Source organism: Actinoplanes sp. HUAS TT8, from assembly GCF_051380535.1.
Lineage (GTDB): Bacteria > Actinomycetota > Actinomycetes > Mycobacteriales > Micromonosporaceae > Actinoplanes.
On the sequence record NZ_CP195646.1, the window covers coordinates 10574478 to 10632148 of the forward strand.

General features: G+C 70.7%; 50 protein-coding genes and 3 pseudogenes (2 of these 53 cut by a window edge). 39 read left to right on the plus strand and 14 right to left on the minus strand.

Annotation, left to right across the window (positions count from 1 at the left end; translation table 11 throughout):
• The 8 genes from ACSHV8_RS47315 to ACSHV8_RS47350 form a co-directional block, all read left to right on the plus strand.
• A protein-coding gene (locus ACSHV8_RS47315; protein ID WP_436527036.1) for a hypothetical protein crosses the window boundary here: on the plus strand, window positions 1–461 show its 3' portion. The gene continues 118 nt to the left of window position 1, outside the view; 461 of the gene's 579 nt are visible here — the last part of the coding sequence; its start codon lies beyond the left edge, outside the window; it ends in the stop codon at window positions 459–461.
• A 525-nt stretch (window positions 462–986) separates the two neighbouring features.
• Window positions 987–2522, plus strand: a complete 1536-nt coding sequence (locus ACSHV8_RS47320; RefSeq protein ID WP_436527037.1) for an amino acid permease — start codon at window positions 987–989, stop codon at window positions 2520–2522.
• A gap of 12 nt (window positions 2523–2534) precedes the next feature.
• A complete protein-coding gene (locus ACSHV8_RS47325; RefSeq protein WP_436527038.1) occupies window positions 2535–3881 on the plus strand; it encodes a glutamine synthetase family protein in 1347 nt (448 codons plus the stop codon).
• A 16-nt stretch (window positions 3882–3897) separates the two neighbouring features.
• Window positions 3898–5259 carry an aldehyde dehydrogenase family protein gene (locus ACSHV8_RS47330; protein ID WP_436527039.1) on the plus strand — a complete coding sequence of 454 codons (1362 nt, stop codon included), beginning with the start codon at window positions 3898–3900 and terminating at the stop codon, window positions 5257–5259.
• Window positions 5259–6026 carry a 3-oxoacyl-ACP reductase gene (locus ACSHV8_RS47335; protein WP_436537293.1) on the plus strand — a complete coding sequence of 256 codons (768 nt, stop codon included), beginning with the start codon at window positions 5259–5261 and terminating at the stop codon, window positions 6024–6026. Before ACSHV8_RS47330 ends, ACSHV8_RS47335 begins: the two co-directional genes overlap by 1 nt.
• Window positions 6027–6202: 176 nt before the next feature.
• A complete protein-coding gene (locus ACSHV8_RS47340) occupies window positions 6203–6892 on the plus strand; it encodes a gamma-glutamyl-gamma-aminobutyrate hydrolase family protein (RefSeq protein WP_436527040.1) in 690 nt (229 codons plus the stop codon).
• Between the two features lie 17 nt (window positions 6893–6909).
• Window positions 6910–7650: a gamma-glutamyl-gamma-aminobutyrate hydrolase family protein gene (locus ACSHV8_RS47345; RefSeq protein ID WP_436527041.1), complete on the plus strand. Its 741-nt coding sequence runs from the start codon at window positions 6910–6912 to the stop codon at window positions 7648–7650.
• 74 nt (window positions 7651–7724) lie between these two features.
• Window positions 7725–11150 carry a SpoIIE family protein phosphatase gene (locus tag ACSHV8_RS47350; protein WP_436527042.1) on the plus strand — a complete coding sequence of 1142 codons (3426 nt, stop codon included), beginning with the start codon at window positions 7725–7727 and terminating at the stop codon, window positions 11148–11150.
• Here ACSHV8_RS47350 and ACSHV8_RS47355 read toward each other — a convergent pair.
• A complete protein-coding gene (locus ACSHV8_RS47355; RefSeq protein ID WP_436527043.1) occupies window positions 11143–11451 on the minus strand; it encodes an STAS domain-containing protein in 309 nt (102 codons plus the stop codon). The genes ACSHV8_RS47350 and ACSHV8_RS47355 overlap by 8 nt on opposite strands.
• Window positions 11452–11519: 68 nt before the next feature.
• On the opposite strand from ACSHV8_RS47355, the gene map reads away from it, so the two are divergent.
• Complete coding sequence (gene map, locus ACSHV8_RS47360; protein ID WP_436527044.1) at window positions 11520–12377, plus strand: type I methionyl aminopeptidase; 858 nt, start codon at window positions 11520–11522, stop codon at window positions 12375–12377.
• Between the two features lie 515 nt (window positions 12378–12892).
• Here map and ACSHV8_RS47365 read toward each other — a convergent pair.
• The 3 genes from ACSHV8_RS47365 to ACSHV8_RS47375 are packed head-to-tail and all read right to left on the minus strand — an operon-like array spanning window position 12893 to window position 14521.
• On the minus strand, window positions 12893–13600 hold the full coding sequence (locus tag ACSHV8_RS47365) for a nucleotidyltransferase domain-containing protein (protein WP_436527045.1): 708 nt from the start codon (window positions 13598–13600) through the stop codon (window positions 12893–12895).
• 17 nt (window positions 13601–13617) lie between these two features.
• A complete protein-coding gene (locus ACSHV8_RS47370) occupies window positions 13618–14046 on the minus strand; it encodes a ferritin-like domain-containing protein (protein ID WP_436527046.1) in 429 nt (142 codons plus the stop codon).
• 10 nt (window positions 14047–14056) lie between these two features.
• Window positions 14057–14521, minus strand: coding sequence for a hypothetical protein (locus ACSHV8_RS47375; protein ID WP_436527047.1), 465 nt, complete (start codon window positions 14519–14521; stop codon window positions 14057–14059).
• A gap of 217 nt (window positions 14522–14738) precedes the next feature.
• Here ACSHV8_RS47375 and rimP point away from each other — a divergent pair, with 217 nt between their 5' ends.
• From rimP to ACSHV8_RS47435, 12 genes and pseudogenes are all read left to right on the plus strand, one after another.
• Window positions 14739–15368, plus strand: coding sequence for a ribosome maturation factor RimP (gene rimP / locus ACSHV8_RS47380; protein WP_436527048.1), 630 nt, complete (start codon window positions 14739–14741; stop codon window positions 15366–15368).
• Window positions 15365–16381, plus strand: coding sequence for a transcription termination factor NusA (nusA, locus tag ACSHV8_RS47385; protein ID WP_436527049.1), 1017 nt, complete (start codon window positions 15365–15367; stop codon window positions 16379–16381). The genes rimP and nusA overlap by 4 nt, the downstream gene beginning before the upstream one ends.
• A complete protein-coding gene (locus ACSHV8_RS47390) occupies window positions 16359–16745 on the plus strand; it encodes a YlxR family protein (protein ID WP_436527050.1) in 387 nt (128 codons plus the stop codon). The genes nusA and ACSHV8_RS47390 overlap by 23 nt, the downstream gene beginning before the upstream one ends.
• 107 nt (window positions 16746–16852) lie before the next feature.
• Window positions 16853–17003: pseudogene (locus tag ACSHV8_RS47395) on the plus strand (translation initiation factor IF-2 N-terminal domain-containing protein); the annotation flags it as partial.
• A gap of 74 nt (window positions 17004–17077) precedes the next feature.
• Window positions 17078–19978, plus strand: a pseudogene (gene infB, locus ACSHV8_RS47400) (translation initiation factor IF-2); the annotation flags it as partial.
• A gap of 73 nt (window positions 19979–20051) precedes the next feature.
• Window positions 20052–21077, plus strand: coding sequence for a TRM11 family SAM-dependent methyltransferase (locus ACSHV8_RS47405; protein ID WP_436527051.1), 1026 nt, complete (start codon window positions 20052–20054; stop codon window positions 21075–21077).
• Between the two features lie 46 nt (window positions 21078–21123).
• Window positions 21124–21417, plus strand: coding sequence for a DUF503 domain-containing protein (locus ACSHV8_RS47410; protein ID WP_436527052.1), 294 nt, complete (start codon window positions 21124–21126; stop codon window positions 21415–21417).
• 76 nt (window positions 21418–21493) lie between these two features.
• Window positions 21494–21964, plus strand: coding sequence for a 30S ribosome-binding factor RbfA (gene rbfA, locus ACSHV8_RS47415; protein ID WP_436527053.1), 471 nt, complete (start codon window positions 21494–21496; stop codon window positions 21962–21964).
• On the plus strand, window positions 21961–22980 hold the full coding sequence (locus tag ACSHV8_RS47420) for a DHH family phosphoesterase (RefSeq protein ID WP_436527054.1): 1020 nt from the start codon (window positions 21961–21963) through the stop codon (window positions 22978–22980). The genes rbfA and ACSHV8_RS47420 overlap by 4 nt, the downstream gene beginning before the upstream one ends.
• A 459-nt stretch (window positions 22981–23439) precedes the next feature.
• Complete coding sequence (locus ACSHV8_RS47425) at window positions 23440–24756, plus strand: MATE family efflux transporter (RefSeq protein ID WP_436527055.1); 1317 nt, start codon at window positions 23440–23442, stop codon at window positions 24754–24756.
• Between the two features lie 220 nt (window positions 24757–24976).
• Window positions 24977–25852 carry a tRNA pseudouridine(55) synthase TruB gene (gene truB / locus ACSHV8_RS47430; RefSeq protein WP_436527056.1) on the plus strand — a complete coding sequence of 292 codons (876 nt, stop codon included), beginning with the start codon at window positions 24977–24979 and terminating at the stop codon, window positions 25850–25852.
• A 31-nt stretch (window positions 25853–25883) separates the two neighbouring features.
• The gene (locus tag ACSHV8_RS47435) at window positions 25884–27329 is read left to right on the plus strand and encodes a diguanylate cyclase domain-containing protein (RefSeq protein WP_436527057.1); all 1446 of its coding nucleotides are present in this window, start codon (window positions 25884–25886) and stop codon (window positions 27327–27329) included.
• Window positions 27330–27342: 13 nt separating this feature from the next.
• Here the strand turns inward: ACSHV8_RS47435 and mraY are convergent, their stop codons facing one another.
• The 3 genes from mraY to ACSHV8_RS47450 form a co-directional block, all read right to left on the minus strand.
• Window positions 27343–28446 carry a phospho-N-acetylmuramoyl-pentapeptide-transferase gene (mraY, locus tag ACSHV8_RS47440; RefSeq protein ID WP_436527058.1) on the minus strand — a complete coding sequence of 368 codons (1104 nt, stop codon included), beginning with the start codon at window positions 28444–28446 and terminating at the stop codon, window positions 27343–27345.
• 83 nt (window positions 28447–28529) lie between these two features.
• Complete coding sequence (locus ACSHV8_RS47445; protein ID WP_436527059.1) at window positions 28530–28931, minus strand: response regulator; 402 nt, start codon at window positions 28929–28931, stop codon at window positions 28530–28532.
• On the minus strand, window positions 28928–31663 hold the full coding sequence (locus ACSHV8_RS47450; protein ID WP_436527060.1) for an ATP-binding response regulator: 2736 nt from the start codon (window positions 31661–31663) through the stop codon (window positions 28928–28930). The genes ACSHV8_RS47445 and ACSHV8_RS47450 overlap by 4 nt, the downstream gene beginning before the upstream one ends.
• Before the next feature lie 90 nt (window positions 31664–31753).
• On the opposite strand from ACSHV8_RS47450, the gene ACSHV8_RS47455 reads away from it, so the two are divergent.
• The 6 genes from ACSHV8_RS47455 (at window position 31754) to dapB (ending at window position 38600) form a co-directional block, all read left to right on the plus strand.
• The gene (locus ACSHV8_RS47455; RefSeq protein ID WP_436527061.1) at window positions 31754–32686 is read left to right on the plus strand and encodes a bifunctional riboflavin kinase/FAD synthetase; all 933 of its coding nucleotides are present in this window, start codon (window positions 31754–31756) and stop codon (window positions 32684–32686) included.
• A 93-nt stretch (window positions 32687–32779) separates the two neighbouring features.
• Complete coding sequence (gene rpsO / locus ACSHV8_RS47460) at window positions 32780–33049, plus strand: 30S ribosomal protein S15 (RefSeq protein ID WP_203745227.1); 270 nt, start codon at window positions 32780–32782, stop codon at window positions 33047–33049.
• Window positions 33050–33239: 190 nt separating this feature from the next.
• Window positions 33240–35567, plus strand: a complete 2328-nt coding sequence (locus ACSHV8_RS47465) for a polyribonucleotide nucleotidyltransferase (RefSeq protein WP_436527062.1) — start codon at window positions 33240–33242, stop codon at window positions 35565–35567.
• A complete protein-coding gene (locus tag ACSHV8_RS47470) occupies window positions 35568–36899 on the plus strand; it encodes a M16 family metallopeptidase (RefSeq protein ID WP_436527063.1) in 1332 nt (443 codons plus the stop codon). It abuts the gene before it with no gap.
• 71 nt (window positions 36900–36970) lie between these two features.
• The gene (locus ACSHV8_RS47475) at window positions 36971–37864 is read left to right on the plus strand and encodes a phosphatase PAP2 family protein (protein WP_436537295.1); all 894 of its coding nucleotides are present in this window, start codon (window positions 36971–36973) and stop codon (window positions 37862–37864) included.
• Window positions 37854–38600, plus strand: coding sequence for a 4-hydroxy-tetrahydrodipicolinate reductase (dapB, locus tag ACSHV8_RS47480; RefSeq protein WP_436527064.1), 747 nt, complete (start codon window positions 37854–37856; stop codon window positions 38598–38600). Before ACSHV8_RS47475 ends, dapB begins: the two co-directional genes overlap by 11 nt.
• A gap of 583 nt (window positions 38601–39183) precedes the next feature.
• On the opposite strand, the gene ACSHV8_RS47485 is transcribed toward dapB, so the two are convergent.
• On the minus strand, window positions 39184–39738 hold the full coding sequence (locus ACSHV8_RS47485) for an N-acetyltransferase family protein (protein ID WP_436527065.1): 555 nt from the start codon (window positions 39736–39738) through the stop codon (window positions 39184–39186).
• A 9-nt stretch (window positions 39739–39747) separates the two neighbouring features.
• A complete protein-coding gene (locus ACSHV8_RS47490; RefSeq protein ID WP_436527066.1) occupies window positions 39748–40257 on the minus strand; it encodes an N-acetyltransferase family protein in 510 nt (169 codons plus the stop codon).
• Between the two features lie 24 nt (window positions 40258–40281).
• On the opposite strand from ACSHV8_RS47490, the gene ACSHV8_RS47495 reads away from it, so the two are divergent.
• The 5 genes from ACSHV8_RS47495 to ACSHV8_RS47515 all read left to right on the plus strand — a co-directional run bounded on the left by ACSHV8_RS47495 (window position 40282) and on the right by ACSHV8_RS47515 (window position 46402).
• A complete protein-coding gene (locus tag ACSHV8_RS47495) occupies window positions 40282–41499 on the plus strand; it encodes a winged helix-turn-helix domain-containing protein (RefSeq protein ID WP_436527067.1) in 1218 nt (405 codons plus the stop codon).
• Window positions 41500–41516: 17 nt separating this feature from the next.
• Complete coding sequence (locus ACSHV8_RS47500; protein ID WP_436527068.1) at window positions 41517–42050, plus strand: DUF2752 domain-containing protein; 534 nt, start codon at window positions 41517–41519, stop codon at window positions 42048–42050.
• A 26-nt stretch (window positions 42051–42076) separates the two neighbouring features.
• Window positions 42077–42970: a 4-hydroxy-tetrahydrodipicolinate synthase gene (gene dapA / locus ACSHV8_RS47505; protein WP_436527069.1), complete on the plus strand. Its 894-nt coding sequence runs from the start codon at window positions 42077–42079 to the stop codon at window positions 42968–42970.
• Between the two features lie 13 nt (window positions 42971–42983).
• On the plus strand, window positions 42984–44672 hold the full coding sequence (locus tag ACSHV8_RS47510) for a ribonuclease J (protein WP_436527070.1): 1689 nt from the start codon (window positions 42984–42986) through the stop codon (window positions 44670–44672).
• A gap of 161 nt (window positions 44673–44833) precedes the next feature.
• Window positions 44834–46402 carry a S1 family peptidase gene (locus ACSHV8_RS47515; RefSeq protein ID WP_436527071.1) on the plus strand — a complete coding sequence of 523 codons (1569 nt, stop codon included), beginning with the start codon at window positions 44834–44836 and terminating at the stop codon, window positions 46400–46402.
• 45 nt (window positions 46403–46447) lie between these two features.
• On the opposite strand, the gene ACSHV8_RS47520 is transcribed toward ACSHV8_RS47515, so the two are convergent.
• Window positions 46448–46855 (minus strand): YbjN domain-containing protein, encoded by a 408-nt coding sequence (locus ACSHV8_RS47520; RefSeq protein ID WP_436527072.1) that lies wholly within the window; start codon window positions 46853–46855, stop codon window positions 46448–46450.
• 85 nt (window positions 46856–46940) lie between these two features.
• On the opposite strand from ACSHV8_RS47520, the gene ACSHV8_RS47525 reads away from it, so the two are divergent.
• Window positions 46941–49439: a DNA translocase FtsK 4TM domain-containing protein gene (locus ACSHV8_RS47525; RefSeq protein ID WP_436527073.1), complete on the plus strand. Its 2499-nt coding sequence runs from the start codon at window positions 46941–46943 to the stop codon at window positions 49437–49439.
• 149 nt (window positions 49440–49588) lie between these two features.
• On the opposite strand, the gene ACSHV8_RS47530 is transcribed toward ACSHV8_RS47525, so the two are convergent.
• The gene (locus ACSHV8_RS47530) at window positions 49589–50044 is read right to left on the minus strand and encodes a DUF3291 domain-containing protein (protein WP_436527074.1); all 456 of its coding nucleotides are present in this window, start codon (window positions 50042–50044) and stop codon (window positions 49589–49591) included.
• Between the two features lie 33 nt (window positions 50045–50077).
• Window positions 50078–50737: a helix-turn-helix transcriptional regulator gene (locus ACSHV8_RS47535; protein WP_436527075.1), complete on the minus strand. Its 660-nt coding sequence runs from the start codon at window positions 50735–50737 to the stop codon at window positions 50078–50080.
• A gap of 88 nt (window positions 50738–50825) precedes the next feature.
• On the opposite strand from ACSHV8_RS47535, the gene rimO reads away from it, so the two are divergent.
• From rimO to pspM, 6 genes are all read left to right on the plus strand, one after another.
• On the plus strand, window positions 50826–52286 hold the full coding sequence (gene rimO / locus ACSHV8_RS47540; RefSeq protein WP_436527076.1) for a 30S ribosomal protein S12 methylthiotransferase RimO: 1461 nt from the start codon (window positions 50826–50828) through the stop codon (window positions 52284–52286).
• Window positions 52283–52867, plus strand: coding sequence for a CDP-diacylglycerol--glycerol-3-phosphate 3-phosphatidyltransferase (gene pgsA / locus ACSHV8_RS47545; RefSeq protein ID WP_436527077.1), 585 nt, complete (start codon window positions 52283–52285; stop codon window positions 52865–52867). Before rimO ends, pgsA begins: the two co-directional genes overlap by 4 nt.
• The gene (locus ACSHV8_RS47550) at window positions 52867–53358 is read left to right on the plus strand and encodes a CinA family protein (protein WP_436527078.1); all 492 of its coding nucleotides are present in this window, start codon (window positions 52867–52869) and stop codon (window positions 53356–53358) included. The genes pgsA and ACSHV8_RS47550 overlap by 1 nt, the downstream gene beginning before the upstream one ends.
• A 160-nt stretch (window positions 53359–53518) precedes the next feature.
• Window positions 53519–53917 carry a helix-turn-helix domain-containing protein gene (locus tag ACSHV8_RS47555; protein ID WP_436527079.1) on the plus strand — a complete coding sequence of 133 codons (399 nt, stop codon included), beginning with the start codon at window positions 53519–53521 and terminating at the stop codon, window positions 53915–53917.
• A gap of 268 nt (window positions 53918–54185) precedes the next feature.
• Window positions 54186–55049 (plus strand): PspA/IM30 family protein, encoded by an 864-nt coding sequence (locus ACSHV8_RS47560; RefSeq protein ID WP_436527080.1) that lies wholly within the window; start codon window positions 54186–54188, stop codon window positions 55047–55049.
• A gap of 14 nt (window positions 55050–55063) precedes the next feature.
• The gene (gene pspM, locus ACSHV8_RS47565; RefSeq protein WP_436527081.1) at window positions 55064–55867 is read left to right on the plus strand and encodes a phage shock envelope stress response protein PspM; all 804 of its coding nucleotides are present in this window, start codon (window positions 55064–55066) and stop codon (window positions 55865–55867) included.
• A gap of 283 nt (window positions 55868–56150) precedes the next feature.
• Here pspM and ACSHV8_RS47570 read toward each other — a convergent pair.
• A pseudogene (locus ACSHV8_RS47570) lies at window positions 56151–56888 on the minus strand (DNA-formamidopyrimidine glycosylase family protein); the annotation flags it as partial.
• Between the two features lie 472 nt (window positions 56889–57360).
• Window positions 57361–57671, minus strand: partial view of an SAM hydrolase/SAM-dependent halogenase family protein gene (locus tag ACSHV8_RS47575; protein WP_436527082.1) — the 3' end only. Its footprint extends 481 nt past the window's final position; 311 of the gene's 792 nt are visible here — the last part of the coding sequence; its start codon lies off the right edge, out of view; the stop codon is at window positions 57361–57363.

Here is a 57671-nt window from a genome sequence, read left to right on the forward strand (position 1 = left end):
GCCTGCCGGTCGCCGCGACCCCGGCGCGGGTTTCGCCGTCGCCGTCATCGGTTTCGGCGTCACCGTCGAAGTCCGTGAAGCCGTCCCGGACACCGTCGAAGAGCCCGAGCGCGACCAGGACGTCGACCAAGCCGGTGGTCAGCGACCGAAAGCTGTGCGCCGCGGTGACCAGAGCCAAGGAAGACCTGGCCGGAACGCTGTTCTCCGAGATGGACGACAACGGTGACGTTCCGGCCGAGATCGCCGGGCCGGCCTTCAAGAAGTTCGCCCGGGCGCTGTCCGCGGCCGCCGCCACCGGCGGCAAGACCGCGGTGACGGCGGCGATGCGCCAGTTCGCGGCCGCGGTGACGAAGGCGGCGGCAGCGAAGGACCCGATGGCCGCCTCGGAGGGTGCCGGACCCGACGCCGCCGACGACCGCCTCGACGCCGCCTGCGCCGCGGTCGGCGCGCCCGGCTACTGACCGGCCCGGGCATCGCCGGCGGGAGTCGCGGCTCGGCTGGCGTTCAGGGTTGTTTTCGGGCCTGATTTCAGCCGTGAGCACCAGCTGGTGGCGGGGGGCGCGGCCGGGTATCGAGCCGGGATTGGCTTGCGGGCCACTGATTCAGCCCGGTGGTCGCCGGGCGGTCCGGTGCCGGGATCAGCTCGCGGGCGTGGACCAGGGGCTCCGGGTCTGCGGTTGGGGCGCAGGGCTAGGACGTACGCGCAAAGGGGTTTTTTGGGGCGGCGATGCGGGGCGGGCGCTCGCGGCCGTGCCGACCGCGTGCGGGAAGAGAGAGGTGACCGCGCCCCGCATCGCCGCGGGAGGGTTGTCGACAACCCGGGCGGTGAACCTGCCGAGGGAACCGCCCTGTTGTCACCAAGGCTCGCACCGGCCGCGACAACCGGCAACGCAATTAACTCTGATCATTGACGGCCGTAACACAGCGGAGCGATCATCACCGAAACCCGTGGCTCAGGTCACACCTTCGGCATAGGGAGCTCGCGCATGAGCACTGAACCAGCCGCCGTCACCAGCACTGACGAGGAACGTCTCGCTCAGCTCGGATACAAGCAGGAACTTCACCGCCGGTTGTCCGGCTTCTCCAATTTTGCCGTCTCCTTCTCGATCATCTCGATTCTGGCCGGTGCGATCACGTCCTATGTGATCGCCATGAACGCCGGTGGGCCGGCCGCGATCACGCTCGGCTGGCTCTTCGTCGGCATCATGGTGACGCTGGTGGCGCTGGCGATGGCCGAGGTGTGTTCGGCCTATCCGACGGCCGGCGCGCTCTACTGGTGGGCCGCGGCGCTGGCCAAGCAGAACAAGGCGGCGTGGGCCTGGTTCATCGGCTGGTTCAACTTCCTGGGCGAGGTCGCGGTGACCGCGGCGATCGACTTCGGGGCGGCGATCACGACGGCGGCGTTCCTGAGTCTGACCTTCGACATGGAGGTGACGCCGGGCAAGACCTTCCTGATCTTCCTGGTCATCATCGTCGTGCACGGTCTGCTGAACACGTTCGGCGTGAACCTGGTGCGGGTGCTGTCCGACGTCAGCGCCTGGTGGCACCTGGTCGGGGTGGGGATCATCGTGGTGCTGCTGGCCGTGATCCCGGACCAGCACAAGCCGATCTCCGAGGTGTTCTTCGAGGTTCGTAACACGACCGGGTTCGGGTTCACCGGGGCGACCGTCTACGCCGTCCTGATCGGACTGTTGATGGCGCAGTACACGTACACCGGCTACGACGCGTCGGCCCACGTGGCCGAGGAGACGCACGACGCGGCCAACGCGGCGCCGCGCGGCATCGTGATGTCGGTGGTCGTGTCGGTGATCGCCGGGTTCGTGCTGCTGTTCGCGATCACCTGGTCGATCCAGGACTACGACGCCGAGGCGGCCACGTCGCTCGGGCTGCCGCCGGCGCAGATCTTCATCGACTCGGTGGGGCACAACACCGGTACGTTCCTGCTGTTCATCTGCATGGTCGCGCAGTGGTTCTGCGGGATGGCGTCGGTGACCGCGAACTCGCGCATGTCGTACGCGTTCGCCCGCGACGGCGCCCTGCCCGGCTCGCGGTTGTGGAAGCAGGTCAACCCGCGGACCGGAACCCCGACGAACTCGATCTGGCTGTGCGTGACGATCTCGACGATCCTCGTGCTGCCGTCGCTCTGGAACACGACCGCGTACGCGGCGGCCACCTCGATCGCCGTGATCGGCCTCTACATCGCGTACGTCGGACCGGTTTTTCTTCGTCGTCGCAAGGAGGATTTCCAGGTCGGGCCGTGGAACCTCGGCAAGTGGAGCGCGCCGGTCGGGTGGATCTCGATCGTCTGGGTAGTCATCATCTGCGTGCTGTTCGTGCTGCCGACGGCCGGCCCGATCACCGCGAAGAACTTCAACTACACGATCGTCGCGGTGGCGATCGTGGTCGGCGGGGCGACGATCTGGTGGTTCGCGAGTGCCCGCAAGTGGTTCACCGGGCCGAAGTCGAACCTGTTGGATGCCGCCGCGCACGGCGAGCAGACCATGCCGACGCCCAACGACTGATAGGACTGATCCATGGATCTCGAGGACCTGGACGTAGCGGTCGGCAACGGCTCGATCGACACCGTTCTTCTGGCGCTCACCGACATGCAGGGGCGGCTGCAGGGCAAGCGGCTGCACGGGCAGTACTTCATGAACGAGGTGGTCGGCGGCGGCAGTGAGGGCTGCAACTATCTGCTGGCGGTGGACGTCGACATGAACACGGTCGACGGCTACGAGATGTCCTCCTGGTCCACCGGTTACGGCGACTTCGTGATGCGGCCGGACTTCGGCACGCTGCGGAAAGTTCCGTGGCAGCCGGGCACTGCGATGGTGCTCGCGGATCTGTTCGACACCGCGGGGGCGCCGGTCACGGCGTCTCCGCGGCAGATCCTGCAGCGTCAGCTGGAGCGGCTGGCCGCGCACGGGCTGACCGCGTTCGCCGGGACCGAGCTGGAGTTCGTCCTGTACAAGGACACCTACGAGCAGGCGTTCGACAAGCGTTACCGGGATCTGACTCCAGCGAATCAGTACAACGTGGACTACTCGTTGCTCGGCACGGCTCGCGTGGAGCCGCTGCTTCGCAGAATTCGCAATGAGATGTACGGCGCGGGCCTGCTCCCCGAGAGCGCCAAGGGCGAATGCAACTTCGGGCAGCACGAGATCGCGTTCCGGTACGCCGATGCGCTCGCCGCGGCCGACAACCACGTGATCTACAAGAACGGCGCCAAGGAGATCGCCGCGCAGGAGGGCATGGCGCTGACGTTCATGGCCAAGCCCAACGAGCGCGAGGGCAACTCCTGTCACATCCACTTCTCGCTGCGCGGTCCGGACGGCAAGTCGGCCATGCTCGGGGACGGGCCGGCCCACCTGAGCGTGACCGGGCAGCGGGTGCTGGCCGGCCTGCTCGCCACGATGCGCGAGTTCAGCCTGCTCTTCGCGCCGAACATCAACTCGTACAAGCGGTATCAGCCCGGATCGTTCGCGCCGACCGCCCTGCGCTGGGGTGTGGACAACCGGACCTGTGCGCTGCGGATCGCCGGGCACGGGGAGGGCATGCGGGTGGAGAACCGGGTGCCGGGCGGGGACGTGAACCCGTACCTGGCGATCGCCGCCCTGGTCGCCGGCGCGGTCCACGGCATCGAATCCGAATTGTCGCTCGAAGAGGAATTTGCCGGAAATGCCTACCTGGATCCCGCGGCGGACCGCGTGCCGGGAACGCTGCGCGAGGCGACCGGCCTCTGGGAGTCATCACAAAAGGCCAGAGACGCATTCGGAGCGGATGTGGTCGCCCATTACGCCAACATGGGACGAGTGGAGCTGGCGGCTTTCGACGCGGCGGTGACCGACTGGGAACTACGTCGTGGATTTGAGCGCCTGTGAGTGTGAGGATCTTGGCGTGGGGACAACTGATGTGATCAATCCGGCGACGGGGGCGGTCTTCGCGACCGTCCCGTCGCTGGATCTGACCGAGACCGACGCGGCGATCGCGCGGGCCCAGCTGGCTTTCGAGGGATGGCGCGCGATCGCGCCGGGCGACCGGGCCCGGTTGCTCCGCCGCTTCGCGACGGTGGTCGAGGAGCATCTCGAAGAGCTGGCCCAATTAGAGGTACGCAACGCCGGCCACACCATCGGCAACGCGCGCTGGGAGGCCGGCAACGTCCGCGACGTGCTGAACTACTACGCCGGTGCCCCGGAGCGGCTCTCCGGCCGGCAGATCCCGGTGGCCGGCGGCGTGGACATCACGTTCCACGAGCCCCTCGGCGTGGTCGGGATCATCGTGCCGTGGAACTTCCCGATGCCGATCGCCGGCTGGGGTTTCGCCCCGGCGCTGGCGGCCGGCAACACGGTCGTGCTCAAGCCGGCCGAGTTGACGCCGCTGACCGCGATCCGGCTCGGCGAGTTGGCCCTGGAGGCCGGCCTGCCCGAGGGTGTGTTCCAGGTGCTGCCGGGCAAGGGGAGCGTGGTCGGACAGCGGTTCGTGACGCACCCGGCGGTCCGCAAGGTCTGCTTCACCGGCTCCACCGCGGTCGGCAAGTCGATCATGGCGGGCTGTGCTGACCAGGTGAAGCGGGTGACGCTGGAGCTGGGCGGGAAGAGCGCCAACGTGATCTTTGCCGACGCCGACCTGGAGAAGGCGGCGGCCGCGGCGCCGGGGGCCGTGTTCGACAACGCCGGGCAGGACTGTTGTGCGCGGTCGCGCCTGCTGGTCGAGGCTTCGGTCTACGACAAGTTCCTCGGCTTGTTCGAGTCGGCGGTCACGAAATTTCGGGTATTGGACCCTTCCAGTGATTTGTCCGAAATGGGGCCGCTGATCTCCGCGGGTCAGCGGGAGACGGTGGCGTCTTATGTGGACGGCTCTGACGTCGCGTTCCGCGGGGACAAGCCGGACAGCGAAGGCTGGTGGTTCCCCCCGACCGTGCTCCTGGCTTCGAGTGCCGACGACCGCCACTGGCGCGAGGAGATCTTCGGCCCGGTGGTGAGTGTCCTCCCGTTCCGCGACGAGGCCGAGGCCATCCGCCTGGCCAACGACACGGAGTACGGCCTGTCCGGCTCGATCTGGACCCGCGACGTCGGCCGTGCGCTGCGGGCGGCCCGCGCGGTCGAGACCGGCGCGCTCAGTGTCAACAGCAACTCGTCGGTGCGGTACTGGACCCCGTTCGGCGGGATGAAGCAGTCCGGCCTCGGCCGCGAACTGGGTCCGGACGCGCTGCTGTCGTTCACCGATGTGAAAAACGTGTTCCTGGCTACGGGAGATTGATAGTGGAGCGTCTACAGGACCGGGTCGCCGTGATCACCGGCGCCGGCAGCGGTATCGGCCTGGCCACCGCGCGGCGGTTCGCCGCCGAGGGTGCTTTCGTGGTGTGCGTCGACATCTCCGCCGAGGCGGGCAAGGCGATCGCCGAGGAGGTCGGCGGCGAGTTCGTGGCCTGCGACGTCAGCGACGAGGAGCAGGTCAAGGCCCTCTTCGACGGTGTCGTGGAGCGCCACGGCCGACTGGACATCGCGTTCAACAACGCCGGCATCTCCCCGCCCGACGACGACTCGATCCTGGTCACCGGGATCGACGCGTGGGAGCGGGTCCTCAAGGTCAACACGACGAGCGTCTTCTTCTGCTGCAAGTACGCGATCCCGCACATGCAGCGGCAGGGCAAGGGCTCGATCATCAACACGGCCTCGTTCGTGGCGCTGCTCGGGGCGGCGACGTCGCAGATCGCGTACACCGCGAGCAAGGGTGGCGTGCTGGCCATGACCCGGGAGCTGGGTGTGCAGTTCGCCCGCGAGGGCATCCGGATCAACGCGCTCTGTCCCGGCCCGGTGGCCACTCCGCTGCTGCTGGAGTTGTTCGCCAAGGACCCCGAGCGGGCTGCCCGCCGCCTGGTGCACGTGCCGATGGGCCGGTTCGCCGAGCCCGAGGAGATCGCCTCGGCGGTGGCGTTCCTGGCCAGCGACGACGCGTCGTTCATGACGGCGTCCCAGTTCGTCGTCGACGGCGGCATCACCGGCGCGTATGTAACGCCGCTGTAAACGTTTAGTCCTGACCGGCCGGGGAACGCCATTATCGGGAACGGGGTCGAATCCCTGGTCGGGCGGGCATTGGTCCTCGTCCGGGACAGGACAGAAGGGCCCGTCGCGCGGCGCCGGTTGTCCGGCGCCGCGCGCCTGTGCGGGGGGATGCGGTAAGTGGTGACTACGGTGGTGCGATGCGTCCGATCATCGGGATAACGACGTACGTGATGCCCGCCTCCTGGGGAGTCTGGCGTGACCTCCCCACCACCCTGCTGCCGCACGACTACGCCGCCGCCGTCACCCTGGCCGGCGGGCGGGCCGTGCTCCTGCCGCCCGACGATCAGGACGCCGACGTGCTCCGGGTGCTGGACGGCCTGCTGATCTCCGGCGGTCCGGACGTCTCACCCGAGTTGTACGGTGAGAAGCCGGGCCCGCACACCGTCACCCAACCGGAACGGGACACCGGCGAGCTGACCCTGTTGCGGGCCGCGCTCGACCGTGACCTGCCGGTCCTCGGCGTCTGCCGGGGCATGCAACTGCTGGTGACCGCCTACGGCGGCACCCTGCACCAGCACCTGCCCGACGTGCTCGGTCACGAGCGTCATCGCGTGGCCCCGGCGGTGTACAGCGAGCACGAAGCCGTCTTCACCCCCGGCAGCCGGATCGCCGGGCTCATGGGTGAGGACGTGACCATCAACTGCTTCCACCACCAGGGTGTCGCCGACCCCGGGAAACTGACCGTCACCGGCCGCGCCGAGGACGGTCTGCCCGAGGCGGTCGAGGACCCGGAGCGGCGGTTCCTGCTCGGCGTGCAGTGGCACCCCGAGGTGAGCCGGGACTCCCGGCTCTTCGGGGCCCTGGTGGCGGCGGCCGCACGGAGCTGAAGGAGAAACGCACCCTCATGCGCAGACCGCTGATCGGCCTCACCTCGTACGCCCAGCACGTGCTCTTCGGCCGCAACGAAATGATGGCCGGCATGCTGCCGATGACCTACGTCAAGGCGGTGCACGCGACGGGCGGCCGGGCCGTGCTGATCACCCCCGACGACCCGGGCACCGACGTGCTGGAGTCCCTGGACGGCATCGTGTTCACCGGCGGCGGCGACGTCGACCCGGCCAACTACGGTGCCGAGCCGCACCCGGAGACCGAGGTGGACCCGGTGCGGGACGCCTCGGAGATCCTGCTGATGCGTGCGGCTCTCGACCTGGACCTGCCGGTGCTCGGCGTGTGCCGGGGGCACCAGGTGATGGCGGTGGCCACCGGCGGCTCCCTGCACCAGCACGTGCCCGACCTGATCAACCACGACCGGCACCGGGCCCACGCCGGCACCGATCCGCTGGCCGCCAGTGCCGGTGACTACGGGCGGCACGACGTGATGACCGCGGACGGGTCCCGCGCGCACACCCTGCTCGGCCGGCAGCTCACCGTGAACTCGTTCCACCACCAGGCGGTCGACGATCCGGGCGAGTTCGTGGCGACCGGCTGGTGCCCGGAGGACAAGATCGTGGAGATCCTGGAGCATCCGGACCGTACGTTCGCGCTGGGCGTGCAGTGGCACCCGGAACGCACGGCCGACCTCCGCGTCTTCGCCGCCCTGAACCGGGCCGCGATCCTCCACCGGGAGGGAGCCGCCGCCGTGTAGTCGCACCGGGCCGGTGTTAACGTGCCACCGGGCCGGCTTTCTCCCGGTCACCCGACCCCCACGGGAGGCTTTTGATGGGCGCCCTGCCGGCCCGGCTGCGCATCGCTTTCGAGCGTGGCGGCGAGATGGGCCGGCGGATGGCCGCCCTGGACTGGTCGGCCTCGCCCGCCGGTGACCCGTCGACCTGGCCGCCGGAGCTGACCGGCGCGGTGATCACGATGCTGGCGTCTCGGACGCAGATCTGCATCTTCTGGGGCCCGGAGCACGTCGTGCTCTACAACGACGCGTACATCCCGGTTCCCGGCACCAAGCACCCGGATCACCTGGGCCGCCCCGGCCGCGAGCTGTGGGCCGAGGCCTGGGATCTGATCGGTGGCCTGCTGGACCGGGTGGCCGAGACGAACGAGGCGGCCTACGCGGGCGACCTGCTGTTCATGATCGACCGGCACGGGTTCCTGGAGGAGACGTACTTCGACATCTCGTACGACCCGCTGCGTGCCGAGGACGGTTCGGTCTCCGGGGTGATCTGCATCGTCACCGAGACCACCGGCCGGGTGCTGGGGGAGCGGCGGGTCCGTACGCTCTCCGCGCTCGGCCGCCGCCTGGCCGACCTGTCCGATCCGGCCGCCGAGGCCCTCGCCGTGCTCGGTGAGAACCCGGCCGACGTTCCCCGGGCCCGGCTGGTGCTCGACGCCCCGGTTCCGCGAGCCGCGGCGGGCGAGGTCGTGCTCCCGGTCGACACCGTCGGGGCGCTGGTCGTCGGGGTGAGCCCGCACCTCGCGCTGGACGACGACTACCGCGCGTTCCTGGAGCTGGCGGCCGCGCAGATCGCCCGGGCGGTGACCAACGCCCGCGCCTTCGAGTCCGAGCGCCGCCGGGCCGCCGAGCTGGCCGCGCTGGACCAGGCCAAGACCGACTTCTTCTCGAACGTCAGCCACGAGTTCCGTACGCCGCTGACCCTGATCCTGGGCCCGCTGGAGGACCTGCTGGACGACCCGGCCACCGGCCCCGGCCTGCGCGAGCGGCTGGACCCGGTGCACCGCAACGGGTTGCGCCTGCTCAAGCTGGTCAACACCGTGCTCGACTTCTCCCGGCTGGAGTCCGGCCGGATGCGGGCCGCCTTCCGCCCGACCGATCTGGCCGCGCACACCGCCCGGCTGGCCGCGTCGTTCCGCCCGGCCACCGAGCGGGCCGGCCTGGATCTGGTGATCGAGACGCCGTCCACGCCCGTACCGGTACACGTGGACCACGAACTGTGGGAGAAGATCGTCTTCAACCTGCTCTCGAACGCGGTGAAGTTCACCCCCGAGGGCCGGGTCGAGGTGGGCGTCCACGTCGACGACGGGCACGCCGAGCTGGTGGTGCGCGACACCGGCGTGGGCATTGCCGCGCACGAGCAGCCGCTGCTGTTCGACCGGTTCCACCGGGTCACCGGCACCTGGTCGCGCAGCCATGAGGGCACCGGCATCGGGCTGGCCCTGGTCCGCGAACTGGCCGAGCTGCACGGCGGTTCGGTGAGTGTGCGCAGCGAGCCCGGCCGGGGCAGCGCGTTCCTGGTCCGGATCCCGTTCGGCACCGCGCACCTGCCGGCCGACCGGGTCAGCGACGAGCCGGCCGGTGTGGACCCGCGGCTCTGGGTCGACGAGGCGGCCTGGTGGAGCGGGGACGGCGAGACCGGCCGGCCGGTGCCCGGGGGCGGCGGCGGCGGCCGGATCCTGCTCGCGGACGACAACGCTGATCTGCGGGAACACGTGAGCCGGCTGCTGCGGCCGTACTGGGAAGTGGTCACCGCGGCCGACGGACTGTCCGCATCGGAGCTGGCCCGGACCGGCTCGTTCGACCTGGTGCTGACCGACGTGATGATGCCCGGGCTGGACGGCTTCGGCCTGATCGCCGCGCTCCGCGCCGACCAGCGCACCCGGGACGTGCCGATCGTGGTGCTCTCGGCCCGGGCCGGTGAGGAGTCGGCGGTCGAGGGCCTGGCCGCCGGCGCCGACGACTACCTGGTCAAGCCGTTCTCGACGCGCGAGCTGACGGCTCGCGTACGGGCCAATGTGGAGCTCGGCCAGCTGCGCCGGGAAACCGTGAGCCGGCTGCGCGGCCTGGTCGACGCCGCGGTCGCGCTGAACTCGGTGACCGGCCCGGCCGAGGTGCTCGACGTCGCGGCCCGCCATGTGCGGACGATGACGTCGGCCGGCCGGGTGGTGCTGACCGCGCCGGACGCGCGGGCCGAGCAGGACGGCGGCGCCGACCCGACGGCCGAGCCCGACCTGGTGATGGCGCTGCCCGACACGGCCGGCGCGGTCCTCGGTGAGCTGCGGGTCTGGGCCGGTGCGGGCGGGCCGGTCGAGCCGATCGTGCTGACCCAGCTGGCCCGGCTGATCGGCCTGCGGCTGGCCAACGCGCGCCTCTACGAGACCGAGCACCGGATCGCCCGGACCCTGCAGCACAGTCTGCTCCCGCAGTCGCTGCCCCGGGTGCCGGGCGCGGTGGTGGCCAGCCGGTACGTGGCCGGCAGCAGCGAGGCCCGGGTCGGTGGCGACTGGTACGACGCGATCGCCACCCCCGACGGCCAGTTGTACCTGGTCATCGGCGATGTGGTGGGCAAGGGAGTGGCCGCGGCGGCCGCGATGGGCCAACTGCGGAACGCTTTACGGGCGTACGTCCTCGAAGGTTTTGATTGTGGTCCGGCTCTGAGCCGTCTCAATCGTCTGGTCGACACTCTCGGGCGGCGCCAGTTCGCCACGGTCTTCTGTCTGCGTTTCGATCCGCACACGCGGGTGATCCGCTACTCGTCGGCCGGCCACCCGTCGCCGGTCCGGATCAAGCCCGGTGAGCTGGGCACATTCCTGTACCGGACGGCGCTCGGCCCGCCCATCGGCGCGCTCGGCGACGTGCCCTACCCGACCCGGGAGCTGCCGCTCGACCCGGGCGACCGGCTGCTGCTCTACACCGACGGGCTGATCGAGGACCGCAGCCAGGGCATCGACGCCGGGCTGGCCGAACTGACCGCCGACGTGGCCAAACCGGCCGAGCACATCGAGGATCTGCTCGACGGCCTGCTGGCCAAGGCGGCCCGGCAGGTGCGGCGCGACGACATTGCGATGGTCGCGCTGGAGGTGACCGAGCCGCGCGAATTCGTCATGCGACTGCCGGCCGACCCGACCCGGCTCAGCGTGCTGCGCCAACGGCTGGAGGACTTCCTGGCCGCGCACCACGTCCCCGACGAGGACGTGTTCGACCTGACCGTGGCCGTCTCGGAGGCGGCGGCGAACGCGATCGAGCACCCGATCGAGCCGGCCGAGCCGTGGATCACGGTCGAGGCGTCGATGCACGCCGACGCGATAGTGGTGACGGTTCGTGACACCGGACACTGGCGCCCGGCCGGTGACGCCGGTTTCCGCGGCCGGGGGCTCGCCCTGATCGGCGCGCTGACCGAACTCTCCGTGCACCGCTCGCCGGACGGCACCGCGGTCACCCTGCGACGGCCCGTTACCTGAGCCAGGGCTGGCCGCCGAGGCCGGAGATGTCGAGCACCCGCCGGACCCGCTCGGAGGGGATCACCTCAAGTGTCCCCGGGAACCGCTCGGCCAGCCGGATCAGCGTGTGGATGGCGGCCGAGTCGAAGAACGTCACCGCGCGCAGGTCGATCGTCGCGCCGGTGATCCGGTCCGGGGTGGCGGCCTGGAAGAGGGCGGCGGCCGTGGACATGTCCACCTCACCGGTCACCGTCACGGTGACCCGGTCGCCGGAGACCGCACCGGTCGCCGAGAAAGTCGGGTCCTGGCCCTCTTGATCCACCAACATACGATTTCACAGCGCCCGTGGGGGCGGCAAGGACGGGTCCCCGCGGCGGTTAGGCTGTTTCCATGACCGTGCGTACGCCTCTCGTGCCGGGTAAGCAGTCACCGTGGCGATCGGTCCCGGCCGGCATCGCCCGTCCTGAGTATGTCGGGAAGAAGCGCCCCAAGGAGTGGCGCGGCTCCCACGTGCAGACGCCCGAGATCATCGAGAGGATGCGGATCGCCGGCCGGATCGCGGCCCAGGCCACCCAGCTGGCCGGCGAGCACTGCAAGCCGGGCGTGACCACCGACGAGATCGACCGGGTGGTGCACGAGTTCATCCTGGACCACGGGGCCTACCCGTCGACGCTGGGCTACAAGGGCTTCCCCAAGTCCTGCTGCACGTCGCTCAACGAGGTCATCTGCCACGGCATCCCGGACTCCACCGTGCTGGAGGACGGCGACATCGTCAACGTCGACGTCACCGCGTTCATCGGCGGCGTGCACGGCGACACCGACGCGACGTTCCTGGTCGGCGACGTCAGCGAGGAGGCCCGGCTGCTGGTCGAGCGCACCCACGAGGCGATGATGCGGGGCATCCGCGCGGTCGCCCCGGGCCGCCCGATCAACGCGATCGGCCGGGTCATCGAGGCCTACGCGCGGCGCTTCGGCTACGGCGTGGTCCGCGACTTCACCGGCCACGGCATCGGCGAGACGTTCCACTCCGGGCTCTACGTGCCGCACTACGACAACCCGCGCCTGGACACGGTCATGGAACCGGGCATGACGTTCACCATCGAGCCGATGATCACCCTCGGCACGCATGAGTACGAGGTGTGGAAGGACGGCTGGACCGTCGTCACCAAGGACCGCAGGTGGACCGCCCAGTTCGAACACACCCTGGTGGTCACCGACGACGGTTTCGAGATCCTGACCCTTCCTTAAAACCACACTTCAGCAGTACGTGGGTTCGGCTCCCCCAACCGCAACAACCGCGGTCCCGTCACCGATCACGCGACCGGATCCCGGTGCCGGGCCGCCCGGCGACCATCCGGGCCGAATCCGGTCGGATGCCCGACTCCACCCGCCGCACCCGGCCACCGACGCGACGTCCGCCGTGGCCCACCCCGAAGCGCGACGCCGCCGCTCGGCTGGCGCTCAGTGCTGTCTCCGAGGGCCAGAAACGACCCTGAGGACCAGCCGGGGGCCGCGAGCTGGTCGTCGGTGCTGTGTCAGTGGGGTTGAGGCAGCCGTGAGAACCAGCCGGGGCAGGGAGGCGCGTCGCGGCCGAGACCACCCGCGGGCCTTGCGCGGGGGGCGCCACGGGACCGGGCTCACGCCGTACGCGCAAAGGGTTTTGATCTTCAAAATGCGCGGCTCGGGCTCGGGCTCGGGCTCGGGCTCGGGCTCGGGCTCGGGCTCGGGCTACGGCTCGGGCTCGGTCGAAAGGGTGGCCGGGGTCAGTCGAAGAGGGCGCCGACCGTGCCGTCGACCGGGCGGCCACGGGCGGCCAGCTCGTCGGCCTGGTACTTGAGGATCGCGCCGAGCTCCTGCATGTCGGCCGCGGCCACCCCGGTCCGTTTCACCGCGTCGGCCGTGTTGCGGAACCAGGTGCGGGTCAGCAGCCCGGCGACCAGCGCCGCGTGCACCCGGGCGTCGGCGATCATGACGAGTGCGGCGTCCGTGTCATACCACTGGGTGAGCCGGATCGCCCGCTGCCGGGCACCGTTCGCGGTCGCCCAGTTGTGCCGGGCCAGCTGGGTGAACTCGGCCGGCCGGGCCTCGCCGAGCAGATTCTGATGGGCCTCACGCTGCTCGGTGAAGCACTCCTTCGGGTCGTGCAGCGCGAACGTCGTCATGTACCGGTCGGCCAGCAGCGGCCAGCGCGGCGTCAGCTGCCGGGCCTTGACCAGCGCGTCCTCGGCGGCCAGGACCTCCAGCTCGACCGGGATGCCCTCGACCTTGCGCAGTGTCGGCCGCGGACCGGTCCGCGGGCGGTAGGTGAGCACCACCAGGTTGACGTCGCTGGTGTCGGCGTCGTCGCCGTGCGCGACCGAGCCGCGGACGCCGACCGCCTGCACCTCGGACGGCCATCGGCGCTGCACGGCGTCGGCCAGCCGGACGGCCAGGTTGCCGCGCGGGGACGTGGTGTCGATCGCGTCGATCACCACCCCATTCTGTGGCCTCAGGCCGTCGGGCGGCCCGGAAAGATCAGGGTCAGCGGTGTGACCTGGGCGAGCTTGCGCCACCTGGTCGCGCGAACTGCGGAGTCGGTCAAAGCCGACAGCGCGTCGACCCGCTGGGTGCTCTCGGTGACCGGGAGCACCACCCGCCAGGCCTGGGCCACCCCGTCCTCGATCTGGACGGCCAGTTTGAGCGCGGTCGCCCGGTCGGTCACCGGGAACGGCAGCTCATAGCCGGCCGGGGTCGGCGCGGTGCTCGCCTGCAGGCCGGCCAGCTGCTCGACCAGGTTGTCGCGGCGCACCCGGTGCAGATCCTCGGCCGCCCGGGCCTGGTCCTGCTCGGTGCCCTCCTTCAGGTGGACGCCGATCAGTCCGTAGGCCCAGATGGCGGCCTCCTCGGCGGCCAGAGCCGAGGCGAGTTCTTCTTTCACGTTCAGGAAGTTAGCGCAACGCCTCGGCGAAAGTGGCACGCGCGGCGGCGATCGATCCGACCAGCGCCGCCCGCGCGGCCGGCGCCGCCTTGCACGCGGCCACCGCGGTCTTCTGCGCGGCCAGCTCGGCCGCGCGCAGGCCGGCCACCGTGTCCGTCGTGCCGACGGCGGCCGACGGCGCCGCGGCACCGCTGGGCAGTGTCGTGCCGATCACCTTGGCCAGCTCGGCGGCGTGCGCCCGGTGGGCCTGGGCGAGCGGGGTCAGCCGGGCGCTGAGCGACTGGTCGGCCAGGATCACCCGGTCGTAGGCCGCGGCCAGCGTCAGCGCCTCGGTCAGCACCGGCTGCAGCGCGTCCGGCCCCTTGGGCGGCTCAGGATCGTCGTCGAAGAGCCCGCAGCCGCTCAGCGTGACCAGGCCGGCCAGCGCGCCACCGGCGCCCAGCACCCGTCGGCGGGTGTGTCCCGAATCGCTCATCCGCACCGCGCCAGTCAACACCATCCCCTTCGAGGATGAACTGCCGGGCCGTTGACCTGCGGATCAGGTGGTTTTGGCGCTGCGCTGCTCAGACTGACGGGCGGGCGCGTTACGCTCTGCGTCAGCCGCGGGGCCATGCACTGCCCGGCGGCATATAGTCGTTGCAGCATAAGAACTTGGTCGTTGCAGCATAAAAATGAGGGAGAGGTCGAGCCCGATGACGCAGCGTGGTCGCGCCGGGGCCCGGCCCGGTGGTCGCCCGAGTGGCCGGCGGAGCCGGCCGGAGGCGGAGACCCGGAGCACTCCCGTCGCTCCGCGGATCGACCTGACCGCGGCCCGCACCCGCCTGCGCGAGGTCGTCGAGCCGGTGGTCGCCAAGGCCGGTTACGACCTGGAGGACCTGACCCTGACCCGGGCCGGCCGCCGGTTCGTGGTGCGGGTGCTCATCGACAAGGACGGCGGCGTCGGCCTGGACGATGTGGCCGTGGTCTCCCGGGAGATCTCCGAGGCCCTGGATGCGGTCGATGAGCAGGGCACCGAGCTCCTGGCGGGGGAATATCAACTGGAGGTCGGCTCGCCCGGGGTGGACCGGCCGCTGACCGAGCCCCGCCACTGGCGCCGCAACATCAGCCGCCTGGTCGCGGTCAACGGCCTCACCGGCCGGGTGCTGCGCACCGATGAGAACGGCGTGACCCTCGACGTGGACGGCACCGAGCGTGAGCTGGCTTACACCGAGCTCGGCCGGGGCCTGGTCCAGATCGAGTTCAAGCGCATGGACGAAGCCGATTTCGGCGACGAAGACGAAGACGAAGCCGACGAAGAAGACGAAGGGGAGGGCGAGGAATGAACATCGACCTCGCGGCGCTGCGCGCCCTGGAGCGCGAGCGGGAGATCCCGTTCGAGACCATCATCGCGGCCATCGAGACCGCGCTGCTGACGGCGTACCGGCACACCGACGGCGCGGAAGGTCACGCCCGGGTGGAGATCGACCGCAAGTCCGGCGTCGCCTCGGTGCTGGCGCAGGAGCTGGACCCGGACGGCACGGTCGTCCGGGAGTGGGACGACACACCGCACGACTTCGGCCGGATCGCCGCCATGACGGCCAAGCAGGTCATCCTGCAGCGGCTGCGGGAGGCGACCGACGAGCAGCACTTCGGTGAGTACGCGGGCCGCGACGGTGACCTGATCACCGGCGTGGTGCAGGCCGACGCCGCACGGGCCGAGAAGGGCATCGTGATCGTCGACCTGGGCAAGCTGGAGGCGGTTCTGCCGCAGTCCGAGCAGGTCCCCGGGGAGTCGTACGAGCACGGGTCCCGCCTGCGCTGCATCGTCGTGCACGTGGCCAAGGGTTTCCGCGGTCCGCAGATCACCCTGTCCCGCTCGCACCCGGCCCTGGTGAAGAAGCTGTTCGCCCTCGAGGTGCCGGAGATCGCCGACGGGACCGTGGAGATCGCCGCGATCGCGCGTGAGTCCGGTCACCGTACGAAGATCGCGGTCCGGTCCACCGTGCCGGGCGTGAACGCCAAGGGCGCCTGCATCGGCCCGATGGGCCAGCGGGTCCGCGCGGTGATGAGCGAGCTCCACGGTGAGAAGATCGACATCATCGACTGGTCGGACGACCCGGCCCAGTTCGTGGGGAACGCGTTGTCCCCGGCCAAGGCGCTGCGCGTCGAGGTCGTGGACGCGGCCACCCGGACGGCCAGGGTCACCGTGCCCGATTTCCAGTTGTCCCTGGCGATCGGCCGGGAGGGGCAGAACGCCCGTCTCGCCGCCCGTCTCACCGGATGGCGCATCGACATCCGTCCGGACAACGAACCCGCTCAAGTCGTGGACCGGGATGCGGCCGAGGCGGGGAACTGACCGGATACGCGGTCGCCGCGATCGAGGGGTAGACTTGTCCTCGGTCGGCCCGACGCGAACCTGCGTCGGCTGCCGCAAACGCGCGCCGGCCGCATCATTGCTGCGGTTCGTCGCGGCCGGATCCGGGGAAGACCTCCGGCTTCTGCCCGATCCAAGCCGCCGACTGCCGGGCCGGGGAGCACATCTGCATCCCGATCCGGCCTGCTTCGGGCAGGCGGAGCGACGTCGCGCTTTCGGGCGTGCGTTGCGTCTCACCGGTGTTGCTGACGCCGGACTGCTTGCCGAGCACATCCGAACGGTCTCCGTGCCGTCCGGAACCACTGATGGCGAGGCGTCTTCGCCCCGTCACGACCCAGCAAGGTAGGACGACCCAGATGAGCACTCGATGAAGTCCCTGAAATGACCAGGCTTCTAGTGCACGAGTGAGGTCGCTGCGGGTACTGCTCGCACGACCTCGAGATGAGGAGTGCAGTGCCAGGCAAGGCCCGCGTTCACGAGCTCGCCAAAGAGCTCGGGGTCGACAGCAAGACCGTGCTCGCCACATTGAAGGACATGGGCGAGTTCGTTAAGTCCGCATCCAGCACCGTCGAGGCCCCCGTGGCCCGGCGGCTCCGCGGCGCCCTCGAGGCGAGCGGCAGCGTCCAGGCGGCTCCGTCCGCTCCGGCCGCATCGCCCTCGGCCCCGTCCGGTGGCGCCCCTACTCCGTCCGCGTCGCCGCGTCCCGGCCCGCCGGCGGTCCGTCCGCAGCCTCCGCGCCGTCCCGGGCCCACGCCCGGTCCCGGCCCGTCCGCTGCACCGACTTCGCCGGCTCCGTCGGCCGGGCCGACCGCCCGTCCGAACGCGCCGGTTCCCGGCCGTCCGGGCCCGCGTCCCGGCCCGATCGCCAAGCCGGCCAGCGCGCACGACATCGAGGTGGCGGCCGCCGAGGCGCGCGCCTCGGCGCTGAAGGCCGAGCAGGAGGCCGCCGTCAAGGCGGCGCAGGCCGCTCAGGCTGCCCGTACGCGGGACGCCGAGCGTCGCCCGAGCCCGCAGAACCCGACCGACGCCGGCCCGCGTGGCCCGCGCCCGGGTCCGGGTGGCATGCCTCCTCGTCCGGGTTCCCCGGCCGCCCGCCCCAGTGGCAACCAGGGTGGTCAGGGCCAGGGCGGTCCTCGTCCGGGTCCGGCCGGCGGCGCTCCGCGTCCGCCCGCGCGTGGTCCCGGTAACAACCCGTTCGGCGTCTCCGGCAACGCGGGCGGCCCGCGTCCCTCGCCGTCCTCGATGCCGCGTCCGAACCAGGCCGGCATGCCGCCGCGCCCGAGCCCGGCGTCGATGCCGCCGCGGCCCAGCCCCGCTTCCATGCCGTCGCAGCGCCCCGCCGGTCCCGGCGGCGGTCGTGGCGGTCCGGGTGGCGGTGCCGGTCGTCCCGGCGGTCCCGGCGGTGGCCGTGGCGGTCCGGGTGGCGGTGCCGGTGGCGGCTTCCGTCCCGGTGGTGGCGGTGGCGGCGGTGGCGGCTTCCGTCCCGGTGGTGGCGGTGGCGGCGGTGGCGGCTTCCGTCCCGGTGGTGGCGGTGGCGCCGGTGGCGGCTTCCGTCCCGGTGGCGGTGGCCCCGGCGCCGGTGGCGGCGGTCCCGTCGGCGGTGCTCCGGGTCGTCCCGGTGGCGCCGGTGGCCGTGGTCGTGGCGGTGGCGCGGCGGGTGCCTTCGGGCGTCCGGGCGGCCGGCCGACCCGTGGCCGGAAGTCGAAGAAGCAGCGGCGTCAGGAGTTCGACAACCTGTCGGCTCCGCAGATGAGCTCGGGTGCTCCGCGCGGCCAGGGTCAGGAGATCCGGCTGTCGCGTGGCGCCTCGCTGTCCGACTTCGCCGACAAGATCAACGCGAACCCGGGCTCGCTCGTCCAGGAGATGTTCAACCTGGGTGAGATGGTCACGGCGACGCAGTCGGTCTCCGACGACACGCTGCTGCTGCTCGGTGAGCACCTCGGCTTCGACGTCAAGATCGTCAGCCCCGAGGACGAGGACCGTGAGCTGCTCGCGCAGTTCAACATCAACCTCGACGCCGAGGTGGCGGAGGACCGTCTGGTCACCCGTCCCCCGGTCGTGACGGTGATGGGTCACGTCGACCACGGTAAGACGAAGCTGCTCGACGCGATCCGCAAGACCAACGTGGTCGCCGGCGAGGCGGGTGGCATCACCCAGCACATCGGTGCCTACCAGGTCGTCGTCCCGCACCAGGGCGAAGAGCGGGCGATCACCTTCATCGACACCCCGGGTCACGAGGCGTTCACCGCCATGCGTGCTCGTGGTGCCCAGGTCACCGACATCGTCATCCTCGTGGTGGCGGCTGACGACGGCGTGATGCCGCAGACGGTCGAGGCGCTCAACCACGCCAAGGCCGCCGAGGTGCCGATCGTGGTCGCGGTGAACAAGGTCGACAAGCCGGACGCCAACCCGGACAAGGTCCGGCAGCAGCTGACCGACTACGGCCTGCTCGCCGAGGAGTACGGCGGCGACACGATGTTCGTCAACGTCGCGGCCAAGCCCGGCATCGGCATCGATGACCTCCTGGAGGCCATCCTGCTGACTGCCGACGCCTCGCTGGAGCTGACCGCTCCGATCGACGGCCCCGCTCAGGGTGTCGCGGTCGAGGCGCACCTGGACAAGGGCCGCGGTGCGGTCGCCACCGTCCTGGTGCAGAAGGGCACGCTCCGGGCCGGCGACTCGATCGTGGCGGGTGGCGCGCACGGCCGCGTCCGGGCCATGCTCGACGAGAACGGTCAGCAGGTCGTCGAGGCCGGTCCGGCTCGTCCGGTCCTGGTCCTGGGTCTGACGTCGGTGCCCAGCGCCGGCGACACGTTCCTGGCCGCCGAGGACGACCGCACGGTCCGCCAGATCGCCGAGCAGCGTCAGGCCCGCCGTCGTGCGGCCGCGTTCGCCAACTCGGGGGCCAAGGCCACGCTCGAGACGCTCATGGCCCAGCTGAAGGAGGGCGAGAAGACCTCGCTCACGCTGGTCATCAAGGGCGACAGCTCGGGTTCGGTCGAGGCGCTGGAAGACGCGCTGTTCAAGATCGAGATTCCGGACGAGATCCAGCTCAAGGTCATCCACCGCGGCGTCGGTGCGATCACCGAGAGCGACGTCAACCTGGCGTCGGCCTCGTCGGAGCAGACCGCGACGATCATCGGCTTCAATGTCCGGGCCTCCAACAAGGTCAAGGAGATGGCCGACCGCGCCGGCGTGGAGATCCGCTACTACAGCGTGATCTACCAGGCCATCGAGGAGATCGAGGCGGCGCTCAAGGGCCTGCTCAAGCCGGAGTACGAAGAGGTCGAGCTGGGCACGGCGGAGATCCGCGAGGTCTTCCGCTCGTCCAAGATCGGTCTGATCGCCGGCTGTCTGGTCCGGTCCGGTCTCATCCGCCGCAACACCAAGGCGCGAATCCTGCGCGAAGGTACCGTGGTGGCCGAGAACGTCACGATCAGCTCGCTCAAGCGGTTCAAGGACGACGCGACCGAGGTCCGCGAGGGCTTCGAGTGTGGTCTGACGCTCCAGGGCTTCGGTTCGCCGCAGATCGGCGACGTGATCGAGACCTACGAGATGCGTGAGAAGCCGCGGGCCTGATCCCCGGCTGTGAGTGGCCCCGGCGGGTTACCCGCCGGGGCCGCCCCATTTCCACGCTGGGAAGATGGGCGGCATGTCCCGCTACGCCATGCTGCTCGCCCCGTCCGCCAACCGCGTCTACGCCGATCAGGCGTCGCGCATGTCCCAGGCGGAGCTGGCCGCGTTCCAGCCGGTCCTCTCCTCGGAGCTGAGCGAGATCGGCGTCGCGGAGATCGGCGGGGTGGAGTATGTGACGTTCACCGCCGAGCTGAGCGCGCGCGACATCGCGTTCATCTCCAACCTCTCCTCCGCGTACGCACTGTTCGAGCTGGTCGAGGGTGATCTGCTGCGCCCGATCGGGCTGAACCCGCTGGCCCGTTACGACAGCGACCTGATCACCATCCCGAAGTACGCCGGCAAGACCAACGAGCAGTTCACCAAGCTGGTGCTCAACCTGACCCTGCTCGGCTCGGCCTCGGCCGACAAGATGCTCGACGGCCATCTCACCGTGCTCGACCCGCTGTGCGGGCGGGGGACAACCCTCAACCAGGCTTTGATGTACGGCTACGACGCGCTCGGCATCGAGATCGACGGCAAGGACGTCGAGGCGTACAAGTTGTTCCTGCAGACCTGGCTCAAGCGCAAGCGCCTCAAGCACACCGCCGACCTGGTGCCGGTGCGCCGCCAGGGCCGCCGGGCCGCCCGCCGTCTCGAGGTCACGATGGCCGCCAGCAAGGACGACCACAAGGCGGGCGCCGTGCAGAAGCTGACCGTGCTGCACGCCGACACCACCGGGCTGGAGGGGCTGATCCGGGGCAACGTGGCCGACGTCATCGTCGCCGACCTGCCGTACGGGGTGGCCCACGGCTCCTACGACGACGCCGGCGGCATCTCCCGCCGCCCGCTGGACCTGCTGGAGCGGGCCGTGCCGGAGTGGATGCCGCTGCTGCGCCCGGGTGGCGCCATCGGCCTGTCCTGGAACACCAAGGTCGCCCGCCGCGAGCAGGCCGAGGACATCCTGCTCGCCGCCGGCCTGGAGCTGGTGGAGTACGGATATCTGGAGCACCGCGTCGACCAGGGCATCGAGCGCGACGTCGTGGTCGCCTGGAAGCGGCCCTGAAAAAGGGGCTGACCAGGGCGGGAGGGCGGCGTAACCTTTCCCGCTGATGTATACCGAGACCGCAGTTTTCGACCTGCTCCTGCCCGGTGACGCTCAATCACTCAAGCAGAAGCGTTCGTACGTCCGACCGATCATCGCGATGCTGAAGAAATTCGAGGTCAGCGCGGCCGAGGTGGGTTTCCACGACCTGCACGGCCGGGCCCAGATCGGGGTGGCCGTCGTCGCCCCCGATCCCGCACAGGCCCGTGCGGTGATCGACACCTGCGAGAACCAGATGGCCGGACGGCCGGAGATCGAACTGTTGTCGGTCAAGCGCCGCCTCTACGGCGACGACGACTGAAAACCGTCTGGGTACGCTTCACCAAGTTGGGCGGGGGAATATTGACCCGCGGGTTTCACAGTCGGAGGTGGGCGAGATGTCGGATCCGGCCAAGACGCGGCGGCACGCTGAGCGTGTTCGTGAGCTGGTGGCCTCGCTGGTGCGGGAGATCAAGGATCCCCGCCTCGGCATGGTGACGGTCACGGACGCCCGGATCACCGGTGACCTCCGGGAGGCGACCGTCTTCTACACCGTCCTGGGCGATGTGACCGAGCAGTCCTCGACGGCGGCGGCTCTGGAGAGCGCCAAGGGCATGCTGCGCAGCCGGGTCGGGCACGCGCTGGGGCTGCGGCACTCGCCGAGCCTGGCGTTCGTGCTCGACAACGTGCAGGAGAACGTGAAGGAGATCGACGACCTGCTGGCCGCGGCCCGGCACCGCGACGAGGAGGTCCAGCGCCTGGCCGCCGGGAAGCAGTACGCCGGCGACCCGGACCCGTACAAGTCCGAGGAGCCGGAGGACGAGGACGAGGAGACCGAGCGGGTGGGCGCCCGCGAGGACCTCGGGTGACGAATGCGTCGACCGAGCCCGCCGCCGAGCAGTGGGAGGCCGCCGTCGCGGCGGTCCGCGCGCTCGGCGGCGACGCCGAGGTCCAGCTGATCTGTCACGTGAGCCCGGACGGGGACGCGCTCGGCAGCATGCTCGGCTTCGGTCTGGGGCTGCGGCGGCTCGGGTTCACCCGGGTCCGGGCCACGTTCCCGGGCGAGTTCCGCGTCCCGACGCCGTACGCGGATCTGCCCGGTATGGATCTTCTGGTCCCGGAGTCGGAGGCGTACACCGCCCCCGCGCTCGTCCTGGTCTTCGACGTGGCCGCCGAGTCGCGGCTGGGCGGCCTGGCCGACCGGGTCGTGGCCGCGCCGGTCAGCGTGCTCCTCGACCACCACGCGTCGAACACCGGCTTCGGCACGATCCGGCTGGTCGACCCGCGGGCCGCGGCCACCTCGGTGCTGGCCGAGCAGTTCGTGGCCCGGCTCGGGGTGCCGCTGGACGCCGAGATCGCCGAGTGCTTCTACGTGGCGCTGGCCACCGACACCGGGTCGTTCAAGTTCGACGTGACCACGGTGGCCGTGCACGAGCTGGCCGCCCGGCTGATCGCCACCGGGCTGCGACCCGGTGACATCTCCCGGCGGATCTTCGACACCCGGCCGTTCGGGGCGATGAAGCTGGCCGGCGAGGTGCTGGGCCGGGCCGAGCTGGAGCCGGCCGCGGCCGGCGGGCGCGGGCTGGTGTGGACCTACGCGACGCTGGCCGACCTGGCCCGGCACGACCAGCCGCCGTACGTGCTGGACACGCTCATCGACCCGGTCCGTTCGGTCGCCGAGGCCGACGTCACCGTGCTGGTGAAGCAGGTCGCCGAGGGGGAGTGGGCGGTGTCGCTGCGGAGCAAGGGCGCGGTCGACGTGAGCCGCCTGGCGATGTCCCAGGGTGGCGGGGGTCACCGCCTGGCCGCCGGTTTCACCGGTTACGGCGAGCCCGGTGATGTGGTGGACACGGTGCGTCGGCTACTTGACGATTACCTGAACTGACGCTGTTTCAACAGCTCATAGGGGGTCGCCCGAACGGGCGGCCCCCTATGTTTCTTCCCGGATCGCGGGAACCGGCCGTGCGATGGGCTGATTGAACGTTAGTTTGGGTCCTGAACGGTGATTTGGTTTCGCGCGGCTGACACCTCCGCCTCCGCGAGACCTGCGAGCCGCCCGGGGTCACCACCCCGGGTCGCGTCACCTCGCCAGGCGTCCGGCGATCCCGGACCGGCCCTCTGTGACGCCCGCTCGACCGATTCTGGGCGCTCCGCAGGCGCGAAGCGCCCGAACCACATTCGTGGAAGGAACCCTCTCATGGCTGCCAAGCCGAAGCCCCAGCCCACCGACGACGCCCGTGAGCAGGCCCGCCGCGCGCTGCAGACCTCGCTCGACACGCGTCAGTAAGGTAAGGCTCGGGACCCGCTTGTAACCCTTACCGCTGGGCGGGCATCATGGGACACCATGAGCCCGTCTGCCCAGCCGCGCACCGGTTCCCGCCAGATCGCCAAGCTCGCCCTGCCGGCCCTCGTGGTGCTGGCCGCCGAGCCGCTGTACGTGCTCGTGGACACCGCCGTCGTCGGCCACCTCGGGTCGATCCCGCTCGGCGCGGTCGCGGTCGGCGGCACCGTGATGTCGGTGGCCGCCTGGTTCGGGACGCTCATGGCGTACGGGACGACCGGCCGCGCCGCCCGCCGCTTCGGCGCGGGGGACCGCCCGGCCGCCGTCGCCGAAGGGGTCCAGGCGTCCTGGCTCGCGCTCGGCGTCGGCCTCGTGCTCGCCGTGCTCGGCCTGACCCTGGCCGGCCCGCTCGCCCACGCGCTGGCCGGCAACCCGCAGACCGCCGACGCCGCCGCCGGCTGGTTGCGGATCGCCGCCCTCGGCGGCCCCGGGCTGCTGCTGGCCGCGGCCGGCAACGGCTGGATGCGCGGCGTCCAGGACACCCGCCGCCCGCTGTTCATCGTGCTCGGCGCCAACGTGCTCTCGGCCGTCCTCTGCCCGGTGCTGGTCTTCCCGGCCGGCCTGGGCCTGACCGGCTCGGCCATCGCCAACGTGACCGCCCAGTCGATCGGCGGCGGCCTGTTCCTGATCGCACTCGTCCGCGAGACGCGACAGCTGCGCCCGGTGCCGTCGGTGATCGTCAGCCAGGTCGTGCTCGGACGCGACCTGCTCATCCGCGGTGCCGCGTTCCAGGCCTGCTTCCTCTCCGCGACCGCGGTGGCGTCCCGCTTCGGGGTCGCGGCGGTCGGCGCCCACCAGATCGCGCTGCAACTGTGGTTCTTCGCCGCGCTGGCCCTGGACGCGGTCGCCATCGCCGCCCAGTCCCTGGTCGGGGCTGCCCTCGGGGCCGGCGACGTCGATCAGGCGCGGGACGTGGCCCGCCGGGTGACGATCGCCGGTGGAGTGGCCGCGGTCGGGTTCGCGGCCCTGGTCGCGCTGGGCTCCCCGGTCATCCCGGGCTGGTTCACCCAGGATCACGCGGTGATCGATCAAGCGGCGATCGTGTGGCCGTGGTTCATCGGCCTGCTCCCGTTCGCCGGGGTGGTCTACGCGCTGGACGGCGTCCTGATCGGGGCCGGGGACGTCGCCTACCTGCGGGTGACCACGATCCTGGCCGCCCTGCTGGGGTTCCTGCCGATGATCTGGCTGGCCTACGCGTTCGACCTCGGGCTGGGCGGCGTCTGGGCCGGGCTCGCCCTGTTCATCCTGGTCCGCCTGATCGCGACGGTCTCCCGTTGGCGGTCCCCGCGCTGGGCGATCGTCGGCGCCACCCGCTCCTGACCGCGCCGGGAACGGGGTTTGCGGTTTGACCGCGACCAGAAGACCACGTCGCCCTTCCGGGCCTCGCGTTCTGGCCGCGCCAGCGGCCTGCGAGGGTCGGAAGGGTCCCCGCGGGAGCGACGATCGGGACCACGGCGGACCGGGGCAATGAAGAATTTGAAGTTGATCTTCTAAGGCGCCCGCGTCGGATCGCTCCGTGCCGGCCGCATAGGGTTGTCTGGTGGATGGGCTGATTGTGGTGGACAAGCCGGCGGGCATGACGTCGCACGACGTCGTCGCGAGGATCCGGCGTCTGGCCAAGACCCGGCGGGTCGGGCACGGTGGCACGCTGGACCCGATGGCCACCGGTGTTCTGATCATCGGCGTCAATCGGGCGACGCGCCTGCTCACCTACGTGATCGGCGCGGAGAAGAGCTATGCCGCGACGATCCGTCTGGGTCAGTCGACGATCACCGACGACGCCGAGGGCGAGGTCACCGCGACGACTTCGGCGAGTGCGGTGACCGAGGAGGCGATCCGCGCGCAGCTGGCGGCCCGGACCGGTGAGATCGATCAGGTTCCGAGCGCGGTCAGCGCGATCAAGATCAACGGTGAGCGGGCCTACAAGCGGGTTCGTGACGGTGAGACCGTGGAGATCCCGTCGCGCCGGGTGACCATCTACAAGCAGGACGTTCTTGATGTACGGCGGGGGGATGGCGTGATCGACGTCGATGTCGACGTCACGTGCTCCTCGGGCACCTACATCCGGGCGATCGCCCGTGACCTCGGCGCGGCTCTCGGGGTCGGCGGCCATCTCACGGCCCTGCGGCGCACGTCGGTGGGCGCGATGACCCTGGAGACCGCCCTGACCCTGGAGCAGCTCGAGGAGCGTGCCCCGGACGTCGTCGGCCTGCCCATGTCCGAGGCCGCCCGGCGCGCGTTTCCGCAGCGCACGGCGACCGAGGAGGAGACCCGCACGCTGCGTCACGGCGGCCCGCTGAGCGCGGCCGGCATCGACGGGCCGTATGCGGTCTTCTCCCCGGAGGGTGAGGTCCTGGCGATCGTCCGCGAGCGTGACGGCCGCGCCCGCGCCGAAATCGTGCTCGCACCGGCCTGAAGACCGGGCCTCGCGCGCCGATAGGCAGCGCATGAGACGTGTCCCGGCTCCCGCGGTGCCCGCGTTCGCCGTGCTGGCCGGCTCGGTCTCGGTCTTCTGGCCGGGCACCGACGCCGCCCACCTGGCCTACCTCGTCGGCTTCACCGTGGTGGTGGCGTCGGCCTGGTACGGCCTGCGGTCGATCACCGGCCCGAGCCGGGGCGCCTATCGCCTGATCGCCGTGGCCCTCACCGTCTGGCTGGCCGGTGACGTCCTGTACGACGTGCTGAACCGGGTGGCCGGTCCGCTCGGTGACGTCTCCCCGTCGGACGTGCTCTGGCTCTCCGGCTATCCGCTGCTGATGGCCGCCATGGTCAAGCTGGTCCGGCTGCGGGCGCCCGGCCGGCTGCGTGACGGCCTGCTCGACGCGGCCGCCCTGACGACCGTGGTGGCCTGGTTGTTCTGGCAGTTCCTGATCCTGCCGGCGTTCGAGAACCAGTCGCTGACCCTGGCCACGTTCATCGGGGCGGCCTACCCGTTCGGTGACGTGATGTTCTTCGCGGGCACGGCGATCCTGGTCTTCGCGCCCGGGGCGACCCGCGGGCCGGGCCGCTATCTGGTCTCGGCGCTGGTCCTGACCCTGATCGGCGACATCAGCATCTCGCTGCTGCCGACGCTGTTCCCGGATCTGTCCCGTTCGGGCCAGGCCGACCGGTTCGACGGCCTGCTCCTGCTGGCCAACAGCCTGCTCGCGGCCGGGGTGGTGCATCGCTCGGCCGCTCGCGCCGCGCAACCGGACAATCTGACCGCGCAGCGGCTGCACCCGGCCCGGGTGGTGTTCCTGGGCATCGCGCTGGTCGTGCTGCCGACGGTGACCGGACTGCACTCGTTCGGCACGCTGGTCAGCCGGGTCTCGCTGCTCGTCTCGATCATGATGCTGACCACGTTCATCCTGGTCCGCTTCGTCTTCGTGGTCCGTGAGCAGGAGCGGATGAAGGCGGCGCTGGCCCATCAGGCCGAGCACGACCCGCTGACCGGGCTGGCCAACCGGGCCGCGCTGCACGCCCAGCTGGAGCTCGAACTGTTCCGCGCCGCCGGGTTCGGCCCGGTCGTCTTCTACATGGACCTCAACGGGTTCAAGCAGATCAACGACCGGTACGGGCACGCGGCCGGCGACGTGATCCTGGTCGAGTTCGCCCGGCGCCTGATCGCGGCGATCGGCCCGGGGGACACCGCGGCGCGGCTCGGCGGGGACGAGTTCGTCGTCCTGGCGACCGGCCCGGACGACTGCGACCAGGCCCGGATGTTCGGCGACCGGCTCCGCGATCTGGCCGAGGAGCCGGTGGTCTGGCAGGGCGAGAAGCTGTTCTTCGGTGTCAGCGTCGGTGTGTCGGCGTGGACGCCGATCGAGCGGCCGAACGCGGATCATCTGCTGGCCGACGCGGATGCCGCGATGTATGCGGAGAAGACCGCCCGGAAGCGGGCGGCCGCCGCTTGACCCCCTGGACTTCCTAGCCGACCGCGGCCAGGAAGTCCGAGTAGAACACGCCCAGGCCGGCCGCCACGCAGACACCGGCGATGGTCCAGAACCGGACCACGATGTTGACCTCGCTCCACCCGGCCAGCTCGAAGTGGTGATGCAGCGGCACCATCCGGAAGACACGTTTGCCGGTGGTCCGGTACGAGACGATCTGGATCACCCAGGTGATCGTGATGATGAAGAAGAGACCGCAGATCAGGATCGACAGCAGGGTGGTACGGGTCGCCACCGCGAGCCCGCCGATCAGGGCGCCGAGCCCGAGCGCGCCCACGTCACCCATGAAGATCCGCGCCGGGGACGTGTTCCACCACAGGAAGCCCAGGCAGGCGCAGGCCGCCGCCGCCGCGATCATCGAGATCTCCAGGGGATCCCGGACCTGGTAGCAGTATTCGCTCGCGCGGGCGTAGGTCGTGTCGGCGCACCAGTGCCGGTACTGCCAGTACCCGATCAGCGCGTACGCGCCGAGCACCAGCATCGACGCGCCGGTGGCCAGCCCGTCGAGGCCGTCGGTGAGGTTCACGCCGTTCGACATCGCGGTGATCACGAAGACGAACACCATCACCGAGCCGACCTTGCCGACGTCCAGCCAGCTGACGTCCCGGATGAACGAGATGTGCTCGCTGGCCACGGTCTGGCCGTTGGTGCTGGCCCAGTACAGGGCGGCGATGCCGAACCCGGTGCCGATGAGCGCCTGGCCGAGCAGCTTGCCCTTGGCCGACAGGCCGTCCGAGTTGCGCTTGCGGACCTTGAGGAGGTCGTCGACGAAGCCGACGGCACCGCAGAAGACGAACAGGCCGAGCAGGACGAGCGCCGTCATGGTCGGCTTCTCCTGCGCGATCTGCCGCTCGGGCAGCGTGGTCAGCGCGATGTGCCCGGCGACGTAGCCGACCAGGGTGGCCACGATGAACGCGACACCACCCATCGGCGGGGTGCCCCGCTTGCCCTCGTTCGAGGCGAGCCCGAGCGACCGGATCGGCTGCCCGGCCTTGAGCGCGGTGAAGACCCGGATCGCCACCGGCGTGATGAGCAGGGAGATGATGAACGCGACGGCCGCCGCGACGATGACCGCTCTCACGGCGCCCCCACCAATTGATCAACGATCATGGGGCACGATCTTGCCACCCGGCGGCGGCCCGAGCTCGTCCGGACCCCGGCCGGTCAATCCTTGAGGTGGCGGGCCACGGTCGCCACCAGGTCGGCCGCCGCGTAGGGCTTGTCCAGGAAGTCGTCGCAGCCCGCGTCGAGCGCCGCCTTCTGATCCTGCGGCAGCACACTCGCGGTCACCGCGACCACGACCGGTTTCGGCCGGCCCGGATCGGGTTCGCTCGCGGCCAGCTCCCGGGCCAGGGTCAGCCCGTTGCCGTCGGGCAGGTTCAGGTCGAGCAGGATCAGGTCGAACCCGCCGGCCCGCACACTCTCCCGCGCCTCCTTCAGCGTCGTCGCGTCGACCAGCTCGGCCCTGCGGACCGCGTCGACCGCCGCGCGCGAGAGCACGGCCTTGACCAGCATCCGGTTCAGTTCCTCGTCCTCGACCAGGAGGATGCGGTGCGGATCGTTCACTGGTCCTCCTTCAGCTCGACGCCGGCGGGCACGGGGCTGCGCAGCTGGATCGCGGTGGCCGGCGGGTGCGCGCCGCCGCTCGTACGCCGGGCCGCCGGATGCGCCGGGTGATGCGGGATGGCCGGGTGGTGCGACGCCGGGTGATGCCCGAGCAGCGGGGCCAGACTGTCCCAGCCGGCACCCCCGGCCATCGCCTCGGCGACCACCCCGCCGGCCATCGCGGTGGCGATCAGCGGGGCGGTGTCGCCCGGTGCGCGCTCGGACAGCGCGGCCGCGCTCAGCCCGAGCACCGGCGTGTGCCGCCCGGACGGGTCCTGCTCGATCGCGGCGAGCAGGCTGAACCCGTCGGCCGACGGGGACTGCATGTCGCAGACGATCAGGTCGAAGTTCTCGGCGCGGCTGCGGGCCAGGCCGTCCCGCCCGTCGGCGCAGGCCACCACGTCGGCGCCGCCGGCCCGCAGCCCGTCCTCGATGGCCTGGCGGACCGCGTCGTCGTGGTCGACCACCAGCACCCGCGGGGCGGGCCGGGCCGCGATCGCGTTGGACAGGGCGCTGAGCAGGGCCGGCTGGTCGACCGGCTTGATGAAGTAGTCGTGCGCGCCGAGCGCGAGCCCGGCCGCGGCCTCGTCCAGGATGCTGGCGAAGAAGACCGGCACGCAGGAGAGCGCGGCGTCGGCCTTGAGCCGGCGGATCACCTCCCAGCCGGAGATGCCGGGCAGCTCGACGTCGAGCACGATGGCGTCCGGGCGGTGGGCGCGGGCGACGGCCAGGCCGCTCTCACCGGTGCCGGCCACCTCGACGCGGTATCCGGCGTTGCTCAACTGGGTCTGCATCAGCTCGGCCGAGTGCGGGTCGTCCTCGACCAGCAGGACGTACGGCGCGTCGGCGGCCCCGGCCGCGCTGGGCCGGGCCACGGGCGCGGCCGGCATCCGTACGGCGAAGGAACTGCCCTGCCCCGGCGCCGAGGTCAGCGTGATCTCGCCGCGGTGGGCCTCGACCAGCCGGCGCGTCAGCGCCAGCCCCAGCCCGGTGCCCGCCTGCCGCCGATCCGGGTCGCCGACCTGCTGGAACTCCTCGAAGACCCGTTCCGCGTCGTCGTCGGCGATGCCCACCCCGGTGTCGGTGACGGTCACGCACACGTCCAGGTCGGTCCCGGTCGCGGTGATCGTGATGGTGCCGCCGGACGGGGTGAACTTGATCGCGTTGGAGAGCAGATTCTCCACGATCTGCCGCAGCCGGAGCCGGTCGGCCAGCGCGGTGACCGCGGCCAGGTCGGTCCGCACGGTGAGCCGCTTCTCGGCGAAGAGCGGGGTGAGCGAGGTGAGCAGCTCCTCGATCGCGGTGTCGACGCGGACCGGGGCGAGCCGCAGGTCCATCCGGCCGGCCTCGACCTTGGCCAGGTCCAGGATGTCGTTGATCAGGCCGAGCAGGTGCCGCCCGCTGCTGTGGATGTGGTCGACCCAGTCGGCCGGCACCCGGCGGCGGTCGCCCTCCGGTTCCTCCAGCCGCATCAGGTCGCTGAACCCGATGATCGCGTTGAGCGGCGTACGCAGTTCGTGGCTCATGTTGGCCAGGAAATTGCTCTTCGCCTCGTTGGCCCGGGTCAGCGCCTCGACCGAATGGCTCAGCTCGGACGCCAGCCGGCGCTCGCGCACGGTCACCGCCTGCCGTTCGGCCAGGATCCCGGCCTGCCCGCCGAGCTCGGCCAGCAGGCGCAGATCGTCGTCGCTGAACAGGTTGCGGTGCCGGTTGAACAGCAGCACCCAGCCCTCGACGTCGGGCGGGACGGGCATCCGCAGCACGGTCACGTAGTCGTCGCGCAGCTGCTGGCCGAAGTGCCGCAGCAGCGCCGGTTCGCCCTCGCGCAGCCGGGCCGGGCGGCCGGGCCGGATCAGCGCCGACGGGTCGGCCTGGATCGGCTCGTCGGGCAGATCGATCGGCGGACCGGCGTAGCCGGCCTGCTCCAGCGTGCCGTCGAGGCGGGGGAGGAGGACGGCGACCGCGTCGGCGCCGGTCTGCACGCGCATGATCTCGGCGTACGTCTGCCACACCTCCTCCGGCGAGTCGACCGGCGCGCGCAGCAGCCGCTCGGTGATCGAGTGCGCCGCCGACCCCGAGGCCAGCTGCCGCAGCCGGCGCGGCGGCACGAACGCGATGAGGTAGCCCACCCCGCTGACCAGGGCCAGGATCCGGCTGGCCGGGCGCAGGTCCGGGCTGCCGCCGGCCGCCGCCGCGCCGATCAGCATGACCATCACGGCGTACGTGAGGGTGGCGACCGCGGCGATCATCAGCCGGGCCCGGTTGGTCCCGGTCCGGGCGCGGGCCTTGCTGAACAGCAGACCGGCGGCGATCATCTCGGTGGCCAGGAAGTAGACGGCGGCGGTGAAGGCCAGCGCCCGGGGCAGCGGTCGCGGCGCCACGACCAGTGGGACGGCCAGCGCGATCCAGCCCAGCACCGCGCCGGCGATGAGCGCGCGGGACACGTGTCGCAGCCGGGCGGCCAGGCGCAGCATGAAGTAGGGCTGGGCCATCAGCGACAGCGCGGTCAGGGCCCCGGTCCGGGCCGGGTCGTCGGCGATCGTCCAGACCAGCGCGCACGTCCCGAAGACCAGGCTGAGGTTGCCCTGCATGGCGTCGCGGCGGTGCAGATAGCCGAAGAGAGCGCGCAGGAAGAGCACCGCGAAGGTGATCTCCGCGGCGAGCAGGACGAGGTAGGTCCACCCGACGCTCATATCGGTCTCAATCGTACCGATCCGGGCGCGTCGCAGAAGGAATACGCGATCGATACGCTATGGCTGACAACGAGGCGGAGGAGCTTTTCGATGCAGCGGTGGCGGGGATTGGAATCGGTTCCGGGTGGCTGGGGCCGCTCGGTCGTGACCATCGGCGTCTTCGACGGCGTGCACCGCGGACACCAGGCGATCATCGGGCACGCGGTGAAGCGCGCCCGGGACATGGGCCTGCAGTCGGTCGTCATGACCTTCGACCCGCACCCCTCCGAGGTGGTCCGCCCGGGTTCGCACCCGGCCGTGCTGACCGAGTCGGTGCGCAAGGCCGAGCTGATCGAGCAGCTCGGGGTGGACGCGCTCTGCGTGGTCCCGTTCACGCCGGAGTTCTCCCGGCTCAGCCCGGACGCGTTCGTCCACGACGCCCTGGTCGAGGCGCTGCACGCGGCCGACGTGGTGGTCGGGGACAACTTCCGCTTCGGGCACAGGGCGGCCGGTGACGTCACGCTGCTGGAGAGCCTGGGCCGCACGTTCGGGTTCACGGTCGAGGAGGCCCCGCTGGTCTCGGCCGACGGCGTAGTGTTCTCGTCGACGTACATCCGCAGCTGTGTCGACGCCGGGGACGTGCGCGCCGCGGCCGCCGCGCTCGGCCGCTCGCACCGCCTGGCCGGCGTGGTCATCCGGGGCGATCAGCGCGGTCGCGAGCTCGGCTTCCCGACGGCGAATCTGATGACCCACCGGTACGCGGCGGTGCCGGCCGACGGCGTCTACGCGGCCTGGCTGACGCGCGGCGGGGAGAATGCCGGCCGATGGCCGGCGAGCGTCTCGATCGGCACCAACCCGACGTTCGACGGACGGGAACGCCGGGTCGAGGCGTACGCGTTGGACTTCTCGGGTGACCTCTACGGCGAGCGGGTCAGCCTCGATTTCGTGGCGCATCTCCGCGAGCAGCGGAAATACGACGCCATCGAACCGTTGATCGCGCAGATCCAGGCTGACGTGGAAGAGACCCGAGTGTTGCTTCGGTGACCCCCTGGTAGGGTTCAAGTGTTCCGCCACGCCTGCCCGACGCCGCGGGTTGCGGAAAATTCCTTGAAGCGGCAACACAGAAGTTCGGAGAATATGGCGCTCGACCAGGACACCAAGAACAAGATCATGGGTGAGTACGCGACGAAGGAGGGCGACACCGGTTCGCCCGAGGTTCAGGTCGCGATGCTCACCAAGCGGATCGCCGATCTGACCGAGCACCTCAAGGTGCACAAGCACGACCACCACAGCCGTCGTGGTCTGCTGCTGCTGGTCGGTCAGCGCCGCCGCCTGCTGAACTACGTTCAGAAGAAGGACATCGCCCGCTACCGGACGCTCATCGAGCGCCTCGGCCTGCGTCGATAAGTTTCACCGGGGAGCGGCTTCGGCCGCTCCCCGCGTTTCACCACCCCACGGACCCGCGCGGCTCACACCGGCAGCACCGGTCTCCGGTAGTGGTTCCCAGGCAGTCTTACCTGGGTACTTCGATCGAAGACCGGCCATGTTGAAACGCGCTGTAGACCGCCGGGTCCTCGACGAATGAGGAGTACCTCACTTGACAGAGCAGACCGCTCTCGGAACCGAATCTCGCACGGCAGTCATCGACAACGGGTCGTTCGGCACCCGTGAGATCGTGTTCTCCACCGGACGGCTGGCCAAGCAGGCCGCCGGTTCGGTCATCGTCCAGCTGGGCGACACCACCGTTCTCTCCGCGACCACGGCCAGCAAGACGCCGAAGGAGCACTTCGACTTCTTCCCGCTGACCGTCGACGTCGAGGAGCGGATGTACGCGGCGGGCCGCATCCCCGGCTCGTTCTTCCGGCGCGAGGGTCGTCCCAGTGAGGACGCCATCCTTACCTGCCGCCTGATCGACCGGCCGCTGCGCCCGTCGTTCACCAAGGGCCTGCGCAACGAGGTCCAGGTCGTCGAGACCGTCCTCGCGCTCGACCCGGCTCACCCGTACGACGTCGTCGCGATGAACGCCGCGTCGATGTCGACCAAGCTCTCCGGCCTGCCGTTCAGCGGCCCGGTCGGCTCGACCCGGGTCGCGCACATCGACGGCCAGTGGGTCGCGTTCCCGACCATCGAGGAGCTCGAGCGGGCCACCTTCGACATGGTGGTCGCCGGTCGCGTGACCGCCGAGGGCGATGTCGCGATCATGATGGTCGAGGCCGAGGCCACCCCGCAGGCGGTCAAGCTGATCGCCGCCGGTGCCGTCGCGCCGACCGAGGAGATCGTGGCCAGCGGCCTCGAAGCCGCCAAGCCGGCCATCCGCGAGCTCTGCCGCGCGCAGAGCGAGCTGGCCGAGATCGCGGCCAAGCCGGTCGCCGACTTCCCGGTCTTCCTGGACTACCAGGACGACGTGTTCTCCGCGGTCAGCGACGCGGTGCGCGCCGAGACCGCCGAGGCCCTGAAGATCGCCGCCAAGCAGGACCGCGAGGAAGCTCTCGACCTGGTCAAGGCCAAGGCGCACGAGCTGCTCGACGAGCGGTTCGAGGGCCGGGAGAAGGAGATCAGCGCGGCGTTCCGCTCGGTCACCAAGTCCGAGGTTCGTCAGCGCGTCCTGCGCGAGCAGATCCGCATCGACGGCCGCGGCCCGCGGGACATCCGCCCGCTGACCGCGCAGATCGGCGTGCTGCCGCGGGTGCACGGCTCGGCGCTGTTCGAGCGGGGCGAGACCCAGATCCTGGGTGTCACCACGCTGAACATGCTGCGCATGGAGCAGGCGCTGGACACTCTCTCCCCGGAGAAGACCAAGCGCTACATGCACAACTACAACTTCCCGCCGTACTCGACCGGTGAGACCGGCCGGGTCGGTTCGCCCAAGCGCCGCGAGATCGGTCACGGCGCGCTGGCCGAGCGGGCGCTGGTCCCGGTCCTGCCGTCGCGTGAGGAATTCCCCTACGCGATCCGTCAGGTCTCCGAGGCCCTCGGCTCCAACGGCTCCACCTCGATGGGTTCGGTCTGCGCCTCGACGCTGGCCCTGCTCGCCGCCGGTGTGCCGCTGAAGGCGCCGGTCGCCGGCATCGCGATGGGCCTGATCTCGGACGAGGTCGACGGCAAGACGCAGTACATCGCGCTCACCGACATCCTGGGTGCCGAGGACGCGTTCGGCGACATGGACTTCAAGGTCGCCGGCACGAGCGAGTTCGTCACCGCCCTGCAGCTGGACACCAAGCTCGACGGCATCCCGTCGGACGTGCTGGCCGGCGCGCTGCAGCAGGCGCACGAGGCCCGGGCGACGATCCTGGCCGTGATGAACGCCGCGATCGAGGCCCCGGCCGAGATGAGCGAGTACGCGCCGCGGGTCACCAGCGTGAAGATCCCGGTCGACAAGATCGGCATGGTGATCGGCCCGAAGGGCCAGACCATCAACGCGATCCAGGACGAGACCGGCGCCGACATCTCCATCGAGGACGACGGCACGATCTACGTCGGCGCGACCAACGGCCCGGCCGCCCAGGCCGCGGTCGAGCGGATCAACGCGATCGCCAACCCGACGCTGCCCAAGGTCGGCGACAAGTTCCTCGGCACCGTGGTGAAGACGGCCGCGTTCGGCGCCTTCATCTCGCTGCTGCCCGGCCGCGACGGCCTGCTGCACATCTCCAAGGTGGGCGACGGCAAGCGGGTCGAGAAGGTCGAGGACTTCCTCAACGTCGGCGACAAGGTCGAGGTCTCGATCGCCGACATCGACCAGCGCGGCAAGATCTACCTGGACAAGGTCCGCCCGGAGGGTGAGGAGGCTCCGGCCGCCGCGCCGGCCGCCTCGGACAGCAAGCCCCGTGAGGACCGCGCTCCGCGGGCCGAGGGTGGTGGCGGCGGTGGCGAGCCTCGCCGGCGCCGTTCGCGCCCGGCGGGCGACCGCGGCGAACGCCGCGACTGAGTGACAGCGAACGACCGCGGGCCGGCCGAGAGGCCGGCCCGCGTTTCTACCAGGACCCTGCAGGACGGCGTCAAGAAAACCGTTCTGCCCAGTGGTCTGCGCATCATCACCGAGGCGATCCCGACCACCCGCAGCGCCGCTCTCGGCGTCTGGGTCGGCATCGGCTCCCGGGACGAGACCCCGGCCATGTCGGGCGCCTCCCACTTCCTGGAACACCTGCTCTTCAAGGGCACGCACAAGCGCACCGCGCTGCAGATCTCGGCCGAGATCGAGGCGGTGGGCGGCGAGACCAACGCCTTCACCACGAAGGAGTACACGTGCTACTACGCGCGGGTGCTCGACACCGATCTGCCGCTCGCGGTGGACGTACTGGTGGACGCGGTGGCCGACTCGATCCTTGAGCCGTCGGACGTGGAGACCGAGCGTGGCGTGATCCTGGAGGAGATCGCCATGCACGAGGACGAGCCCGGCGACGAGGTGCACGATGTCTTCGCCGAGGCGATCTTCGGTGACCACCCGCTGGGCCGGTTGATCTCGGGCACCCCGGAGTCGGTCACGCCGATGACCCGGAACCAGATCAACAACTTCTACCGCAAGCGGTACAAGGCACCCGAGATCGTGGTCGCCGCCGCCGGGAACCTGGACCACGCCACCGTGGTCCGGCTGGTGCGCAAGGCACTGGCCGGCACCCCGCTGGACACCGGCCCGGCCGACCCGGCCGCCCCGCGACCGGCCGACAAGCGGGTCCGGGTGCAGAAGCCGCACACCGTGGTCCTGCATCGCGACACCGAGCAGGCGCACATCGTGCTCGGCACGGTCGGCCTGAGCCGCTACGACGAGCGCCGGTTCGCCCTGGGCGTGCTCAACAACGTGCTCGGCGGTGGCATGTCGAGCCGGCTCTTCCAGGAGATCCGGGAGAAGCGGGGCCTGGCCTACTCGGTCTACTCGTACGGCAGCCAGTACGCCGACAGCGGCCTGTTCGGCGTCTACGCCGGCTGCGCCCCCGGCAAGGCGCCCGAGGTCCTCGACCTGATCCGCGCCGAGCTGGCCCGGGTGGCCGAGAGCGGAATCACAGCCGATGAACTCGTTCGGGGTAAGGGCATGGTCAAGGGGGCGTACGTCCTGAACCTTGAGGACACCAGTTCCCGGATGAGCCGGCTGGCCAAGTCCGAGCTTCTGCACGGTGACCTTATGGGTGTCGACGAGCTGCTCACGCGGGTCGACGCCGTGACGACCGTAGATGTCGAACAGGTTGCCACCGACCTGCTGTCCCGCAAACAATCCCTGGCCGTGGTCGGTCCGTTCGACGAGGGCGCGTTTCCCTCTGGTTAACCTTGGGTCCTGTGACACCGACGTCGGAGACCGCCCCACCCCGCTCGCTTCGGCGGCGCCGGACCATCGGCATGCTGGTTTGGGGGGTGGTCTTCGCCGTCGGGGTCTGGTTCATCGGGGTGCCGACGAGTGACCCGCTCATCGCGTTCGGCTGGCTGTGGCTGGCCACCATCGCGTGGCGCAACGACCGCCCGTGGCGCACCCACCTGCTCTTCCTGCGGGACTGGCTGCCGATCGCGCTGCTGCTGGTCGCCTACAACATCTCCCGCAGCTGGGCCGACGACTTCTTCGCCCCGCACGTGACCCCGCTGATCCGCGCCGACGAGGCATTCTGGGGTTGGCTGACCGGCGGTCAGGTGCCGACCACGTGGCTGCAGCATCACCTCTACCACTCCGGGCAGACCCCGTGGTGGCTGGCGATCGTCACGCTCGTCTACGTCTCGCACTTCCTGACCGTGCCGACCATCGCGGTGATCCTCTGGGTGCGGGCCCGGGAGCCGTGGGCCCGCTTCATGCGCCGCTGGATCACGCTGTGCGTGTTCGGCCTGATCACATACTTCCTCTACCCGGCCGCCCCGCCGTGGTGGGCCTACGAGCACGGTTATCTCACCGAGCCGGTGGCCCGGATCTCCACCAACGGCTGGGACGTGATCGGCCTGCACGGCGCCGGCAACACCCTGAACGCGCTGCAGGTCGAGCAGTCCAACCCGGTCGCGGCGATGCCCTCGTTGCACACCGCGTGGGCGATGATGGCCGTCGCGTTCTTCCTGCCCATGGTCCGCCGGCGCTGGTGGCCGCTGCTGCTGGCGTACCCGCTGGCCATGACGTTCACCCTGGTCTACACCGGCGAGCACTACGTCATCGACGTCCTGGTCGGATGGCTCTACGTCGCCGCCGTGTTCCTCGTCGTGGGCCGGGCCGAGCGCTGGTGGCAGGCTAGGTTAGGTTCAGCGGGTGACGACTGAACTGCTTCGCGTCGGTGTCCTCGGTGCCCGCGGCCGCATGGGTCTCGAGGTGTGCAAGGCGGTCGACGCCGCCCCCGACCTCGACCTGACCGCCCGGGTCAACTCCGGCGACCCGCTCGAATCCGCCGCCACCGCCCAGGTCCTGGTCGACTTCACCAACCCCGGCGTCGTCATGCCCAACCTGCGCTGGGCCGTCGAGCGAGGCATCCACGTCGTCGTCGGCACCTCCGGTTTCACCGACGAACGCCTCACCGAGGTCCGCACCCTGCTCGCGGCCAACCCGGGCGTCGGCGTCGTGATCGCCCCCAACTTCGGCATCGGCGCCGTCCTGATGATGCAGTTCGCCGCCCGCGCCGCCCGCTACTTCGACTCGGTCGAGATCATCGAACAGCACCACCCCCGCAAGCTCGACGCCCCCAGCGGCACCGCCATGCACACGGCCCGCCTGATCGCCGAGGCCCGCAAGGCCGCCAACTGCCCCCCGATGCCCGACGCCACGACGGAAGACTTCGGCGGAGCCCGCGGCGCCAACATCGACGGCGTCCACGTCCACGCCGTCCGCGCCGCCGGCCTGGTCGCCCACCAGGAAGTCCTCTTCGGCGCCCCCGGCGAGACCCTGACGATCCGCCACGACTCGCTCGACCGCTCCTCCTTCATGCCCGGCGTCATCCTCGCCGTCCGCGAGGTGGTCCGCCGCCCCGGCCTCACCCTCGGCCTGGACGACCTGCTCTCTTAAAGATCAAATTCAGCATTTCCCAGCGGGTCTGTGGTCCGGACCGTCGCTCCCGCGGGGACCCTTCCGGGCCTCGCAGGGCGCTGGCGCGCCCAAAACGCGAGCCCCTCCAGGGCGACGTGGTCAGGTGGCCGAGCTCCAAACCCCGCAACCCCCCGCCGGCGCCGAGTGCCGCCCCAAGGCACTTCCACAGCCGTGAGCGCCAGCCCACCACCCTCAGCTGGTGCTGAGTGCTGTTGCGGGCCGGTTTTGCAGCCGTGAGCGCCAGCTCGCTGGGCTCGGCTGGTGCTGAGTGCTGTTGTGGGGCGGTTTTGCAGCCGTGAGCGCCAGCTCGCTGGGCTCGGCTGGTGCTGAGGGCTGCTTCGAGGCCACGGACCAGCCGTGAGCGCCCGCCGGGGAGGGCCCACCGCCGTACCGCGGGAAATGACCCCGAGCGAAAGCGGCCGCGACCGGCGGCAGTCACCGTGAGCAGCGAGGATGGTGGCTGGGACGCAGAGAGTGACCGAGAGTCGGCCGTGACCGGCGGCAGCAACCGTGAGCAGCGGGGATGGTGGCTGGGATGCAGAGGGCGACCCCAGGGGCCCAGCTAGAGCGCCACATGCACCCGCATCTGCGGAACAAGCATGTCGTCCACATCCAACGCCCGCCCAGCCCCATCCGGCTCCCACCCGGCCGACGCCAAGAACTTCTGCATAGCCGCATCGGTGTCATAGACCCAGGCCACCGCCGCCCCGAATCCATCCTCCCGCCAAAGATCCACCGCAGCCGCCAACAGCCGGCTCCCATGCCCCCGCCGCCCCCACCGGGGTTCGATCAGCAGATCGGTAATCGCCGCCACCGAGACCGGCAACGGCGGCTCCTCCGGCGCCAGGGCCTGCTCATCAGCCGGCCCGGAAGCCACGAACCCCACGACATGTTCCGCGTCCTCAGCCTGCTCCACCGCGATCAGCACCCGATGCCGCGACGAGGGCGGCGCCACGATGGCCGAACTCCAGACCTCTTCCAGCACCCCCGCGTCCAACTGCGCGAGCACATGCGCCGGGAACATCCGCCGATATGCGGTCTGCCAGGTGCTGACCTGAATGCGAGCGATCTCCGCCGCGTCGGTGGGCCGCGCGGGACGGACGAAGCCGAGTGCCATGGCGGCAGCCTACAGAGGACGCGTGTACCGAAGTTTCGGCAGTTCGATCCCGGCGTCCAGGATCCGGTGTGTCGCGGTCACCCCGTCGGTGTTCATCCCGGCCCGTTCGTAGAATCGCCGCGCCCGCGAGTTGGCCGCCAGCACCCACAGCCGCATCTCCGGATAGCCTTCACCGGTCAGGGTTCGCACGGTCGCGGAGAACAGCCGCCATCCGGCGTCGGTGCCCCAGGCGAGCGGGTCCACGTAGATCGAGTAGAGCTCGCCGATTCCGGGGTCTTCCCGATCCGGTCCGCAGGTCGCGTGCCCGACGAGCACCCCGGAGCGCTCGGCCAGGACCGTGTGCCATCCGGGCTGCCCGTGGGTGGCCCGCCGCCGCCCGGCGAACAGTGCCGGATCCAGGGTCGCCAGGTGGGCTTCCGGCATCAGCCCGGCGTAGCTGGCCCGGATGCTGCGCACGTGCACCTCGGCCACCGCGTCGAAGTCTGCCGAGGTCATGGCCCGGATCACCGACTCTGTCATACCCCTGTTCTACTCTGCTGATCGATGACCACGCTCGAATCGCTCTCCGTCGCTCAGGCCCGCCGGATCACCCTGGCCGCTCAGGGTTTCACCGATCCGAAGCCGGGTGGCGCCACCGACCTGCGTCACCTGCGCCGGGTGCTGCGCCGCCTGCACCTGATCCAGATGGATTCGGTGAACGTGTTGCAGCGCGCCCATTTCATGCCGCTCTACAGCCGCCTCGGGCCGTATCCGCCGGCGCTGCTGGAGCGCGCGGCCTACAAGAAGCCGCGTGAGCTCTTCGAGTTCTGGGGTCACGAGGCTTCGCTGATCCGCGCCGAGTTGCAGCCGCTGTTCCGCTGGCGCATGGCCCGGGCCGGTGAGTATGCGTGGGGCGGCATGCGCCGCATCGTCGCCGAGCAGCCCGATCTGGTCGCCTGGGTGCTCGACGAGGTGCGGCAGCGCGGTCCGATCACGGCGAACGAGATCGAGCACGACGCCCCGCGCAGCAAGGACAACTGGGGGTGGAACTGGTCGGTCGTGAAGCAGGCGCTGGAGTGGCTGTTCTGGAGCGGTCAGGTCACCGCGGCCGAGCGCACCACCTCGTTCGCCCGGCGTTACGACCTGCCCGAGCGGGTTCTGCCGCCCGCGGTGCTGAATGCGCCGACCCCGGAGCCGGCCGACGCGTTCCGCACCCTGGTCGAGCTTTCGGCCCGCGCGCTGGGGGTCGCTGCCGAGGCCGAGTTGAAGGATTATTTCCGTCTGCCCACTCAGGCCGCCCGCACGGCGGTGGCCGAGCTGGTCGAGGCCGGGGTGCTGCGCCCGGTCGCGGTCCGCGGCTGGAAGCCGACGGCCTATCTGCACGCCGAGGCCAAGGTGCCCCGCCGGGTCGACGTGGCGACGTTGATCAGCCCGTTCGATCCGCTGATCTGGCAGCGGGATCGCACCGAGCGCCTGTTCGACCTGAATTACCGCATCGAGATCTACGTGCCGAAACCCCAGCGGCTGTACGGCTATTACGTCCTCCCGTTCCTGCTCGGCGACCGTTTCGCCGCCCGCGTCGACCTGAAGGCGAATCGGCAGTCCGGTGTCCTGGAGGTCCCGGCCGCGTGGCTGGAGCCGAGCGCCGACCAGGACGTGACGGCGCAGGCCCTGGCCGCCGAGCTGCGTCGCCTGGCCGGCTGGCTGGGTCTGGGGTCGATCGCGGCCCCGGTCGCCGGCGATTTCGCGGGCCCGCTGGCGGCGGCGCTGAAAGCGCTCTGAGGTGTAGCGTGACGCCCATGAGCGCCTGGTTGGAGTCTCAGCCGCTGCAGGGCCCTCCGGTGCCCCCGGACTGGCCGGCGTACAGGTTCTACGAGCCTCCCGAGACCGACCGGATCACCCGTTTCTTCGACCGGATCGCCGCCCGTTCCCCGATGTGGCTGGCCCCGCTCGCGGTGCTGGCCTGCATGGGTGGCGCGGTGGGCTACACGTTGATCACCGACCCGGTCGACGCGGGTGCCGGTGACGCTCCGACCTGCCTGTTGAAGTACACGACGGGTTTCGTCTGTCCGGGTTGCGGCGGCACCCGCGCGGCGTGGTATCTGTTGCACGGCAATCTCCCGGCGGCGGCCCGGCACCACGCGATCTTCGTCTTCGCGGTGCCGTTCCTGCTGTACATGTACGTGGCCTGGGCCGGCCGGAAACTCTTCCGGTGGCGGATTCCGCAGCTGACGATCACTCCGGGCGCGATGATCACCTTCATGGCGGTGTGGGCGGTCTGGAGCGTGCTGCGTAACCTGCCCTGGGCTCCGTTCACCGCTTTCTACGTGTGACCGAGGCGTCCGATAGGTTGTCAGGTATGACGCACGACCCGCGGCCCTTCGGACGGCTGCTGACCGCCATGGTGACCCCGTTCACCCCGGACGGCTCCCTGGACCTCGAGGGCGCCGCCCGCCTGGCCGCGCACCTCGTCGACGAGCAGCGCAACGACGCGCTCGTGATCAGCGGCACGACCGGTGAGTCCCCGACCACGACCGACGCGGAGAAGGAGTCTCTCCTGCGTGCCGTGATCGAGGCGGTCGGTGACCGGGCCCAGGTCGTGGCCGGTGTCGGGACGAACAACACCGCACACACCATCGAGCTGGCCCACGCCGCGGAGAAGGCGGGCGCGCACGGTCTGCTGGTCGTGACGCCGTATTACAACAAGCCCCCGCAGGCGGGTGTCGAGCGGCATTTCCGGGCCGTGGCCGACGCGACCGGCCTGCCGATCATGGTTTACGACATCCCGCACCGGGCCGGCACGGCGATCGCCACCGAGACCATGTGCCGGATCGCCGAGCACGAGCGGGTCGTCGCGGTCAAGGACGCCAAGGGCGATCTGATCGCCAGCTCGTGGGTGCTGAGCCGGACCGATCTGGCCTACTACTCGGGGGACGACGCGGCCACTCTGCCGCTGCTGTCGATCGGCGGGGTCGGCCTGGTCGGTACGTCGTCACACTTCACCGGTGTGCCGGCCAAGGAGATGATCGAGGCGTACGAGACGGGCGACACGATCACCGCGCTGGCTCGCCACCGGCAGGCTCTACCGCTGTTCACCGGCATCTTCCGTTCACCGGGGACGATCCTGGTGAAGGCCGGTCTGAGCGCGAAGGGGCTGCCCGCGGGCCCGGTCCGGTCGCCGCTGGTGGACGCGAGCGACGAGGAATTGAAGCAACTTCGCCAGGACGCCGCGGCGGCCGGCATCGTGCTCTGACAGGAAGAGGCGAATGAGTCAAGCTCACGTGGAGCTGGGTCCGCCGCCGCCGCTGCCGGAGGGCGCCCTGCGCGTCATCCCGCTCGGTGGGCTGGGCGCCATCGGCCGCAACATGACGGTTCTGGAGTTCGACGGCAAACTGCTGGTGATCGACTGCGGGGTGCTCTTCCCCGACGTCGAGCAACCCGGTGTGGATCTGATCCTGCCGGACTTCGCGCCGATTCTGGACCGTCTCGAGGACATCCAGGCGATCGTGCTCACGCACGGTCACGAGGATCACATCGGTGCGGTGCCGTACCTTCTGGCCCACAAGCCGGACATCCCGCTGGTCGGGTCCGAGTTCACGCTCGCCCTGGTCGAGGCCAAGCTGGCCGAGCGGCGGCTGGATCCGTACACCTTGACCGTCCGCGAGGGCGGCATCGAGCGGCTCGGGCCGTTCGAGTGCGAGTTCTTCGCGGTCAATCACTCGATCCCGGACGCGCTGGCGGTCGCCGTGCGCACGCCGGCCGGGCTGATCCTGCACACCGGCGACTTCAAGATGGACCAGGTCCCGCTGGACGGGCGGATCACCGACCTGGCCGGTTTCGCGCGGCTCGGGGCCGAGGGTGTCGACCTGCTGCTCTCCGATTCGACGAACGCCGAGGTGCCCGGTTTCGTGGCTCCCGAGCGGGACATCGGGCCGGTGCTGAGCCGGATCTTCGGCAAGGCCAAGGGCCGGATCATCGTGGCCAGTTTCGCCTCCCACGTGCACCGGGTCCAGCAGGTCATGGACGCCGCCTGGGAGTTCGACCGCAAGGTCGCCCTGATCGGCCGGTCCATGGTCCGCAACATGGGCATCGCCCGTGACCTGGGTCTGCTGCGCATCCCGGACGGGCTGCTGGTCGGCCTGGACGAGGCCACCCACCTTCCGCCGGACGAGATCGTCTTCATGTCCACCGGGTCGCAGGGCGAGCCGATGAGCGCCCTGGGGCGGATGTCCACCGGCGATCACCGGCACATCACCATCGAGTCGGGTGACACGGTCGTGCTGGCCAGTTCGCTGGTGCCGGGCAACGAGACCTCGGTCTACCGGGTGATCAACCAGTTGTCCCGGGCCGGCGCCACGGTCATCCACAAGGAGACGGCGAAGGTGCACGTCTCCGGGCACGCGCCCGCCGGCGAGCTGCTGTTCCTGCTGAACGTGACCCGGCCGAGCAACCTGATGCCGGTGCACGGCGAGTGGCGTCACCTGCGGGCGCACGCGCAGCTCGGCATCGAGTCCGGTGTCGCGCCGGACCGCGTGGTCCTTTGTGAGGACGGTGACGTGGTCGACCTGGTCGAGGGTCACGCTCGCGTGGTCGGCCGGGTGAAGAGCCGCTATGTCTACGTGGACGGTCTCGCGGTCGGTGACGTCAGTGAGTCGCTGCTGACCGAGCGGCGGATCCTGGGTGACGGCGGGTTCATCTCGGCCACGGTGATCATCGATTCGGTGACCGGCAAGGTGGTCGGCGAGCCGAGCATCTCGGCCAAGGGCTTCTCCGAGGACCCGGACGCCTTCAATCCGGTGATTCCGCTGCTCACGGCCGCGCTGCACCGGTCCGCGGAGGACGGCATCACCGACTCCCACCAGCTGCAGCAGGTGGTTCGGCGGACGGTCGGGCGCTGGGTGAACGACGCCTATCGCCGCCGCCCGATGATCGTTCCGACGGTGGTCGAGGTCTGACGGCCGTACGAAAGCAAAAGGTTTAAGGGTTTCTTAGTAATTGCTGTGAAACCTGTGAAAGTCGATTTACGCCTCGTCCGTTTCAACCTTCTTCGGACGAGGTGCGTATTCCCTGGCACGGCGCCGCCCCCACGGCGCCCGTGGCGGAGGGAGTACTCCAGATGCAGCGCAGATCGATCGCCGTAGCTGCGGCGGTAGTGGCGGCGACCGCGGCGGCGGTCGCCTTCACTCTGCCGTCACTGGCCGGCACCACGCCGGAGAGTGGCAGCAGCTCGACGAAGGCGAGCGGGGCCGGGGGTGTTTCGCCCGACCTGCTGGCGGCGATGAAGCGTGACCTGGGCCTCGACGCCGCACAGGCGACCACCCGGCTGAAGCGCTCGAAGTGGGCCGGCGGGGTCACCGCGACCCTGGCCGCGGCCACCGGCGACAGTTACGCCGGCGCGTGGCTGGCCAAGGACGGCACCACCCTGAAGGTCGCGGTGACCGATGCGGACGCGGCCGCCCAGGTGAAGGCCGCCGGCGCCGTGCCGGTGCTGGTCAAGCGCAGCGAGGCCGAGCTCGACGCGGCCAAGACCAAACTGGACGCCAAGGTGAAGTCGGCCGGCGACCTGACCGGTTGGTACGTCGACGCCCCGAGCAACAAGCTGGTCATCGTCGCGCAGCCGGGCGACCAGGCCGACGCGCTGACGTTCGCACGCAAGGCCGGCGTCTCCACCGACTCGGTGACCGTGCAGATCAGCAACCGCAAGCCGAAGCCGCTCTTCGACGTGCGCGGTGCCGACCCGTACTTCATCTCGCTGGACGGCGGCACGGCCCGCTGCTCGATCGGCTTCTCGGTCGAGGGCGGTTTCGTCACGGCCGGCCACTGCGGCACGCCGGGTACGACCACCACCGGCTTCAACAACGAGGCCCAGGGCGTGGTGAAGGCGAGTGTCTTCCCCGGTGACGCCGACATGGGCTTCGTCGAGGTCAACGGCGACTGGACCCCGCGTCCGGTGGTCAACGACTTCAAGGGCAACGAGCTCCCGGTGGCCGGTAACACGGAGGCGCCGGTCGGCGCCGCGGTGTGCCGTTCCGGCTCCACCACCGGCACGTTCTGCGGCACGATCCTGGCCAAGAACCAGACGGTCCAGTACCCGGAGGGTACGGTCACCGGCCTGACCCGCACCGACGTCTGCGCCGAGGGCGGCGACTCCGGCGGCCCGTGGCTCTCCGGCGACCAGGCCCAGGGTGTGACCTCGGGCGGTTCCGGTGACTGCACGGTCGGCGGCGAGACGTTCTTCCAGCCGGTCAACGAGATCCTGGCCGAGAACAACCTGACCCTGGTGACCACCGGGGCCGAGGAGGGCGGGGCCACCGCGGCGCCGACCGACTCGGCGACGGCCGCCCCGACCGGGTCGGCCGCGGCCCCGGCCGACAACGCCTGCGCCGACCTGCCGGTGCAGCGCAGCGGTTCGCTGGCCAAGTCCGGCACCGGCCAGATCCAGCCGGACGGCGGCGCCTTCCGGGCCCGCGCCGGCCAGCACGTGGCCTGCCTGACCGTGCCCGACGGGGCCGATTTCGACCTGGTCCTGCAGCGCCAGACCAAGAACGGCTTCAAGACGGTCGCGAAGGCCACCGGCACCGGTGACAAGACGCTCAGCGTCAACCAGCGGTCCGGCACCTTCCGGTACGTCGTGGTCGACTCGTCCGGCAGCGGCGACTACTCGCTGGGCTTCAACGTCCAGTAACGAAGCGATGTGACATGGCCGGGACCACGATGGTCCCGGCCATGATCAGTTCTTGAGCTCGCCCAGCGACTCGCCCAGCCGGCAGCCGGTGGCGATGCCGCAGAGCAGCACCTGGTCGAGCTGTTCCATGGTCAGGCCGCGCTCGAAGTCGGTCGAGACCTCGCCGACCACGACGACCGTCCCGTCGTCGGTGACCTGCACGTACGCCTTGGGCCAGAGCTGATCACGGTTCCAGGTGTTGCAGAACTCGTAGAGCCGTGGCACGTCCTCGACCGTGAAGATGTGCTGCATCATGGCCCTGATCTGCAGCATCTCCTTGTTCTGGCCGAGCCGGAAGAAGTAGATCAGATTGCCCTGGAAGTTGCCCGCGATGTCGCCGTCCGCATCGACGAAGTACGCGAACCCGCGTGCGTCCATCGCGGCCTTGATCATCTCGTTGTCGAGTGTCTCCACCTCGTGATGTTAATCGCCAGAAAGCGAAGACTCGTCACGGTGTGCCGTCTCGATGGGTTGGGCGCGTCCGGCTACGGTGTCTCCCATGGCGGGCCGTACTCCTCCGGCGGGCCGGGGCCGCGCCGCGTCGACCACGCGCGGCGCCGCGACCACGCGCGCCCGGCAACCGGCGGCGCGCCCGGTGAAGAAGACCACGGCGGCGGCGCGCAAGCGTCCGGTCGCCAAGAAGGCACCGCCCGCGATCGGTCCCGGGGTCACCCGGGGTGTCGCCGCGATCTGGATGAGCCTGGCCCACAGCGTCGGCTGGGTCGCCCGCGGCGCCGGGCGCAACGCCCGCAACATCGGCCCGGAGCATCGCCGTGACGGCGCCGGCCTGCTCCTGCTCGGCTTCTCGATCCTGACCGCGGTCGCCGTCTGGGCGCACAGCGCCGGTCCGGTCGGTCAGCGGCTGGCCGACGCCGTGCACCTGTTCTTCGGCGGTCTGGGGATCTTCCTGCCGCTGCTGTTCTTCTACGGCGCGATCCGGCTGATGCGCGAGCCGGTCGACCCGGAGCATCGCGGCCGCAATCCGGTCGGCTGGTCGGCGGTCATCATCGCCACCGCGAGCCTGCTCTACATCTCCGACGACCCCCGCGACGACATCGCCCTGACCGGCAACGGCGGCCTGCTCGGTTACGGCGTGGGCTCGGTGCTGGAGCGCGCGGTCAGCGCCTGGGTGGCCGTACCGTTGCTGATCCTGCTCTTCGTCTTCGGTCTTCTGGTGATCACGGCGACGCCGATCAACAAGATCCCGGAGCGGTTCATGCTGCTCGGGGACATGGTGCTGGGCCGCGGTTCGGACACGCGCCCCCGTCCGGTCCTCGAAGCCGATGACGACGACGAGGAGCCGGAGGAGGCGCCGGTCAAGCCGCGCCGCCCGGCCCGTCGCCGCCAGGCCGCGGCGGCCACGACGACGCCGCTGGACGACCTGCTGGAGCCCGAGGAGCCCGAAGAGGACCTGATCCTGCACGACACGGTCGCCCTGCCGAAGGTGCCGGCCAGCCGCAAGAAGCCGCCGCCCGGCCACTCGGCGCCCCCGGTGCAGGCCGAGCAGCTGGAGATCTCCACGGTCGACAGCAACGGCTACCACCTGCCGCCGCCCGATCTGCTGTCGGTCGGTGCCCCGGCCAAGGCCCGCAGCCGCGCCAACGACGAGATCATGGCCGCCCTCACCGGCGTGTTCGACCAGTTCAACGTGGACGCGATGGTCACCGGCTTCACCCGGGGCCCGACGGTCACGCGGTACGAGGTGGAGATCGGCCCGGGCACCAAGGTGGAGCGCATCACCCAGCTGTCGCGCAACATCGCGTACGCGGTGAAGTCCCCGGACGTGCGGATCCTCTCGCCGATCCCGGGCAAGAGCGCGGTCGGCGTCGAGATCCCGAACACCGACCCGGAGAACGTGTCGCTCGGCGACGTGCTGCGGTCCCCGGTCGCCACCCGGGATCACCACCCGATGGTGGTGGCGCTCGGCAAGGACATCGAGGGCGGCTTCGTCGTGGCCAACCTGGCCAAGATGCCGCACATCCTGATCGCCGGCGCGACCGGCGCGGGCAAGTCCAGCTGCCTCAACTCGCTGCTGGTGAGCCTGCTCTCCCGCGCCACGCCGGACGAGGTGCGCCTGCTCCTGGTCGACCCGAAACGGGTGGAGATGACGGCTTACGAGGGCATTCCGCACCTCGTCACCCCGATCATCACCAACCCGAAGAAGGCCGCCGACGCCCTGGAGTGGGTCGTCCGCGAGATGGACATGCGCTACGACGACCTGGCCGCCAACGGGGTGCGGCACCTGGACGACTTCAACCGCAAGGTCCGCAGTGGTGAGATCGTCGCGCCGCCGGGCAGCGAGCGCGTGATGAAGCCGTACCCGTACCTGCTGGTGATCATCGACGAGCTGGCCGACCTGATGATGGTCGCCCCGCGCGACGTCGAGGACTCGGTCGTCCGCATCACCCAGCTGGCCCGCGCCGCCGGCATCCACCTGGTGCTGGCCACCCAGCGCCCGTCCGTCGACGTGGTCACCGGCCTGATCAAGGCCAACGTGCCGTCGCGACTGGCCTTCGCGACGTCGTCGCTGGCCGACTCCCGGGTCATCCTCGACCAGCCCGGTGCGGAAAAACTGCTCGGCCGCGGTGACGGCCTCTTCCTGCCGATGGGCGCCTCGAAACCGACGCGCATCCAGGGCGCGTGGGTCGACGAGAAAGAGATCGCCGCGGTCGTCAAGTTCTGCAAGGACCAGCGCGAGCCGGAGTTCCGCGAGGACGTCACCGAGGCGCCGGTGAGCAAGAAGAAGGAGATCGACGAGGAGATCGGCGACGACCTGGCCCTGCTCATCCAGGCGATCGAACTGGTCGTGACCAGCCAGTTCGGCTCGACGTCGATGCTGCAGCGCAAGCTGCGGGTCGGCTTCGCGAAAGCCGGCCGCCTGATGGACCTGATGGAGACCCGCGGCATCGTCGGCCCGTCCGAGGGCAGCAAGGCCCGCGACGTCCTGATCAAACCGGACGAGCTGGAGGAGTCGCTCGCGTCCCTCCGGGTCGATTAAAAGATCAAATTCACATTCTTTTTTGCCTCGGTCCGCCGGGGTACAGACCGTCGCTCCCGCGGGGACCCTTCCGACCCTCGCAGGCCGCTGGCGCGGCCAGAACGCGAGGCCCGCAAGGGCGACGTGGTCTTTTGGTCGCGGTCAGAGCCTCAGATCAAGACCGGCGCGGGGAACGTCTCGCGGAAGGTGAAGGCCTCCGGGGCCGGGCCGTTGGCCCGTAGCCGGTCGAGGCGGGCGATGCCCTGCGTCAGCGTCGGGATCTCGCCGACCGGCAGCCACCACATCACCAGCGCGGCCTCGGGCCCGTGCGGATGGAACCACTCACGACGCCGCCGCAGGTAGTCGAGGTGCTCGCTCTGATACGCATACGCCCGCAGGTGATCGGCGGACTCCCAGACCGAGAGCGTGTAGATCCGGCTCGGGTCGGCCTCGGTGTGGACCGTGCCGTCGCCCGCCTCCTCGGCGAGCCGCCACACGAACCCCGGCGACCGGTCGGCCAGCGCGTTCATCAGCGCGATGCCCTCGGCGAACTCGGTCATCGACGGGTCTTCCAGCGGCGCTCGGAGCCGGGCGGTGTTCAACTGGGCCAGGTGGAAGTCGGTCATGCCGTCCAGCATGACCAGCCCCGTACTCTAATGTCAATCGTTTTGATTTTTAGAACAGACGGCCACGCAGCACCGTCCGGGCGCCGCATCCATCCGGGCCTCCCAGGCGTCGTCGAGCCCGGCCCCGGACAGCAGCCCCTCGACCATGGCCAGGTTCATCCCGCAGATCACCGGCGGGAACTGCTCGGCCAGCCGATGGAACGGACAGTTCCGCAACTCGATCCGCCCGGGCCCGTCGGCCACCGGCGCGTAACCGTGCCCGGTCAGCACCTCGACCACGTCACCGTCCCCGGCGACCCGCTTCCCGTGCCGTTGGGCCACCCGGTTCAGCACGTTCTCCGCGCCGGCCTCCTCCAGGGCCTCGGCCAGCAGCTCGGCCGCGGTCCGATAGGCCCGCGGCGGCACGCTGACCGCGTGCTCGGCGGTCGCCACGTGATAGAACTTCGCCGGCCGCCCGGCCCCCGGCCCGGTCCGGCCCGACCGGCGCGCGTAGGAGATGTCCAGCAGCCCGGCCGCCACCAGTTTGTCCAGGTGGAACGCGGCGAGCGTGCGCCCGACGCCGAGCGCCTCGGCCACCTCGTCCCGGCCGATCGGCCCGGTCCCGTCGGCCACCACCCGGTACGCCCGCCGCCGCACCGGGTCGGCGAGACTGGCCAGCGCGTCGAGATCGTCGAGGTCTTCCGAAGTCGTCACCCGGCAATCGTATTGTCAACGGGACTTGGCACTAGAGCTTGGCTGTCCGGGGGACGGGCAACCCGAGGCGGCCCGGTAACCTTGGCGGGTGTCTGTAACTCCTGCTTCCTCTCGCCGTGTCGCCCTCCTCACGCTGGGCTGCGCCCGTAACGAGGTCGACTCGGAAGAGCTGGCCGCCCGCCTCGACGCCGAGGGCTGGGAGGTGGGCACCGACGCGGCCCAGGCCGACGTGGTGCTCGTCAACACCTGCGGCTTCGTCGAGAAGGCGAAGCAGGACTCGATCGACACCCTGCTCGCCGCGTCCGACACCGGGGCCAAGGTCGTCGCCGCCGGCTGCATGGCCGAGCGTTACGGCAAGGATCTCGCGGAGAACCTGCCCGAGGCCGACGCGGTGCTCGGCTTCGACGACTACACCGACATCGCCGCCCGGCTCGACGGCGTGCTGGCCGGTGAGAAATTCGACTCGCACACCCCGCGGGACCGGCGCGAGCTGCTCCCGATCACCCCCGTGCAGCGGCACGCGGCCAAGGTGGTCGTGCCCGGCCACGCCACGGTCGACGAGCACACCCCGGCCCACCTGCGCAAGGTGCTGCGCCGCCGGCTCGACTCGGGCCCGGTCGCCTCGCTCAAGCTGGCCAGCGGCTGCGACCGGCGCTGCGCGTTCTGCGCCATCCCGGCGTTCCGCGGCGCGTTCGTCTCCCGTGACCCGCAGGAGCTTCTGGCTGAGGCCGAGTGGCTGGCCAAGACCGGCGTGCGCGAGCTGGTGCTGGTCAGTGAGAACTCGACGTCGTACGGGAAGGATCTGGGCGATCCCCGCCTGCTGGAGAAGCTGTTGCCGCAGCTGGCCGCCGTCGACGGCATCGTCCGGGTGCGCGCTAGCTACCTGCAGCCCGCCGAGACCCGCCCCGGCCTGGTCGAGGCGATCGCCACCACGCCCGGCGTCGCCGCCTACTACGACCTGTCCTTCCAGCACTCCAGCGAGCCGGTGCTGCGGCGGATGCGCCGCTTCGGCTCCACCGAGCGCTTCCTGGAGCTGCTCGACTCGGCCCGCAAGCTGGCCCCCGAGGCCGGCGCCCGGAGCAACTTCATCGTCGGCTTCCCCGGCGAGACCCGGCAGGACGTGGACGAGCTGGTCCGCTTCCTGACCGAGGCCCGGCTCGACGCGATCGGCATCTTCGACTACAGCGACGAGGACGGCACCGAGGCGGCCGGCCTGCCCGGCAAGGTGCGCGCCGAAACGATCAAGCGGCGCTACGACAAGGTCGTCGCCCTGGCCGAGGAGCTGTGCGCCCAGCGCGCCGAGGACCGGCTCGGCAGCACGATCGAGGTCCTGGTCGACACCGTCGAGGACGGCGAGATCGAGGGCCGCGCCGAGCACCAGGCCCCCGAGGTCGACGGCTCCACCACGCTCGTCACCGGTGACAAGGGTGTCGACCTGGCCGCCCTGCGCCCGGGCGACCTGGTCCGGGCCACGGTCACCGGCACCGAGGGTGTCGACCTGATCGCCGTGCCGACCGAGATGATCTCCGCGGCGCGGGTCGACCGGTGACCGACGAGCCGGTTCCGGTGGCCGCGCCGCGCGTGGTGTCGCTCTACAACGCGGCCAACGCGCTGACCGTGGTCCGGCTCGTCCTCGTCCCGGTCTTCCTGGCCATGGTGGTCGCGTCCGGGATGACCGACCACGACTGGCGCATCGGCGCCTGCGTGGCCTTCTGCGTGGCCTCGGCGACCGACTTCGTGGACGGCTGGATCGCCCGCAAGTGGCACCTGGTCACCTCGTTCGGCAAGATCGCCGACCCGATCGCCGACAAGGCGCTGACCGGCACGGCTCTGGTCCTGCTCTCGGCCTACGACGCGCTGCCCTGGTGGATCACCCTGCTCATCCTGGTCCGCGAGTGGGGCATCACCGCGATGCGTTTCTGGGTGATCCGGTACGGCGTGATCCCGGCCTCCCGGGGTGGCAAGCTCAAGACCGGGCTGCAGACCCTGGCCATCGCCTGGTACCTGTGGCCCGTCCCCGAGCCGTTCGACGTGGTCGGCACCTGGGTGATGTACGCCGCACTGGCCGTCACCCTGGCCACCGGGGTGGACTACGTGATCGAGGCGTTCCGGCTGCGACGAGGAGCCTGATGGAGATGGCGGTGGCCGCCGCGGCGGCCGTCCACGCCCTGGTCGAGCGCCACCAGACGGTGGCGACCGCGGAGTCGCTCACCGGGGGACTCGTGGCGGCGACGATCGTGGAGATTCCCGGGGTGAGCGCGGTCTTCCGCGGCGGGCTGGTCGTCTACGCCACCGAGCTCAAAGGAACCCTTGCGGGCGTCCCCGCCGAGTTGCTGGCCGAGCGAGGACCGGTCGACCCGGACGTCGCCGGCAAACTGGCCGAGGGCGCCCGGGAACGCTGCGGTGCCGACTGGGGCGTGGCCACCACCGGCGTCGCCGGCCCCGATCCCCAGGACGGCAAGCCGGTCGGGTTGGTGTATGTGGCGGTCGCCGGACCCACCGGAACCCGGGTCGACGAATTGAAACTGACCGGTAACCGGGCGGCTATCCGTACCGAAAGTGTGACGGCCGTCCTGCAATTGCTCGCCGACGTTCTCCGTACCACACCGGCCCGGGTCTGACCTGGGAATACCACCCGTGTCGGGCTGGTTGTCGGGAAGTGCCGCGGGTGGGCCCGCTGAGGAATTCGGCGGGGCGGGATGTCGCCGTCGCTCGCGGCAGGTACGGTTGCGGGAAGCCTCCGGCGTGTTGCCGGCGGCCCCGCCCGCAGGAGGAGGTGCCATGGTCCTGCTACGCCGGGTTATCGGCGACGCACTTCGTGCGCGCCGGCAGGGACAGCACCGCACGCTGCGCGAGGTGTCGACCGCCGCGAACGTCAGCCTGGGTTATCTGTCCGAGATCGAGCGCGGCCAGAAAGAGGCCTCCAGCGAGCTGCTCGCGGCCATCTGCGAAGCGCTCGGCGCGCGTCTTTCCGAACTCCTCGGCGAGGTCAGCAGCACGCTGTCCCTGGCGGAGAACATGGAGGGCGTGCTCGTGCCGGTCGATGACCAGAGCTCCGAGTCCAAGCGCCAGGTCGCCATGGACGGCAACGTGTCGGTGTCGGTGCGCCAGGAGTCCCCGCTGAAGGCGACCCTGCACGCGACGCGGAACAAGAAGCGAGATGTGATCTACGCGGCATAAGAATCCCGCCGCCGCTCGAATTTGGCCGAAAGCCGGGCAGTCTTCTTGACGTGCCCGGCTTTGTGCTGCCCGGGCCTTTCCGCGTATCGCACGTGTCCCCTGAGGGGCGTAGCCTCGTGGGCAGGCTCGTCGCTAGGGGTGACCCTGAGATCCCCCGTAGGTCACGTGACGCCGCTGGCGTCGGGCTGACACGATGGTTTCGCGTCGGTGACGAGACCCGTCTCGCCATGACGCCACCGACCGAGCGACATTGAGGGGATACCGCGAGATGGCGAACCCGTTCGTCAAGGGCTGGCATTACATGATGGCGCTCTTCGGCGCGAAGATCGACGAGTACGCCGACCCGAAGGTGCAGATCCAGCAGGCCATCGAGGACGCTCAGCGACAGCACCAGGCGCTCGTCCAGCAGGCCGCCGCCGTCATCGGCAACCAGCGGCAGCTGGAGATGAAGCTGTCCCGGCAGATGTCCGAGGTCGAGAAGCTGCAGGGCATGGCCCGTCAGGCACTCGTGCTGGCCGACCGGGCCCGCGCCGCCGGCGACGAGGCCGAGGCCGGGAAGTATGAGCAGACCGCGCAGACGCTCGCCACCCAGCTGGTCTCCGGCGAGCAGTCGATGGAGGACCTGAAGACCCTCCACGACCAGGCGCTCTCCGCCGCCGGCCAGGCCCGCAAGGCCGTCGAGAACAATGCGATGGTCCTGCAGCAGCGCATCGCCGAGCGCTCCCGCCTCCTGAGCCAGCTCGAGCAGGCCAAGATGCAGGAGACCGTGGCCAAGTCGCTCGAATCGATGTCGCAGCTCTCCGCGCCGGGCAACACCCCGTCGCTGGACCAGGTGCGCGACAAGATCGAGCAGCGGTATGCGAACGCGATGGGCCGGGCCGAGCTGGCCTCCAACTCGGTCGAGGGCCGCATGCTCGAGGTGCAGAAGTCCAGCCTGGACCTGGCCGGCTCGTCCCGCCTGGAGCAGATCCGCGCCAGCATGGCCGGGGAGAAGCTGGGCGGCGCCGCGGCCCAGCCCGCCGTCAGCGGGCAGGACAACGCCACCGCGGCTGACGCCGCCGGTGTCGCGCGGCTCGACGAGATCCGCGCCAGCATGAACCAGAAGCGCGGCGACACCTCGGCCGCCGGCTGATCCGCGGGCATGTCATGGACGAGCGCGGTAAATACTTTCGCCGGCTGAAGCGCCTGCGCGGCTCGGCGCGCCGGTGGAGCGTGCTGGGTGGCGGTCTGGCGGCGGCGACGGTGGTGCTCGTGCCGTACGCGGGGGTCGGAATAGCGGACGCGGCCTGGGCCGCCGGGGCCGGCGCCTCGGTGGTCCTGGCCCGCTGGCGCTGGCGGGACTACCGCGAGCTGTCGTCCCAGCCCGCCCCCGAACCGGTCCTGCCCGGCCCGCGGTTCACCGCGGCGCTGGAACGCACCGAGGTCGGCCGGACGGTCCTGCACGAGGTCCGCCGGCAGAAGAACCGGTACGCCCTGCGCGGCTCGGTCATCGCCCAGGCCTGGGACCGTCTGGAACGCGCCTCGGCCACCATGCTCGGCCTGGCCGGCCGCCTCGACGCGGCCGGCGAGACGGCCGCGCTGGAAGCCGCCACGGCCGAGCAGTGGCTGCGCGACCTGGGCCGGCGGGTGGCGAGCGTCGAGCGGGCGATCCCGCTCGCCCAGTCCACCCAGCGCGCCGGCCTGGAACAGTCACACGGCGCCCTGGCCGACCAGTTCGTCGAGGGTGTCGAAGCGTTCGAAGAGTTGGTGGCGGCCGCGGCGAGCTACGTCGCGGAGGACGGGCACCCGGTCGCGGACTCCCGCCACCCGGCGTTCTTCGGCCTGGTCGAGGCCGCCGAGCGGTTGCGCGGCATCGCGGACGGGCTGGCCGAGCTGCGGGACCAGACGGCGCGATTCACGTCTACGCCGCCTCGGCAGGCTCAGGCTGGCAGCGCGGGCACCAGTAAGTGATGCGGTCCTCCAGTTCGGCTTTCTCCCCGATCCGGCCGGCTGTTCGCGGCAGCGCCGGGTAGTCGGGGGCGGCGTTCTGGCCGGCGCTGCCGGCCGCTCTGGCGTCCGCACCTCTGTTCGCGCCTCTGGGCATTGTCGTTCCTCGGAAGCTCGCGCCCCTCGACGATGCCGCTCCTCGGAAGCCCGCACCTCCCGGCGCTGCCGCTCTGACGTCTGCGCCTGCCGACCGTGCTCGGCCGCTCGGCCCGTGGGCGATTTGTCCACCCGGCAGCAACGGGGAGTTCTCGGCCTTCCGGATCGCCGTGCCGCAGCGCCGGCACGGTTGCGCCCGCCGCCCGTACACATAGCTCGTCTCCCCACGCCGCAGCGACCCGGTCGTGGTCTGCGTCCAGCGCCCCCGATTCGACGCCACGAGCCGCTGAGCCAGCGCCACGGTCCCGGTGAGGTCGGCGACCGCGCCCACCCGCGTCCACGGCCACAGCCCGCGCAGGAACAGCGTCTCCGCCTTGTAGAGGTTCCCCACCCCGGCCAGGTTCCGCTGGTCGAGCAGCGCCTCGGCGATCGTCGCCTCCGGCCGCGCCCCGATCCGCCGAACCGCCTCGGCCGGATCCCAGTCGGCCCCCAGCAGATCCGGCCCGAGATGCCCGACGAGCCGTTCCTCCTCGGCCGTCGGAACCAGTTCGAGATCATGCAGGTGATACCCCACCGCCACGGCCTTCGCGCACCGCAGCACGACCCGGATCAGATGCGCCGGCCGCCCGGTCCACCGCTCACCCGGCCCGTAGGTCCGCCACGCCCCCTCCATCCGCAGATGCGAATGCAGCGTGAGCCCGTCCCGCCCGTCCCGCTCCAGCCGCAGCAGCAGATGCTTCCCCCGGCTGGCCGACTCGGCCACCGTCCACCCGCTCAGATCCTCGGTGGCCAGCCGCGGCACCCGGAAGTCCGACCCGGTCAGCACCTGCCCGGCCAGCGCCCGCTCGACGACGCGAGCGGTGTTCCAAACGGTGTCCCCCTCCGGCATACCCCCAATCCTGCCCCGCTTCCCCCTCCCGCAACCCCCACCCCGCCCCGCTCCACCTCTCCGTGCCGCTTCACCCGCTCCCCGGCCCGTCTTCTGCGGCCGCCACCGCAGGCCGCGACCCCGGGCGCTGGTCCAGGCCGCTGCGCGGGTCCCGCTGCCAGCTGGCGCTCACGGCTGTCTCGCGGGCGTTTTACGACCCTCAGCGCCAGCCGGAAAGCGGGACTGGCGCCGGGCCACCAACTCTGGGAGGCCGACGGCGCAGACGCGGGGTTTGGCTGTGCCTCAGGAGTGCCTCAGCACCTCTGAGGCACTCCTGAGAACCAGCTGGGCTCGTGGTGGCGCGGCCCGGCCCACGGGCGGCCTCGCGCAACGCCTGGCGTGGGGCTGCTGTCACGGGTGGCTTCGTGCAACGCGTCGCGAGGGGCTGCCACGGGCGGCTTCTCACGGCGTACGGGAAAAGGAATTTGATCGGTCAGCGACGCTCGGCGATGCGGATGACGTCGCCGGGGACGACCGAGAGGACCACGACCGCGCGGCCGTTGTTGACCGCGACGGCGACCCGGTCCGCGGAGTCGGTGTAGACCAGCAGCTCGCCGGCGTTGACGTCGGCGAAGGTCGAGCCCCGGCGGGCCCGGACGGTGCCGTTGACGGTGAGCTCGGAGCCGAGCCCGGTGAGCATCGCCCCGTCGGCGGCCAGCTGCACGTTGCCGAAACGGTCGACGGTGAGCACCTCGGCCTCGATCCACCCGTCGCCGATGCTGGTCACCGGGGCCGGGAGGCGGA

Coding starts and splice junctions, on each gene's coding strand:
- ACSHV8_RS47555 (WP_436527079.1), top strand. CDS start 53,519: ATGGTCCTGCTACGCCGGGTTATCGGCGACGCACTTCGTGCGCGCCGG.
- map (WP_436527044.1), top strand. CDS start 11,520: ATGACCGTGCGTACGCCTCTCGTGCCGGGTAAGCAGTCACCGTGGCGA.
- pspM (WP_436527081.1), top strand. CDS start 55,064: ATGGACGAGCGCGGTAAATACTTTCGCCGGCTGAAGCGCCTGCGCGGC.
- ACSHV8_RS47455 (WP_436527061.1), top strand. CDS start 31,754: ATGCAGCGGTGGCGGGGATTGGAATCGGTTCCGGGTGGCTGGGGCCGC.
- ACSHV8_RS47515 (WP_436527071.1), top strand. CDS start 44,834: ATGCAGCGCAGATCGATCGCCGTAGCTGCGGCGGTAGTGGCGGCGACC.
- ACSHV8_RS47425 (WP_436527055.1), top strand. CDS start 23,440: ATGAGCCCGTCTGCCCAGCCGCGCACCGGTTCCCGCCAGATCGCCAAG.
- ACSHV8_RS47560 (WP_436527080.1), top strand. CDS start 54,186: ATGGCGAACCCGTTCGTCAAGGGCTGGCATTACATGATGGCGCTCTTC.
- ACSHV8_RS47340 (WP_436527040.1), top strand. CDS start 6,203: ATGCGTCCGATCATCGGGATAACGACGTACGTGATGCCCGCCTCCTGG.
- rbfA (WP_436527053.1), top strand. CDS start 21,494: ATGTCGGATCCGGCCAAGACGCGGCGGCACGCTGAGCGTGTTCGTGAG.
- ACSHV8_RS47450 (WP_436527060.1), bottom strand. CDS start 31,663: ATGAGCGTCGGGTGGACCTACCTCGTCCTGCTCGCCGCGGAGATCACC.
- ACSHV8_RS47525 (WP_436527073.1), top strand. CDS start 46,941: ATGGCGGGCCGTACTCCTCCGGCGGGCCGGGGCCGCGCCGCGTCGACC.
- ACSHV8_RS47375 (WP_436527047.1), bottom strand. CDS start 14,521: ATGAGCGATTCGGGACACACCCGCCGACGGGTGCTGGGCGCCGGTGGC.
- ACSHV8_RS47320 (WP_436527037.1), top strand. CDS start 987: ATGAGCACTGAACCAGCCGCCGTCACCAGCACTGACGAGGAACGTCTC.
- ACSHV8_RS47550 (WP_436527078.1), top strand. CDS start 52,867: ATGGAGATGGCGGTGGCCGCCGCGGCGGCCGTCCACGCCCTGGTCGAG.
- ACSHV8_RS47390 (WP_436527050.1), top strand. CDS start 16,359: ATGCGGCCGAGGCGGGGAACTGACCGGATACGCGGTCGCCGCGATCGA.
- ACSHV8_RS47495 (WP_436527067.1), top strand. CDS start 40,282: ATGACCACGCTCGAATCGCTCTCCGTCGCTCAGGCCCGCCGGATCACC.
- ACSHV8_RS47435 (WP_436527057.1), top strand. CDS start 25,884: ATGAGACGTGTCCCGGCTCCCGCGGTGCCCGCGTTCGCCGTGCTGGCC.
- ACSHV8_RS47350 (WP_436527042.1), top strand. CDS start 7,725: ATGGGCGCCCTGCCGGCCCGGCTGCGCATCGCTTTCGAGCGTGGCGGC.
- ACSHV8_RS47490 (WP_436527066.1), bottom strand. CDS start 40,257: ATGACAGAGTCGGTGATCCGGGCCATGACCTCGGCAGACTTCGACGCG.
- ACSHV8_RS47405 (WP_436527051.1), top strand. CDS start 20,052: ATGTCCCGCTACGCCATGCTGCTCGCCCCGTCCGCCAACCGCGTCTAC.
- ACSHV8_RS47475 (WP_436537295.1), top strand. CDS start 36,971: ATGCTGGTTTGGGGGGTGGTCTTCGCCGTCGGGGTCTGGTTCATCGGG.
- dapA (WP_436527069.1), top strand. CDS start 42,077: ATGACGCACGACCCGCGGCCCTTCGGACGGCTGCTGACCGCCATGGTG.
- ACSHV8_RS47325 (WP_436527038.1), top strand. CDS start 2,535: ATGGATCTCGAGGACCTGGACGTAGCGGTCGGCAACGGCTCGATCGAC.
- nusA (WP_436527049.1), top strand. CDS start 15,365: ATGAACATCGACCTCGCGGCGCTGCGCGCCCTGGAGCGCGAGCGGGAG.
- ACSHV8_RS47510 (WP_436527070.1), top strand. CDS start 42,984: ATGAGTCAAGCTCACGTGGAGCTGGGTCCGCCGCCGCCGCTGCCGGAG.
- rimP (WP_436527048.1), top strand. CDS start 14,739: ATGACGCAGCGTGGTCGCGCCGGGGCCCGGCCCGGTGGTCGCCCGAGT.
- ACSHV8_RS47410 (WP_436527052.1), top strand. CDS start 21,124: ATGTATACCGAGACCGCAGTTTTCGACCTGCTCCTGCCCGGTGACGCT.
- rpsO (WP_203745227.1), top strand. CDS start 32,780: ATGGCGCTCGACCAGGACACCAAGAACAAGATCATGGGTGAGTACGCG.
- ACSHV8_RS47500 (WP_436527068.1), top strand. CDS start 41,517: ATGAGCGCCTGGTTGGAGTCTCAGCCGCTGCAGGGCCCTCCGGTGCCC.
- ACSHV8_RS47485 (WP_436527065.1), bottom strand. CDS start 39,738: ATGGCACTCGGCTTCGTCCGTCCCGCGCGGCCCACCGACGCGGCGGAG.
- ACSHV8_RS47530 (WP_436527074.1), bottom strand. CDS start 50,044: ATGACCGACTTCCACCTGGCCCAGTTGAACACCGCCCGGCTCCGAGCG.
- ACSHV8_RS47345 (WP_436527041.1), top strand. CDS start 6,910: ATGCGCAGACCGCTGATCGGCCTCACCTCGTACGCCCAGCACGTGCTC.